Source organism: Limnospira fusiformis SAG 85.79 (assembly GCF_012516315.1).
Taxonomy (GTDB): Bacteria; Cyanobacteriota; Cyanobacteriia; order Cyanobacteriales; family Microcoleaceae; genus Limnospira; species Limnospira fusiformis.
Map to the genome: position 1 here is coordinate 5,531,872 of NZ_CP051185.1, position 57,671 is coordinate 5,589,542.

At 42.5% G+C, this 57,671-nt stretch carries 49 protein-coding genes and 4 pseudogenes (3 of these 53 cut by a window edge); 25 read left to right on the forward strand and 28 right to left on the reverse strand.

Features of this window, described 5'->3' with window-relative positions; all coding sequences use genetic code 11:
• On the forward strand, positions 1–18 hold the final stretch of the coding sequence (locus tag HFV01_RS25700; RefSeq protein WP_006622076.1) for a 2Fe-2S iron-sulfur cluster-binding protein. 216 nt of this gene lie to the left of the window's left edge; the window shows 18 of its 234 coding nt (coding positions 217–234); its start codon lies off the left edge, out of view; it ends in the stop codon at positions 16–18.
• Here the strand turns inward: HFV01_RS25700 and HFV01_RS25705 are convergent.
• Positions 1–853 carry the 5' portion of a CPBP family intramembrane glutamic endopeptidase gene (locus HFV01_RS25705; protein WP_006622077.1) on the reverse strand. The gene continues 11 nt to the left of window position 1, outside the view, so the window shows 853 of its 864 coding nt (coding positions 1–853); it begins with the start codon at positions 851–853; its stop codon lies off the left edge, out of view. The two genes, HFV01_RS25700 and HFV01_RS25705, sit on opposite strands and share 29 nt — an antisense overlap.
• Positions 854–900: 47 nt before the next feature.
• Positions 901–1,182 carry an ATP-dependent Clp protease adapter ClpS gene (gene clpS, locus HFV01_RS25710; protein ID WP_008054756.1) on the reverse strand — a complete coding sequence of 94 codons (282 nt, stop codon included), beginning with the start codon at positions 1,180–1,182 and terminating at the stop codon, positions 901–903.
• Between the two features lie 272 nt (positions 1,183–1,454).
• Between clpS and HFV01_RS25715 the strand changes: the two genes are divergently transcribed.
• From HFV01_RS25715 to HFV01_RS25725, 3 genes are all read left to right on the forward strand, one after another.
• The gene (locus HFV01_RS25715) at positions 1,455–2,927 is read left to right on the forward strand and encodes a TldD/PmbA family protein (RefSeq protein ID WP_006668661.1); all 1,473 of its coding nucleotides are present in this window, start codon (positions 1,455–1,457) and stop codon (positions 2,925–2,927) included.
• A gap of 123 nt (positions 2,928–3,050) precedes the next feature.
• The gene (locus HFV01_RS25720; RefSeq protein ID WP_193520511.1) at positions 3,051–4,397 is read left to right on the forward strand and encodes a TldD/PmbA family protein; all 1,347 of its coding nucleotides are present in this window, start codon (positions 3,051–3,053) and stop codon (positions 4,395–4,397) included.
• Positions 4,394–5,296, forward strand: coding sequence for a DMT family transporter (locus tag HFV01_RS25725; protein WP_035758855.1), 903 nt, complete (start codon positions 4,394–4,396; stop codon positions 5,294–5,296). Before HFV01_RS25720 ends, HFV01_RS25725 begins: the two co-directional genes overlap by 4 nt.
• Positions 5,297–5,397: 101 nt before the next feature.
• Here HFV01_RS25725 and HFV01_RS25730 read toward each other — a convergent pair whose 3' ends face one another.
• The 5 genes from HFV01_RS25730 to HFV01_RS25750 all read right to left on the reverse strand — a co-directional run bounded on the left by HFV01_RS25730 (position 5,398) and on the right by HFV01_RS25750 (position 17,397).
• A complete protein-coding gene (locus HFV01_RS25730) occupies positions 5,398–5,913 on the reverse strand; it encodes a hypothetical protein (RefSeq protein WP_006668657.1) in 516 nt (171 codons plus the stop codon).
• A 132-nt stretch (positions 5,914–6,045) separates the two neighbouring features.
• Positions 6,046–6,708 carry a DUF305 domain-containing protein gene (locus HFV01_RS25735; protein ID WP_235720168.1) on the reverse strand — a complete coding sequence of 221 codons (663 nt, stop codon included), beginning with the start codon at positions 6,706–6,708 and terminating at the stop codon, positions 6,046–6,048.
• Positions 6,709–6,806: 98 nt separating this feature from the next.
• Positions 6,807–12,182 carry an ATP-binding sensor histidine kinase gene (locus HFV01_RS25740; RefSeq protein WP_006622089.1) on the reverse strand — a complete coding sequence of 1,792 codons (5,376 nt, stop codon included), beginning with the start codon at positions 12,180–12,182 and terminating at the stop codon, positions 6,807–6,809.
• 179 nt (positions 12,183–12,361) lie between these two features.
• The gene (locus HFV01_RS25745) at positions 12,362–16,597 is read right to left on the reverse strand and encodes a PAS domain S-box protein (protein ID WP_006668654.1); all 4,236 of its coding nucleotides are present in this window, start codon (positions 16,595–16,597) and stop codon (positions 12,362–12,364) included.
• 287 nt (positions 16,598–16,884) lie between these two features.
• Positions 16,885–17,397 (reverse strand): hypothetical protein, encoded by a 513-nt coding sequence (locus tag HFV01_RS25750; RefSeq protein ID WP_006622091.1) that lies wholly within the window; start codon positions 17,395–17,397, stop codon positions 16,885–16,887.
• Between the two features lie 241 nt (positions 17,398–17,638).
• On the opposite strand from HFV01_RS25750, the gene HFV01_RS25755 reads away from it, so the two are divergent.
• Together HFV01_RS25755 and HFV01_RS25760 are read left to right on the forward strand one after the other, a co-directional pair.
• The gene (locus tag HFV01_RS25755; protein ID WP_006622092.1) at positions 17,639–19,369 is read left to right on the forward strand and encodes a glycoside hydrolase family 10-like protein; all 1,731 of its coding nucleotides are present in this window, start codon (positions 17,639–17,641) and stop codon (positions 19,367–19,369) included.
• A 102-nt stretch (positions 19,370–19,471) separates the two neighbouring features.
• Positions 19,472–20,947 (forward strand): MBOAT family O-acyltransferase, encoded by a 1,476-nt coding sequence (locus HFV01_RS25760; RefSeq protein WP_006616477.1) that lies wholly within the window; start codon positions 19,472–19,474, stop codon positions 20,945–20,947.
• Positions 20,948–20,993: 46 nt separating this feature from the next.
• On the opposite strand, the gene lepA is transcribed toward HFV01_RS25760, so the two are convergent.
• The 4 genes from lepA to crtR form a co-directional block, all read right to left on the reverse strand.
• The gene (gene lepA, locus HFV01_RS25765; protein WP_193520512.1) at positions 20,994–22,808 is read right to left on the reverse strand and encodes a translation elongation factor 4; all 1,815 of its coding nucleotides are present in this window, start codon (positions 22,806–22,808) and stop codon (positions 20,994–20,996) included.
• A 193-nt stretch (positions 22,809–23,001) separates the two neighbouring features.
• Positions 23,002–23,325 carry a DUF1825 family protein gene (locus HFV01_RS25770; RefSeq protein ID WP_006618001.1) on the reverse strand — a complete coding sequence of 108 codons (324 nt, stop codon included), beginning with the start codon at positions 23,323–23,325 and terminating at the stop codon, positions 23,002–23,004.
• Between the two features lie 165 nt (positions 23,326–23,490).
• The gene (gene lepB, locus HFV01_RS25775) at positions 23,491–24,084 is read right to left on the reverse strand and encodes a signal peptidase I (protein WP_006618002.1); all 594 of its coding nucleotides are present in this window, start codon (positions 24,082–24,084) and stop codon (positions 23,491–23,493) included.
• 10 nt (positions 24,085–24,094) lie between these two features.
• On the reverse strand, positions 24,095–25,000 hold the full coding sequence (gene crtR, locus HFV01_RS25780; RefSeq protein WP_006618003.1) for a beta-carotene hydroxylase: 906 nt from the start codon (positions 24,998–25,000) through the stop codon (positions 24,095–24,097).
• A gap of 140 nt (positions 25,001–25,140) precedes the next feature.
• Between crtR and HFV01_RS25785 the strand changes: the two genes are divergently transcribed.
• The gene (locus HFV01_RS25785; RefSeq protein WP_006622094.1) at positions 25,141–25,947 is read left to right on the forward strand and encodes a COP23 domain-containing protein; all 807 of its coding nucleotides are present in this window, start codon (positions 25,141–25,143) and stop codon (positions 25,945–25,947) included.
• Positions 25,948–26,165: 218 nt separating this feature from the next.
• On the opposite strand, the gene HFV01_RS25790 is transcribed toward HFV01_RS25785, so the two are convergent.
• The 3 genes and pseudogenes from HFV01_RS25790 to HFV01_RS32230 form a co-directional block, all read right to left on the reverse strand.
• Positions 26,166–26,609, reverse strand: a complete 444-nt coding sequence (locus HFV01_RS25790; protein ID WP_006622096.1) for a T3SS (YopN, CesT) and YbjN peptide-binding chaperone 1 — start codon at positions 26,607–26,609, stop codon at positions 26,166–26,168.
• A gap of 143 nt (positions 26,610–26,752) precedes the next feature.
• On the reverse strand, positions 26,753–27,820 hold the full coding sequence (locus tag HFV01_RS25795) for an RNA-guided endonuclease InsQ/TnpB family protein (protein ID WP_231296447.1): 1,068 nt from the start codon (positions 27,818–27,820) through the stop codon (positions 26,753–26,755).
• Positions 27,821–27,857: 37 nt separating this feature from the next.
• Positions 27,858–28,433, reverse strand: a pseudogene (locus HFV01_RS32230) (IS607 family transposase); the annotation flags it as partial.
• A 393-nt stretch (positions 28,434–28,826) separates the two neighbouring features.
• Here HFV01_RS32230 and HFV01_RS25805 point away from each other — a divergent pair.
• Positions 28,827–29,843: an adenosine kinase gene (locus HFV01_RS25805; protein ID WP_006668650.1), complete on the forward strand. Its 1,017-nt coding sequence runs from the start codon at positions 28,827–28,829 to the stop codon at positions 29,841–29,843.
• Positions 29,844–29,967: 124 nt separating this feature from the next.
• Here HFV01_RS25805 and HFV01_RS25810 read toward each other — a convergent pair whose 3' ends face one another.
• Complete coding sequence (locus tag HFV01_RS25810; protein WP_006622100.1) at positions 29,968–30,573, reverse strand: 50S ribosomal protein L25/general stress protein Ctc; 606 nt, start codon at positions 30,571–30,573, stop codon at positions 29,968–29,970.
• Positions 30,574–30,668: 95 nt separating this feature from the next.
• Entirely contained in the window at positions 30,669–32,009 is a 1,341-nt protein-coding gene (locus tag HFV01_RS25815) for an adenylosuccinate synthase (RefSeq protein WP_006622101.1), read from the reverse strand.
• Between the two features lie 507 nt (positions 32,010–32,516).
• On the opposite strand from HFV01_RS25815, the gene HFV01_RS25820 reads away from it, so the two are divergent.
• Positions 32,517–33,056: a hypothetical protein gene (locus HFV01_RS25820; RefSeq protein ID WP_006622102.1), complete on the forward strand. Its 540-nt coding sequence runs from the start codon at positions 32,517–32,519 to the stop codon at positions 33,054–33,056.
• Between the two features lie 81 nt (positions 33,057–33,137).
• On the opposite strand, the gene HFV01_RS25825 is transcribed toward HFV01_RS25820, so the two are convergent.
• From HFV01_RS25825 to HFV01_RS25835, 3 genes and pseudogenes are all read right to left on the reverse strand, one after another.
• The gene (locus HFV01_RS25825) at positions 33,138–33,719 is read right to left on the reverse strand and encodes a DUF3611 family protein (protein ID WP_006622103.1); all 582 of its coding nucleotides are present in this window, start codon (positions 33,717–33,719) and stop codon (positions 33,138–33,140) included.
• 95 nt (positions 33,720–33,814) lie between these two features.
• Complete coding sequence (locus tag HFV01_RS25830; RefSeq protein WP_150105310.1) at positions 33,815–34,939, reverse strand: RNA-guided endonuclease InsQ/TnpB family protein; 1,125 nt, start codon at positions 34,937–34,939, stop codon at positions 33,815–33,817.
• A gap of 7 nt (positions 34,940–34,946) precedes the next feature.
• Positions 34,947–35,495 (reverse strand): annotated as a pseudogene (locus HFV01_RS25835) (IS607 family transposase); the annotation flags it as partial.
• Between the two features lie 72 nt (positions 35,496–35,567).
• Between HFV01_RS25835 and HFV01_RS25840 the strand changes: the two are divergent.
• A complete protein-coding gene (locus HFV01_RS25840) occupies positions 35,568–36,233 on the forward strand; it encodes an acyl-CoA dehydrogenase family protein (RefSeq protein ID WP_006622105.1) in 666 nt (221 codons plus the stop codon).
• Between the two features lie 279 nt (positions 36,234–36,512).
• On the opposite strand, the gene HFV01_RS25845 is transcribed toward HFV01_RS25840, so the two are convergent.
• The 6 genes and pseudogenes from HFV01_RS25845 to HFV01_RS25880 all read right to left on the reverse strand — a co-directional run bounded on the left by HFV01_RS25845 (position 36,513) and on the right by HFV01_RS25880 (position 41,828).
• A complete protein-coding gene (locus HFV01_RS25845; protein WP_193521346.1) occupies positions 36,513–36,719 on the reverse strand; it encodes a propionate--CoA ligase in 207 nt (68 codons plus the stop codon).
• Positions 36,720–37,117: 398 nt separating this feature from the next.
• Complete coding sequence (locus HFV01_RS25850) at positions 37,118–37,393, reverse strand: hypothetical protein (protein ID WP_006670752.1); 276 nt, start codon at positions 37,391–37,393, stop codon at positions 37,118–37,120.
• Positions 37,390–37,746, reverse strand: coding sequence for a hypothetical protein (locus HFV01_RS25855; protein WP_006622108.1), 357 nt, complete (start codon positions 37,744–37,746; stop codon positions 37,390–37,392). The genes HFV01_RS25850 and HFV01_RS25855 overlap by 4 nt, the downstream gene beginning before the upstream one ends.
• Positions 37,746–40,606: pseudogene (locus HFV01_RS32235) on the reverse strand (tail fiber domain-containing protein). Before HFV01_RS32235 ends, HFV01_RS25855 begins: the two are co-directional and overlap by 1 nt.
• A 40-nt stretch (positions 40,607–40,646) precedes the next feature.
• Positions 40,647–40,997 (reverse strand): hypothetical protein, encoded by a 351-nt coding sequence (locus HFV01_RS25875; protein WP_006668643.1) that lies wholly within the window; start codon positions 40,995–40,997, stop codon positions 40,647–40,649.
• 36 nt (positions 40,998–41,033) lie between these two features.
• On the reverse strand, positions 41,034–41,828 hold the full coding sequence (locus tag HFV01_RS25880; RefSeq protein ID WP_006668642.1) for a hypothetical protein: 795 nt from the start codon (positions 41,826–41,828) through the stop codon (positions 41,034–41,036).
• 74 nt (positions 41,829–41,902) lie between these two features.
• Here HFV01_RS25880 and HFV01_RS25885 point away from each other — a divergent pair, with 74 nt between their 5' ends.
• From HFV01_RS25885 to HFV01_RS32250, 14 genes and pseudogenes are all read left to right on the forward strand, one after another.
• A complete protein-coding gene (locus tag HFV01_RS25885) occupies positions 41,903–43,669 on the forward strand; it encodes a hypothetical protein (RefSeq protein WP_193520513.1) in 1,767 nt (588 codons plus the stop codon).
• 32 nt (positions 43,670–43,701) lie between these two features.
• On the forward strand, positions 43,702–43,893 hold the full coding sequence (locus tag HFV01_RS32240) for a hypothetical protein (protein WP_006622118.1): 192 nt from the start codon (positions 43,702–43,704) through the stop codon (positions 43,891–43,893).
• Between the two features lie 41 nt (positions 43,894–43,934).
• On the forward strand, positions 43,935–45,590 hold the full coding sequence (locus HFV01_RS25895) for a hypothetical protein (RefSeq protein WP_318285970.1): 1,656 nt from the start codon (positions 43,935–43,937) through the stop codon (positions 45,588–45,590).
• 228 nt (positions 45,591–45,818) lie between these two features.
• On the forward strand, positions 45,819–46,064 hold the full coding sequence (locus HFV01_RS25900; RefSeq protein ID WP_006625548.1) for a hypothetical protein: 246 nt from the start codon (positions 45,819–45,821) through the stop codon (positions 46,062–46,064).
• A gap of 77 nt (positions 46,065–46,141) precedes the next feature.
• A complete protein-coding gene (locus tag HFV01_RS25905; RefSeq protein ID WP_035759582.1) occupies positions 46,142–46,489 on the forward strand; it encodes a hypothetical protein in 348 nt (115 codons plus the stop codon).
• A gap of 591 nt (positions 46,490–47,080) precedes the next feature.
• Entirely contained in the window at positions 47,081–47,572 is a 492-nt protein-coding gene (locus tag HFV01_RS25910; RefSeq protein ID WP_193520515.1) for a hypothetical protein, read from the forward strand.
• A gap of 63 nt (positions 47,573–47,635) precedes the next feature.
• A complete protein-coding gene (locus HFV01_RS25915; protein WP_193520516.1) occupies positions 47,636–47,980 on the forward strand; it encodes a hypothetical protein in 345 nt (114 codons plus the stop codon).
• The gene (locus tag HFV01_RS25920) at positions 47,970–48,383 is read left to right on the forward strand and encodes a DUF1064 domain-containing protein (RefSeq protein ID WP_193520517.1); all 414 of its coding nucleotides are present in this window, start codon (positions 47,970–47,972) and stop codon (positions 48,381–48,383) included. The genes HFV01_RS25915 and HFV01_RS25920 overlap by 11 nt, the downstream gene beginning before the upstream one ends.
• Positions 48,380–48,757: a hypothetical protein gene (locus tag HFV01_RS25925; protein ID WP_006622127.1), complete on the forward strand. Its 378-nt coding sequence runs from the start codon at positions 48,380–48,382 to the stop codon at positions 48,755–48,757. The genes HFV01_RS25920 and HFV01_RS25925 overlap by 4 nt, the downstream gene beginning before the upstream one ends.
• 2 nt (positions 48,758–48,759) lie before the next feature.
• Positions 48,760–49,494 (forward strand): hypothetical protein, encoded by a 735-nt coding sequence (locus HFV01_RS25930; RefSeq protein WP_193520518.1) that lies wholly within the window; start codon positions 48,760–48,762, stop codon positions 49,492–49,494.
• Positions 49,495–49,571: 77 nt separating this feature from the next.
• Complete coding sequence (locus tag HFV01_RS25935) at positions 49,572–50,771, forward strand: P-loop NTPase family protein (RefSeq protein ID WP_035759578.1); 1,200 nt, start codon at positions 49,572–49,574, stop codon at positions 50,769–50,771.
• Between the two features lie 34 nt (positions 50,772–50,805).
• On the forward strand, positions 50,806–51,015 hold the full coding sequence (locus HFV01_RS25940; protein ID WP_006670878.1) for a hypothetical protein: 210 nt from the start codon (positions 50,806–50,808) through the stop codon (positions 51,013–51,015).
• A 62-nt stretch (positions 51,016–51,077) separates the two neighbouring features.
• Positions 51,078–51,349, forward strand: a pseudogene (locus tag HFV01_RS32245) (hypothetical protein).
• Positions 51,342–51,671, forward strand: a complete 330-nt coding sequence (locus HFV01_RS32250; RefSeq protein WP_006622135.1) for a hypothetical protein — start codon at positions 51,342–51,344, stop codon at positions 51,669–51,671. The pseudogene HFV01_RS32245 and the gene HFV01_RS32250 overlap by 8 nt, the downstream one beginning before the upstream one ends.
• Before the next feature lie 1,117 nt (positions 51,672–52,788).
• On the opposite strand, the gene HFV01_RS25955 is transcribed toward HFV01_RS32250, so the two are convergent.
• Together HFV01_RS25955 and HFV01_RS25960 are read right to left on the reverse strand one after the other, a co-directional pair.
• A complete protein-coding gene (locus tag HFV01_RS25955) occupies positions 52,789–54,192 on the reverse strand; it encodes a site-specific integrase (protein ID WP_006622136.1) in 1,404 nt (467 codons plus the stop codon).
• A 150-nt stretch (positions 54,193–54,342) separates the two neighbouring features.
• A protein-coding gene (locus HFV01_RS25960; protein ID WP_318285974.1) for an IS630-like element ISAtsp1 family transposase occupies positions 54,343–55,219 on the reverse strand; the annotation gives its coding sequence in 2 pieces (ribosomal slippage) (positions 54,343–54,405 and positions 54,407–55,219; 876 coding nt in all).
• Between the two features lie 2 nt (positions 55,220–55,221).
• Between HFV01_RS25960 and HFV01_RS25965 the strand changes: the two genes are divergently transcribed.
• Positions 55,222–55,758 (forward strand): hypothetical protein, encoded by a 537-nt coding sequence (locus tag HFV01_RS25965; RefSeq protein ID WP_006668631.1) that lies wholly within the window; start codon positions 55,222–55,224, stop codon positions 55,756–55,758.
• Here the strand turns inward: HFV01_RS25965 and polA are convergent.
• Positions 55,670–57,671, reverse strand: partial view of a DNA polymerase I gene (gene polA, locus HFV01_RS25970; protein WP_046321847.1) — the 3' portion only. It continues 881 nt past the right edge of the window; the window shows 2,002 of its 2,883 coding nt (coding positions 882–2,883); the start codon falls outside the window, past its right edge; its stop codon occupies positions 55,670–55,672. The two genes, HFV01_RS25965 and polA, sit on opposite strands and share 89 nt — an antisense overlap.

Genomic DNA, 57,671 nt, shown 5'->3' on the forward strand with positions numbered 1-57,671 from the left:
TCTGATCCGGCTTGGTAGCACTGGGGTTAAGCTGTCGGATAATGATGGCGATCGCCCCTAAACCCAGTAACCCCAATAACCCGGCTAAGGGGTTTCTATCAATGCCAGTCACCCAGGGGGGAACTTTTCCTAAATTCATGGTTAATTCTCCCACATTTATGATATAATAAGCACCAACTAAACCGCCGTGTAAGCCTATGGCTAACGCCAAAGAACCATGAGGATGATTAGGGGTGCGGGTGGCATCTTTTGCCCAAACTAAAATTATCCCTAATAGCAATAAACCCGGAAATTGTAACCAGGTTCGCACAATTTCTTCCCAAGGTTTGATAAAGTGGAGTAGGGCGAATATAACACTACTCACCCAGAGAGATTTGACGGGGGAATAGTCCCGCCGTAATTCTTCTAGTAGCCAACCTCTAAATAACAACTCCTCAGCAAATCCTACCCCCAAAGATACCAATAAACTCTCAATGATAATTATAGGGAAATTGGCGGGGAAAGGTTGCCACTTGAGCCAGCCGAACCCAGTAGCGATCGCAAATATTCCCAGAACCCCAACCCAACCCAAGCCTAAACCAATTAACAAACCCTCACCGCTGCGGCGACTAATTTCCAGACCACAGACCCGCAAATAACGAGGCTGACCATAAACCGATTTTCCCCACCATTGCAGTAAAATCAAAAACTGACAATATAGTAAAACTAGGGTAATGATACTCACCAAATTGGGGTCGCCCCCTAGCCAATAAATGGGAATAGCCAGGGGAAGCCAAATTAGCAGCAATAGAACCACAAACAGCCCCAACCGAACCGGGACAGGGCGGCGGACTAGGTGAGAGAGATTAAACAAGCGATCGCAATATAGCTGAAATTATCTTCCATCAGAGCAGTCTACCACTACTCGTCAGGTTCTATGGTACTGGTCAAGCCATGATTTTTTAAAGTTTCACAATAAAACTCAGCGTGTTCGAGGGCGCAGGTAATCACCAAAGCCAAGCCATTAGTGTGAGCCTCCATCATAATACTAACAGCTTGGGGTTGAGTCAGGCCGGGAACGGTACTCATCAGCACTTGTACCACATACTCCATGGGGTTATAGTCATCATTATGGAGCAGAACCCGATAGCGTGGTGCTAACTTCCGATTTGTGGAAGTCTTTTCTACGGTTTGGGTTGACACAGAACCATCTCCTCCGTTTACAAAGTTACAGTGATCGGGGAATTTATCGATACCAAAGCAGACCAAAGCCATAATCAGACCATCAGGCTATTGAAGGCTGGCTAGACTCAGCCCAATTCCTGATCAAATTGACAATAACTTGGCGAGGCGCTGCTAACTAATAGCTTAACAAGCGTCTCCCATTGAGTGCAACCCAGAAGTCCGAACTCACCAGATACAACTAGAATGGTTAATAATAAGATGGATACAGTGATCAGCCGAAACCATCATTTATGCAGAATAGTACATTACTCCTAACCAAAGAACTCCCTAACCTGACCTACTCCCCCCTACTAGACCGCTTTGATGACAGTTGGGAAGCGCCCCTGTCTACCCTCCTAGGCTTAGGACGCGCTGCTGGGGCTGACCTGGTAGAATTTTTCCTAGAGCGCAATAATGTGATCAGTTGCTTGGCTGAAGATGACGGCATTACCGGGGTTTCCCCAAGTCTGTCTTTAGGGGCGGGTATTCGCGTATTTAAGGGAAATGCAGATTGTTATGTGAGTACCAATGATTTATCCTTTAGCGGCTTGCGTGCAGCCCTGGAAAAAGCCTTATCCATCATGGGTTTACAGCTTCCTGGAGCGGTGGGATTTGTTCCTTCGGTCAATTTGGAACTATTGCGGGATTACGCGACCTCTAAGGGCAAAGAAAGCTGGCTGGCTCAATGTAGTTCGATGCAAGAGATGGGCGATATCCTGTTGGCAGCTAACGCTCAACTACTCAAAAAGGCTAACCACGTTCAATCTCGGCGTTCGTCCTATTTCCGAGATTGGCAAGAGGTTCTGGTAGCCTGTAGTGATGGCACTTTTGCGCGGGATGTGCGATTGACTCAATCTCAGGTTTCGTCGATAATTAGTGCAGATGGCGAACATCGCTGTTCTATCAGTAAACGTGGCGGTAGTACCAGTCGCCCGGATTGGTTGCGGACTTGGGACTATGAAACTGATGCGGAAGATATGGCAGAATCTGCGGGTAAAATGCTTTATGCGGATTATGTCGAGTCTGGCTATTATCCTGTGGTGATGGCTAACCGCTTCGGTGGGGTGATTTTCCACGAAGCCTGTGGGCATTTACTGGAAACTACCGCTATTGAAACGAAAACAACTCCTTTTGCTGATAAGAAGGGTGAGAAAATTGCCCACGAAAATCTGACGGCTTGGGATGAGGGTCTGTCGGAGCAGGCATTTGGCACTATCGATATGGATGATGAGGGAATGCCTGCCCAGCGTACTCTCTTAATTGAAAATGGTATCCTGAAAAATTTTCTGTGCGATCGCGCTGGGGAAAGACGCACGGGAAATCCCAGAACCGGAAGCGGTCGCCGCCAAAACTACACCTATTCACCAGCCAGCCGGATGCGTAATACTTATATTGCGCCCGGTGAGTATTCTGTTGATGACCTATTTGCATCAGTCGATCGCGGTTTGTACTGTAAAAAAATGGGTGGCGGTAGTGTCGGCGATACCGGAAAGTTTAACTTTGCGGTGGAAGAGGCTTATCTCATCGAAAATGGTAAACTTACTAAGCCTCTCAAGGGTGCAACTTTAATCGGTTACGCTACGGAAATTATGAACAATATTTCTATGTCTTCCCAGGATATCGGACTGGCGGCGGGGTTCTGCGGTTCGGTCAGCGGTAGCGTCTATGTGACGGTCGGACAACCTCATATTAAGGTTGATGGTATTACTGTGGGAGGAAGATAAATTGCTGGGTCGGGTGGCGGGTGTGATCAATTTTTCGATCTTCCCTTAACCCGGTTCGACAATGTTCTGGGAATTTGAGTTGCTTTGGTGAAACAGTAATTAGAAAAAACAGCGATTAATTAGATGATGAATACTGACAGTTTGATTAGTGAAGTTAAAGATTCGGCGAGTAAATTGGGAATCGGCAAGTTTGATGTGTTTGGTGCGACGGTAGAATCGAGTAGCGCTCAGGTTAATCAAGGGGTTCCTAAACAGGTGAAAGCGTCGAATCGTTCTAGTATTATGGTGAGGGTCTGGAATGAGGATGGCACTCTGGGGGTGACTTCTACTAATGACACGACCCCCAAGGGTTTGGAGTTGGCTTTGCAAACGGCATCGGAAGCTAGTAGCTTTGGCGCGAAAGAACATATACCTGATTTTAGTCCTTTGGCTACTTCTCCGGTAGAAGACATGGGCGATCGCACTGCGGAAGCAGCCCCTATGGATACGCTGTTAGAAACTTTACTGGAGGCGGAAAATAAGTTATTAAATAGCCATCCTGCTATTGTGGGGGTTCCCTATAATGGGTTGTCACAACGGGATTTAGTCCGGTTTTATGTGAACAGCGAGGGGGCTTTACGACAAGAACATCTTTCTTATGCCTCGATTTATCTATATAGCAAGACTGAAGAAGATGGTAAAAAGCCTCGCAGTGCGGGTGCTTACCGTTTGGGTCGTAGCTTGGAAGGGTTGGATATTGAGGGATGCTTACAGGAAACTTCGGAGAAAACTATCAGCCATTTGAACTATGAAAAGATTAAATCTGGGCGCTATTTGGTGATGTTTTCCCCAGAGGCTTTTTTGAGTATATTGGCGGGGTTTTCTAATATTTTTAATGCCCAAAATGTCTTGGATCGCCAGAGTTTGTCTACGGTGGAATCAATTGGGACGGCGATCGCTTCTCCGATGTTATCGGTTAGTGATTACGAATTGCACCCGACAAATATCGCAGCGACTACCTTTGATAGTGAGGGAACACCGAGGGGAGAAGTGGCACTAATTAAGGAGGGTATATTAACTCATTTTCTCCATAGTTCCATTACCGCCCGCCGCCTGAATGCTCAACCTACCGGTAATGGTAATATGGGGGCGAAAGTGTCGGTGAGTCCGAATTTCTTTTGTGTGGCTCCGGGGACAGGTGAAAATAGCGAATCCTACAACATTAATACTGCTGATAATGTGATCTGGATTGATGAGTTGCACGCCCTCCATTCGGGAGTACAATCTATACAAGGCTCGTTTTCTTTACCCTTTGATGGTTGGATGATTAAAGGAGGCGATCGCATTAGTATTGAGTCCGCTACCGTGGCTGGAGATATTAAACAACTACTCAAGTCTATTGTCTGTGTGGAATCAGAAGTTAAACTCACAGATGGCGGCGTTTCTCCTCGGGTTTGGGTGGAAGGATTATCGATTACCGGGGAAGGATGATATTGACCCAATTTACCGGGGAAATTTCGGCTCTAGTGGCGGCGTTATTTTGGGCGATCGCATCAGTGATTTATGCTAATGTCGGCACCAAAATCCCGCCCCTGGGTTTGAACCTCATTAAAGGCGGAATTGCGATCGGTCTATTATTGCTCACCATCACCTTCCAGTCAGGGGGTGAATTACCCGAATTTTCCCCCTGGGTATTCGGCTTGCTTCCCCTCAGCGGCATCATCGGTATAGGTATCGGAGACACCGCCTTTTTTACCACCCTCAATTGTTTAGGTCCTCGGCGCGCCTTGCTGCTAGAAACCCTCGCCCCTCCCCTAACCGCATTAATTGCCTTCATATTTTTGGGGGAAAGACTCTCTCTCACCGCGTGGGGAGGCATCTTTATCACCGTGTTAGGTATCGCCTGGGTAATTACCGAACAAGCGCCGGAAACCCTCGGAATACCCCTAAGATTAACTCGCGGCTTAGTGTTTGGGAGCATTGCCGCCTTATCCCAGTCCACCGGAGCCATTTTATCCCATTTGGCACTCACCCAAAGCGGCATCAGTCCCCTGTGGAGTACCTTATTAAGAATTTTAGGCGGTGTGGCGGTCCTGCTTTTAGCCCTACCAATTCAGCGGTTATCTCCCCTCGCCTTAGTCAAACCTTTGCGATCGCGCCGGGTGTTGGGAATCATTATTGTGGCGACATTTTTCGGCACTTATTTGGGGATTTGGTTACAGCAAACCGCCCTCAAATTTACCGCCGCCGGAATTGCCCAAACTCTCACTTCTACCAGTCCGCTGTTTGTGTTACCGATCGCCATAGCCATGGGAGAAACTATCAGTTTCCGCGCCTTTTTAGGGGCATTAGTCGCCATTTTCGGCGTGGCGATGTTATTTTTAGCCTGAGAAACCTTCTCTTTCCAGTAGCCGCAATAACCCGGTTTCTGATGTCAAATACTGCCAAAGCCCGGATCAACTCTCCGGGCGGGAGTTAGGCACGAAGTAAATCAATCACACAATTGAAATTGAGCTAATTCTGTAGGTAGGTTGGAAGAATGGGGAACTTTGACACCACGAGGCGCTAGGATACCCATACCAAAAACACAACCATCTTCAGCACTACAATCAGTCATTCTTAGGGATAGTTCGTAGTCATCCTCAAATGGAGGCTCAAAGGAAACAACTGAGACTAAATCTTCGTGAAATTCCAGCACTTCCCCACTCATGGTTTTGACTCGTAACTCCACATCGGCGCAATTTTCATCGCAATAGCCGACAAAAAGATACTCGATAGAAGGATCAAGTCTGAGGGTTAACGGTGCGCTAACTCTCGCGGGCCCTTTGCCAATTACGGGCCAGAATGCTAACTCGAAACCGTCTCTTCCCGCCTCCTCAACCACATCTCTCAGTTTGCAGACAACTGTTCTTTGTTGGTCTGTCAGATCCCTGGCTAGGGCTGTCCCTAGGAGTGCAGTACCGAGCAACATAATAATTCCCGGTAGATAATAGTGTTTCCGTTTCATTGATATCCTCTGGGAAGGGATGGTGATTAAGGGAATTTCAGAAATAATTGGAGAATATCACATTTTAGCGCGATCGCCTATAGATAGTTTATCTGTCCGTTACCCCTAGCTCTAAATTAGATTCAATTTAAGTTACCATTCCTCCAGCCATGCTTTCATTTGTGCAATTTCTGCCTCCTGTGAGGTCAAAATGTCTTCCGCTAAGGATTGCATTTCTGGGCGATCTGATTTTTCTTGTAAGCCTTTAGCCATCACTAAAGCACCTTCATGATGAGGAATCATCGCTTTGAGAAAACGCCGATCAAACTCATCATCTGCTTCGCCTAAATCCATATCCATCCGCATAGCACTGATTTGTTGCGGAGACATTTCCATCATGTGATTCATTTGATTATTCCAAGCCATTGGTGTATCTGGTGCGTCTGGATACCAGGCTTGTCGCCACTCCCTCATTTGGGCAATTTCTGTGGCTTGAGCTTGAATTATTTCTACTGCTAAATTTTGCAATTCCGGTCTGTCTGATTTCCCTAAAACTTCCTGTGCCATAATAATTGCACCTTCATGATGAGGAATCATCGCATCAATAAAGCGTAGGTCGTAGTTTTCATCTGCTGGCCCTAAATCCATATCAGCATGATCCATACCTCCATGATCCATGGTTGGTACGGTTTCACCAGTGATCTCTATGGGTTCCTCTATGGACGGAGGTACGGAATCACAACCCGCAATTAATCCCAATATGGCTATCAAACTCCAGGTTGATTTTCGGAAATTCGCATTCATTAACTTTCTCACCGATAACTATCTTAAACTCCCCCCCAATTATAAACTCTCTAGTCAACAGGAGAGTCAAGGAATAGATATCATAGCAAATGTTTACCTAACATCTGGGATTAATCAATCGGTAGACAGATGCGGAATTCGGAACCTTGATCGATTTCGGACTCTACCTCTAAACTTCCTTGATGCTTATTAACCACAATTTGACGAGCGATCGCTAATCCCAAACCCGTACCTTTTCCTACTCCTTTAGTGGTAAATAAATAATCAAAAATTTGGGACTTTAGTGCCTCTGGCATTCCGGAACCATTATCTCCAATCCGAATCTCTACGGAATTTTTCTCAGGCAAAACCTGGGTAGAAATGGTAATAATTTGATGATTGATTTTGAGACTCTCAAAGGTTGAAGTCATGGCGACTTCATCTAAAACATCGATCGCATTAGCCAAAATATTCATAAAAACTTGGTTGATTTGACCGGGAAAACACTTGATTTGAGGTAAATTGCCATAGTTTTTGACGATATCAATAGCGGGTCGATGTTGATTAGCCTTGAGGCGATGTTTGAGAATTAACAAAGTGCTATCAATACCTTGGTGAATATCGCAGGAAACTTGATGATCTAGATCCGCTCTGGAAAAAATCCTTAAACTGGTGCTAATATCTTTAATGCGATCGCACCCCAGTTTCATCGATTCTAACATTTTTGGCAAATCTTCTAAATGATACTCAATCTCTAATTCCTCATATTTAGCCACCATGTCTTCCCCAGGATCAACAAACTTTTCCTGATATAGTTGCAGATATTCACTCAGAGACTGCACGGATTTAATCGCCTCGTTAATATTACCATGAATAAAGCCGACCGGATTATTAATTTCGTGAGCTACGCCAGCAATTAAATTCCCCAAGGCTGACATTTTTTCCCCTTGAATTAATTGCAGTTGCGACTGTTTAATTTGTTCCACATAATCTTGGGACTGTTGATATAAACGAGCATTTTCTAGGGAAATAGCCGCCTGAGTGCAAAGCAAGTTCACAACCACTAGGCGATCGCTCGTAAATACACCACTGATCCGACGATTTTCTAGGCTCAAAACTCCCACCAAATTACCCTGATTTAAAATCGGTAAACATAACATACTCTTAGGTTTTCGTCCCTGTAAATACTTATCAATTACAGGTAAATCCGTTTGCATATCATCAATAACTACTACTTTCTTAGTATTTTTCACATAATTAATCAGTTTGACTGGGACCTTAGTAGTTTCGCTCAAAAGTTCCCCACAAAGTTCCGTATTTCGGGGAGTAGCAAGCGATCGCACTAGCCAATTTCCATCAGGGTTAGGCAAAATTAAAGCACAGCGTGAAGCCCCAGAATTTTGCAAAATAATCTTAGTGAGTTGCTGCAAAAGTTCCTCTAATTGAATCGTACTAGAGATGGCCTGGGCTGCTTTTAAAATCGCTGAAAAATCCAGCAAATTATTAATACTCGAACCCGACGAACGATTACTCGATGTAGATGTGTGAGTTGAAATACTCGGAGTAACCACAGTTGCTAAAGTCGCCATAGGAGTTAAATTAGATCCCGTCGCTTCTAAAATAGGTTTTAGTAAGTTAGGATAGGTATTTTCCAACTGCTCAGTTTTAGCTTTTGCGCCCCACCTCGCATAACAATAATAGGCTTCCTGCATATAAACCATTGCCAACTTTTCTTTACCCCAATTCAGATAAAACTTAGCCGCTAGTTCATTAGCTAAAGCCTCCTCTTGGATAAATTCGTGTTTTTTGGCTCCTAAAATTGCCTGGTCATATAAATTTATAGCCTCAACTTTTTGATCTAAAACTCGACATTTTTCCGCCTCGATTAAATCCAGCTTATGCTGATGATTCATTGGTGCATAATATGCCCAGTGACCTAAATGCTGTTGATTCTCTTCTACACGCTGCCACAATTCTGATTTCTGTTCATGTTCGGGAGCATAAATGCCTAAAGCCGTGAGGGAATCATAGAAATAAAATCCGGGAATGCTAATCATACCAGCACCACCAATTAAATATTTTTTAGCCTCAATTGCATAAGTTTCAGCTAATTTGAGTTCTGCAAATAAATAGGAAAGCATCATTTTATATAGATAAAATATATACAATCCCAGCACATCATGACTATCAGTAATGCGAGGCAAAATTTCTGTTTCTTCCATCGCTTCACCTGATAAAATGTGAGGGTTGACTGCTAACCCCAATAAATTTAAAGTAGACTGCCAATAAATTCCACAGTAATTGGCAGTGGTTATTTGATTCAATCGTTGTAAAGCGTTATAGTATCCAGATGACTGCTTTTCCAAGGTGACTAGAGTTTCACCACCCCAAAATGAGTTGAGGCAAAAGGTTTGAGCGCAATATCCAGCTTGTTCATGATTGCCAATTTCTAAGGCTTCTTTATAGCTGTCTTGTAGAAGATAAACTACGGTTTTAAGATGGTTTTTTCTGTGTAAAATAAATAAACATACTACATGAGTAACTTCTGGTTTTGCGGTTTTGATGTCTAATTTTTTCACTAATGTTAGCGCCAATTGACCAAACTTCAAACCTCTATCTATATCTTGTAAGAGATTACAACAAATTACTCCATAACAGGCATAACTAAAGGCGGAAGCTGATGTATTGCCATATTCAATTGATAGCTTAACTCCTAAAGAAATAAACACGGGAAATAAGGGAGGTTTGCAGATATAAGCGACGGGAATCATACTATTGGCTATCTGCAAAATCGCGATTTTTTCTAGATCTGTCATTAAGGGTAGGTTAACTAAGTCGTCAATATCGCGATCGCCAATGAGTTCGATAACTTCTGCAACTACTTGGTTAATATCGTTTGGGGTGGGATTTGCTGGGTAATTTACACCCATATTTTGCAGAAACTCTTGACCAATATCAATAGCCTGACTTAGCTGATTTTGAGCCACATTTGCTTGAATTTTAATCCGGTAAACATCCACTTTTTCTACCCACTTTTTACCATGAGACATCACCTCATCAATAAAAGTGTTCATAGTCTCAAAATCACCGGACAAGGCAGCTAATTCCGCCCCCAAATTATAAAATTCTAGGGTGATTTGATATTGTCGTTCCCAGGATTTTTCCCCAAGTGAATATAACCCCGTCTGGGTATAATCTAAACCCGCTTGATAGGCGGTAGCTGCTTTGGCTTTCCGACAAGCTATCAGGTTTAGTTTGGCTAATTCATCCCGTTCTTTTTGGGTGGGAATTAAGGCTATACCATAGTTAAGTTTACTGATGATATCAAAAATGTAATCTTCCCTAGACTCAAGAGGAATTTGTTTCAGCAATAGTTGTCCTATGCGGTAATGAGTAGCCTGTTTTTGCTGTTCAGGAATTAGTGAATAAGCAGCCTGTTGTACCCGGTCATGCAAAAATTTGTATTCTACTTTTTCAGTATGGATACTGTTTAACTCCGTTTTATACTCAGCTAGATATAATTTATAAAGCTGAGTTTCCGGGATGATTAAACCGTATAATAGGGCTTTCCATAAAGCGATCGCTACTTGGGTTGGTGATTTTTCACAAACAATTGCTAATGTATCCAAATTAAACTGATTTCCCAGACAAGCCGCTAACTGTAATATCTGCTGAGTTTCTTCCGGTAATTTTTGCAACTGAGTCGCCATAAACTCAACTACATCATCCGTGATAGATAGGGAATTAACTTGGGCTAGATCACATTCCCAGGAGCGTTTTTTTAGATTAAAGTTAATACATTTATCGTTATATAATGCTTTCAAAAACTGAGTGATAAAAAACGGATTTCCTTTGGTTTTACGATTAATTAATTCGGTGATAGGATCGGCTAGTTCAAATGTACAAGCTAAGGTATCCGCCACTAACTGATTACTATCCTCAAACTCCAGAGGACTTAAAGTAATAGTATGAACCGTTTTACCCATTTTTTTCAGTTCTTCTACTGTGAACATCAAAGGATGCACGGGAGACACTTCATTATCCCGATAAGCCCCCAATAACAGTAGATAGGTCTTTTCTTCCATTAATAGCTTCATTAACTCCAGAGAGGCTAAATCTGCCCACTGTAAATCATCCAAAAATATCACCAGTGGATGCTCAGAAGTTGTCAAGACTGCTATAAATTTTTGGAAGAGTAAATTAAACCGATTTTGGGCGGCAGTTCCTGATAATTCGGGGACGGGAGGTTGAGGGCCGATGATTTGTTCCAGTTCGGGAATTACCTCAATTAAAACTTGTCCGCTATCCCCTAAAGCTGCTAAAATTGTGGCTTTCCATTGGGCTATTTCTAGGTCAGATTCTGATAAAAATTGCCCCATTAAATCCCTGAGTGCTTGCACAAAAGCAGATAAAGGGATATGATGATTTAATTGGTCAAATTTACCCTGAATAAAATAGCCTTGCTGACGAGTAATCGGTTTGTGAACTTCATGGACTACGGCGGTTTTCCCAATACCGGAAAACCCGGCAACTAACATAATTTCTGATGCGCCATTAGCTATCCTATCAAAGGCTGCTAATAATTCGTCAATTTCGTTTTCTCGACCATAGAGTTTTTCGGGAATTAAAAAGCGATCGCTCAAGTCACCAGAGGCGATCGCAAACTCGCCAATATTACCAGTTTCTTGCCACTGTTGCCAACACTTTTCTAAATCATGTTTGAGTCCCAAAGCACTCTGATAACGATCCTCAGCATTTTTTGCCATTAATTTGGCAACTATATCAGATAAAACCTTCGGCACATCAGGGTTAACCTCATGTAATGGAGTTGCCATTTTAGCCAAATGACAATAGACTAATTCCATAGGATCATCAACATTAAAAGGCAACTCTCCCGCCAGTAATTGATAGAAAGTTATTCCCAGAGAATATAAATCACTGCGGTAGTCGATGCCACGATTCATTCTGCCAGTTTGTTCTGGGGATAAATAAGCTAAAGTCCCTTCTAAAATATTAGGATTTTGGATAGTCTGATTTTCTTTGGGCAATAATGAAGCTAGGCTAAAATCAATCAGTTTAACTTCTTTGGTTTCCGGATGAATCAGGATATTGGCGGGTTTAATATCTTTGTGAATTACCTTCTGTTGAGATAAGCCGTGTAGAATTTCTGCCAGTTGCAACCCTATGGATAAAAAATCAGGAATTGATAATTTTTCATGAGCCCACTGATTCAGAGAAATATGTCCCTCATAGGGCATCACTAAGGCATAACTATTCCCATAACTTTCTAAAGATAAAGGTTTGACAATTCCCGCCAGTTCCAGATTTTTCGCCAGTGTATATTGATTGCGAAACTGAGCCAGTTCATTAAAATTCGGATGGGGATTTCGTAAAACCTTAATGATTACCGCTTGGTTATCACTGGTTTTAGTACCCTGATAAACTATGGTGCGGGTTCCTTGATAGATAATTTCGCCAAAGTTGTACAAGGGAAGAGTCATAATCATGGCGTAGTCTGTAGTTAATAGGGTTGACTCAATCAGAACTTGGATAGATAGGCGCTTCCAGGCTTTCCTAGCCTCGGTCTAGTTAATTGTGGGCGGTCTGTGATTAAACTTTTGATAGCTTAACCCATAAAACCAAAATTTTCTGTAAATTGTGCTATAGAGTAATACAAACTTCGCAGTTATGCCAAGGGTAACTTGATCACAAATTCTGTCCCCACCCCTGGGGCTGATGAAAAACTCAACTCTCCGTGGTGATTTTGGGTGATAATTTGGTAGCTAGTTGGTAATCCCATCCCTGTACCTTGACCTACGGCTTTGGTCGTAAAGAATGGGTTAAACACTTTGTTTTGATGTTCGGGACTGATGCCAATACCATTATCTTTTATGGCAATCAATATTTGCTTTTTCTGGGCGAGGCGTGTTTTGATGTTTATACATCCTCTATAATCAGAGTTTGCCGCAGTATTTAATAGATTTCGTCTTTCCTCGATCGCCTGAATAGCATTAATGAGTAAATTCATAAATACCTGATTTAATAGGCTGCTATAACATTCAAATGACGGCAAATCTCCATAGTCTTTAATTACCTGAATTACCGGACTTCCATTGCTACCATTGACGCGATTTTGGAGAATCACTAAGGTGCTATCAATATTTTCGTGAATATCCACCGATTTTAACTTGGCTTCATCTAAACGGGAGAAGGTACGCAGGGATTTAACAATATCCCGAATCCGGGAGGCTCCATTAGTCATTGAACTAATGATTTTTGGGAAATCATCCTTAATAAAATCTAAATCCATATCCTCAATTAAATCGCTAATTTCTGGGGGAGGGTCAGGATACAATTCTTGATAAGTATCAATCAATTCTAACAAAGATTCCGTATAGGTAGAAGTGTGGGTTAAATTGCCGTAAATAAAACTAACTGGGTTATTGATTTCATGAGCCACACCGGCGACTAATTGACCTAAACTAGACATTTTTTCAGCTTGAATTAACTGCACTTGTGTTTCTTGTAATTCCCGATATGCTTTTTGTAATTCCTTACCTTTGGCTTTGGACTCCTGATAAAGTTGAGCTTGATAAATGGCGATCGCTACCTGAGTTGCCAGATTTTGTAGGAGTTCTATTTCATCATCTAACCAAGAGCGATCGCATTCGCAACCCTTAATACAATCACTCTGAACTCTCCCGATTTCAAAACCTCCAATTGTCCCGCCAGCAGTATGCACAGGTAACACCAAATAACTGTCAATTCCTGACTGTTGACAAAATTCTTTTAAGGGTTCATCTTGGCTATCCTTAACTACATCTACCCGATATATTTTGCCATGAAATAAATGATAAAATAATTTCGGTAAATCATCAATATTATAACTCCCTATCCAACTAGGTATTCCTGAATTTTTCTGCTCCTTAACATTTTCTAAGCAGGGTGGATTGGTATCGGCTCTATACCATACAAATGCACAAATATCAACTTGAATTTCCTGAAAAATCGCATTGACAGCATTTTGCAAAATCGTATCTAAATTAAGAGAATTGCGAATTTCGGTGCTGATCCGATTTAAAGTTTGGGTGCGACTCAGCAAAGATTGCAACTTTTGTTCCGCTTTTTGGCGTTCCCTTAAAGCCGCTTGCTGTTCACTAATATCTCGAACAATAGACAAAACATCATTACCACAGGGAGCAAACCGCGCCTCATAATTTCGGACCCCTTCAGGCATTTCTAGTTCATATTCCAACACCTGAATTTGTTGAGTTTTTAGGGTTTCTGCAATAGCTTGACTGGTTGGTATAGCCAGAAAATCAGGCAAGACTTCATGGATATTTCGACCCAAAAATTGCGAGGGTTCTATTAACGGTGTCACCTGTGGAGATGGCTTATAATCAACCAAAACATAATCGGATCTATAGCGGAACATCATATCAGGAATAGCATCCAGCAAAGCGCGGGTCTGAGCCTCGCTTTCTTTTAAGGCATTTTCCGCCTGTATCCGGTCTGTAATATCTTCAAAAATTCCCACCAAACCAATTACCTTTCCGTCGGCATCATGGAGAGGTATTTTAGTGGTTTCTACCCAATTAATGCTACCATCAGCATTGCTTTTATTTTCAATTAATTTGATTTGGGGTCGATCGCTATTCATCACCTGGCGATCGCAAGTGCGATAATGTTCAGCTTCTTTTCGGCTCACACAATAATCATAATCCGTTTTTCCTATAAAAAAGCTCGTATTTTCACGACCGAAAGCCGTAGCAAAAGCCTGGTTACACCCCATAACCACACTATGAGAATCCTTCCAAAATATCGACTGTGGCAGAGCATCAAGAATAGTTTGCAACAACTCCCGCGATTGATAAACTTCCTCTTGCGCCTTCACTCTTTCCGTAATATCCATCACCGTCCCAAACATCCGCACCACCTGCTCGTCCCGCTGTTCTATTTCAATCCGAGCATTCAGATAAGCCACCTCATCACCAGCACGCACAACCCGAAAATCGAAGTTTTGGGGAATCCCCTTATTAGCTTCCGCAACCCTATTTTGAAAGAAAGAGCGATCGTCAGGGTGAATTCTGGTCAGATGTTCTGCAAAAGTCGGCTCACCTTGTTCCGGACTCATACCAAACAGATTAAATACCTCTTCCGACCAAGTAACCTTTTGGGTTTGAGTCTCAAAAGACCAGTTCCCAAGATGCGCCACTTTTTGAGCTTTTTGCAGTTGATTAGTCAGTTCTTGTAGCGCCAGTTCATTAGCTTTACGCTGCGAAATATCCTGATAAATTCCCATAAATCGCAGCGGTTCACCCAAACGATTCCTCTCCACAATTTTACCAATACCTAAACCCCATTTATAGGAACCATCCTCGCATCGTAAACGATGTTCAGTCTCATAAATATCAATTTCTCCCCGGATATGTCGATTCATATTCTCAGAAACTAATTCCATATCCTCTGGGTGAATTCGACTGATCCACTCATTAACATTATGATGAACCACCCCTTCCGTCGCACCGATAAAATTCCGCCAATGTTCCTCCGATAAAACCAACTCATTAGTTTGCATCTTCCAATCCCAAGTGCCAATATCAGCTGATTCTAGGGCAATTTCTAAACGAATATGACTTTCCCGCACCGCCATTTCCGCCTGTTTACGGTCATGAATATATCGGGCAATTCCCAAACATCCTATCACCTCACCTTCATCATTTCTCATCGCCGACACATTAGTAGAATGCCAGTAATAGCGATTATCTTTATGTAACACCCTATATTCAGCACCTCGCACTTTTTCCCCTAATAAAGCTCGATGAAAAGCATCTACACAAATTGGCAGATCTTCACTATGTACAAACTCGGCAAAAGAAATACCCAACAACTCATCAATGGGATATCCCGTAATTTCTTCAAAATTTGGGCTCACATAACTAAAAGTGCCATCCACATCAGCAATAAACACCATATCATTGAGATTTTCAGTCAAATTCCGAAACTGACTCTCGCTTCTTCGTAGGGCAATTTCACTTTCTTTTTGCTCAGTAATATCTCGCACATAACCATACCAAGTCGTGCTACCATCCTGCTCTCGTTGGGGTGTAGCATGACCAAGCAACCATAACAATCGACCATCAGGGTGAGTTATACGATACTCGCAAAGCCAGGGAGTCAAATTTTTCGCCGATGCCAAAATCGACTCTTCTACCAACTGTATATCATCAGGATGCAGCGCATTAAAAAGGGCACTAGCATCAGACCGCACGGCTTCTGGTTCAATACCATAAATCTCTCGTAACCCTTCGCTACTGTAGGGAAAAGCAAACCCACCATCGAGATTTTGACAAAACTTATAAATTATCCCAGGAATGTGGCGACCAATTTGTTGCAGACAATACTCTGCGTCCATTTGTGCGGTAATCTGTCCCAGTTTTTCAGGAGTACAGACAGAGGCGGCTAAGGCAGATTGCAACGATTCTACCTGTTCTTGTAGGCTTTTGATTTCGGTAACATCTCGTAAAGTTACCAGATGACAATTAGGCAAAAAATTAGCCCTAGCCATATACTCGACCATCACCACACCACCATCAGGTCGTATCAGACGAAATGAGCCACGCATCTCCCCTTGGTGGAGGAAATCTTGCCAAGTTTCCTCAAAATTAAAGCCGGGTTCAGCAAAATCACTAATCCGACATCCCATCAAATCTTGATGTGGCAACCCAAATAATTGGCAAGCGGCCTGGTTAGCATCAAGGTAATATCCCAAGTCATCTGCTATAACCATCCCATCTGTCCCAGCTTCAAACAAAGCCGATAGGGGACTATCTGGGGTGATCACGGGTCTGACTAATTTCTTCGGTTTAACCCTATGACGGGAATGAGCAGATAAAACCTGGATTTGATTGGAGAATATCATAATCAATTAAGATAACAGAGAACTTGTGGGCAGACTCCCTCGTTTCCTGTGCCACCTTTAGGGACTACCTAGGGATGAGTCATCACTTGAGCAGTCATAAAATTTTCGGACCCTTAGAAAACCAAGACGGATGCGATTATGATTAATTATGGCTCAAAATATTTCCAGTCGCCATAGGTGGCATAATTTTAGTCTATTTTCGGTGCTAAATAGAAATAATCCCCGTCTTGATACCAAGAGGGGATTAGCAACAACACCTGGGCAACAACGGATAATCTATGATTCTGTTATCTGGGACAAACAGAAATATTGTTAGCGTTCAGAACAATTCTTCCAGCAGAACGTTGATTAATTAACACGGGGTTTCCGGTATCAGTTTTAATGATCAGGGGATCAAGTCTCTTGCATTCCTGAACCCGTTCGCCCCACTCCTCAACCCGGCGGGTATATTCAGCGCGGACGCGGGGAATATTATCTAGGGTAATGCCGGCCGGAATTGGTGGCAGATTAGGAATAAATACTTCATCGGTGATTACTGCGTCACTTCTGATGTTGCGGTTAACTCCTAATTCATAGATAATCGGATAGCGGAAAGCAGAAGGGAGAGTCCGAAAAGGATTAGCCAAATCGGGCAAGCTGTAGTACCTGGGGGGAGTCACTCTGCCAGTTTGCGGATCTGGTCGCTGGTATCTGATATCAAAATCTGATGGAGTTGTGGGAACTCCAATTTGAGCGAAGGCTTTGACAGGCATGAATGCTGTAATCAGCACACACAACCCACCTAACAGTTTAGACTTCATTAAACTCATCTCCTCAAAATCACCTAGTGGTTTGCCGATCCATCCTACAGGCTATTGCCCTAGGATTCTAAGTTCCTGAGACTTTTGCCAGAGGTATCTCGGAACTCTAGCAAATTTTACCTCAGATATCAACTGATATTATTACCGGAACCAAACTATTGTCCCGGATATCTATTTACTCAGGATTGGTGACGATCGCATTACCATAGCCAGTAGCCACTATAAGGCCAAATCTGATAAATTGTTTATCCTAACCAAAATCATCACCAAATTATCTGCTCAAGATCCATCTATGACATCCAACAACGACTCGCGCCGCCTCGCCAAATTTAGGGGCTACCGGGAATCTATCACGGTTAAACCCATCACTAGCCTCCAGAGAAAAATCGGCATTTGGGTATGTGGGCTGATTCTCGGATTCGTCCTTAGCCAAACCCACGCCTATTGTGCCGCAGCAGGCGATCGCATAATTTCCGCCATTACCAACCCCCCACAACCGCCACCCACCCCAACCCAGGTAGGGCCGGATTTTGAACTCAGCCAAATTCCCCTACCAAACCCTTTTGAAACCGCCAGCAACAGCCCCCAAGCCAATCAACCCAGCCATCAACGGGAATTTAGGGGAGTATGGGTCGCCTCGGTAGTTAATATTGACTGGCCCTCAGCTTCCAATCTATCGGTAGCCCAACAAAAATCTGAACTCCTAGCTATCCTTAACCGGATGCAGGAATTAAACCTTAACGCCCTAGTCTTGCAAATTCGCCCCACTGGCGATGCTTTCTATCAGTCCCAAATTGAACCCTGGAGTACCTGGCTGACGGGAAGACAAGGGCAAGCCCCTAATCCCTTCTATGACCCCCTACAATTTGCCGTTGAAGAATCCCACAAGCGCAATATTGAACTCCACGCCTGGTTTAATCCCTATCGCGCCCGCATGGGTTCAGAAAGGGGTCCTTTTGCACCCAATCACATGGCCGCGGTTTATCCCCAATACGCCTACCGCTACGGCGACCTAATTTGGATGGACCCTGGTGCGAAAGAAGTACAAGACCGCACCTATAACGTGATTATGGATGTTGTCCGGCGCTACGACATAGATGCGGTTCACCTGGATGATTATTTTTACCCCTATCCCAAACCCGGAATTGCTTTCCCGGACGGACAAACCTACAACGCCTATCGAGCGGCTGGGGGTAATCTCTCCCTGGCTGACTGGCGGCGAAATAATGTCAATCAGATGATATTCCGCCTATATCAGGGGATTAAGGAAATTAAGCCCTATGTCAAATTTGGCATTAGTCCCTTTGGTATTTATCGCCCTGGAAAGGCTCCGGGAATTGTGGGTATGGATCAATATGAGGCTATCTTTGCTGATGTCAAATTATGGATGGATAGGGGATGGTTAGATTATCTCTCTCCCCAACTTTATTGGCGCATTGACCCCCCACAACAGAGCTATCCGGTGTTATTGGATTGGTGGGTACGGAATAACCCCTTCCAGCGCCATATTTATGCGGGAAACTTTCTGAGTCAATTGGCTAATGGTTGGCCGGTGTCTGAGTTTCAGCGACAAGTCCAGATTTCTCGCCAAAAAGCTAATCAGCTTTCCCTGGGAAATATCTTTTTTAGCATGAAGATGTTTCGGGATAATCAAAGTGGTGTGAATGAGGTATTTAAATCATCTGTTTACCCAACTCCGGCTCTGCCGCCGTCTATGCCTTGGCTAGACAATGAACCACCACAACCCCCAACGGGTTTACAAGCTAGTTCCGGGATGATTTCCTGGAATCCATCTCCTGATCATGATATCCGATCTTGGGCTTTATACCAGCAGTTTACCAATGGTTGGCAGTTGGTGAGAGTCCTCGATCGCAATACCACAGCGGTCAGGGTCTCACCAGGAACCTACGCCGTCCGAGCGGTCGATCGCATGGCTAACGAAAGTTCAGAGGCGATCGTTAATGTCAGTTAATTTCTAACTTCATCAAGAGGCGGGTTAATTCACTTAATTGGTCACCATTGACCCTGAGCAGATAACCCGCCTTTATTATGGCAACTTCCCACTTCCCTATTTATGACTTTTATCTCCACCGATTACGCTATCTTCCTGTTTTGTGTCTTCCTGATTTATTGGCTAACACCCTGGCGAAAAGGCAGATTAATCATACTATTAGCAGCCAGTTTAATATTTTATGCCTCCCTACAAATTCAATATATCCCCCTGCTGTTACTGTGCATTTTCTTTAACTTTGGTTTAGCCCTCTCTATCGGTGAGCCTTTAGAAGACTGGCAAATTGCCAATAGTTCCTTCAACCGTCGCCGCCTGATTTTATTGTGGATTGGAATTACCATCAACCTCCTACTATTACTAGGCTTTAAATATATTCCTTTTCTGCTCAATATCATTGGCGGCATCTTCAATAATAATCAGATTCAAGATGCAGCGGTTTGGGTAAGTTCCTATATTGTACCACCTTTAGGATTGAGTTTTTTCTGCTTTGAAATAATCGCCTATTTAATAGATGTATATAGAGGCGCACCCCCCACCAATTCTTTACTAGAATTTACCAGCTATAAATTCTTATTCCCCAAATTCATTGCCGGCCCAATTACCCGCTATCATCATCTCAAAAATCAATTCCAAACCCTGCAATTTCCCACACCAGAAAAAATCACAGATGGTTTATGGTTGCTGGCTATGGGCGCAGTCAAAAAAGGAATTTTTGCCGATCGCATTGGTATTTTCGTAGACCTAAGTTTTGAAAACTTACAACGGGCTGGAAGTGGCGACTTATGGCTGGCTACAGTGGCTTATGGTTTACAGCTTTATTTAGATTTTACCGGCTATGTAGACCTAGCCAGAGGTACAGCATTACTACTAGGATTAAACTTACCAGAAAATTTTGATGCTCCCTATTTTACCACCAGTATCGCCGATTTTTGGCGACGATGGCATATCACCCTAGGGGACTGGCTGCGAAATTATCTATATTTTCCCCTAGGAGGGTCAAGGGTGGGACTCACGCGCACCTGTCTCAACTTACTAATTGTCATGTTAATTGCGGGAATTTGGCACGGCGCAGCCTGGGGGTTTATTTTATGGGGGGTATTACACGGGGTAGCTTTAGTCATTCACCGACTGACAGACACCCTATCTAAACAGTTATCAATAGAGTGGATTTGGCTAACTTTTCCAGGTATAATTATCAGTTGGTTTATCACCCAATTAATGGTTTTTTGGACTTGGATTTTCTTCAGACTTCCTGACTTAAAGGATTCATTTTGGGTAGTGCAAAACCTTTGGGGCACCCGCGCCGACATTCAATTTGCCCACCTAGTTTATGTGGAGGCTTTAGGAGTTGAAAGAATTGATTTAGCCAGGATTCTAGTTGGGGTAATCATAGCCATGGCGATCGCCACCGCATTTCGACGGGGTTTAAAAGTACAACTCAACTGGCCGATTAAGTTAATTTTAGTTCCCCTGTGCTTTTTCGCGGTCTTATTATTAGCCCCAGAAGGTGGTTTACCCTACATTTATTTTGACTTTTAAGCCCCCAAAATCCCCCCCAGTGATACCCCAACCACATCGCCAGAAATTAGGAATCTTGATTAAGTTTTAAAACCGCCATAAAAGCCTCTTGGGGAACATCCACCGACCCCAAAGCCTTCATCCGTTTTTTACCCTTAGCCTGCTTCTGGAGTAATTTCTTTTTACGGCTAATATCACCGCCATAACACTTAGCTAAAACGTCCTTACGCAAAGCTGGTATATGTTCACTAGCGATCACCTTAGAACCGATCGCCGCTTGAATAGGGACCTTAAACTGATGGCGAGGAATCAACTCTTTGAGTTTTTCCGCCATTCCCCGTCCGACATTATAGGCTTTATCCCGATGAACAATCATCGCCAGGGAGTCTACAGTATCCTTATTAATCATAATATCCAGCTTAACCAAAGGATTCTCACGGTAGCCGACAAAATGATATTCCATACTGGCATATCCCCGCGATCGCGATTTCATTTGATCAAAAAAGTCCGTCACCACCTCAGCCAAAGGAACCTCATAAACCAAAGTTGTCCGCCCCATAGTCAGATATTTCATATCCAGAAAATCACCCCGCCGACCTTGGGCTAATTCCATCAAAGTACCCACAAAAGTCTCTGGGGTAATCATTTCTACCCGCACATAAGGTTCCTCTATTTTCTCGCGGTGATTAGGTTCGGGTAATTTACTCGGGTTATCAATCATCAGCACTTCCCCAGTATTAGTGGTCACCCTATAGACCACAGAAGGAGAAGTGACAATCAAATTTAGGTCATATTCTCGTTCCAATCTCTCTTGGACAATTTCCATGTGTAGTAACCCCAAGAAACCACACCGGAAACCAAACCCCATAGCACTAGACGTTTCAGGTTCGTATGACAAAGAAGCATCATTTAACTTGAGGCGATCGAGGGCTTCTCGTAAGTCGGGAAACTGGTCAGCATCAATAGGAAATAACCCACAAAATACCATGGGTTTAGCCTCTGTGTATCCAGGGAGAGGGCTAGGAGCCGGATTTTTAGCCATAGTAATGGTATCACCAACCCGGGCATCTTCCACAGCCTTAATCGCCGCACCCAGATAGCCGACTTCCCCGGCGTGCAATTCATCAACAGGGGTTTGAGTGGGGGCTAATACTCCTAACTCATCAATTTCGTATTCTTTACCAGATGCCATTAAACGAATGCGATCGCCTTTTTTAACCGTCCCGTCCATGACCCGAAAATAGACAATCACCCCACGATAACTGTCATAATAGCTATCAAAAATCAACGCCCGCAGTTTCTCGGATACGGTATCCTTGGGAGGCGGAACTAATTTGACAATAGACTCCAAAATCTCCTCAATACCAATACCTTCCTTAGCAGAAGCGCGGATCGCCTCGGAACAGTCTAAACCAATAATTTCCTCAATTTCCCCAGCGACCCGTTCAGGTTCAGCCCCAGGTAAATCAATTTTATTGAGGACTGGGATAATTTCTAAATCATTCTCCAAAGCTAAATAGACATTAGCCAAGGTTTGCGCTTCCACCCCTTGGGAAGCATCCACAACTAACAGCGCTCCCTCACAAGCAGCCAAAGAACGGGATACCTCATAGGAAAAGTCCACATGGCCAGGAGTATCGATCAGATTCAAAACATATTCCTGACCATCTTTGGCTGTATAATTCATCCGAGCGGCCTGGAGTTTGATGGTAATCCCCCGTTCCCGTTCAATATCCATGGAATCTAGGAACTGTTCCTTCATCTGGCGATCAGCGACAGTCCCGGTCTGCTGAAGTAGGCGATCGGCTAAGGTAGACTTACCATGATCAATATGAGCAATAATCGAAAAATTACGAATCCGAGTTACAGGAACGTTAGTCATAAGGGGTAACTTTTTAAAACCAGTCAGTGGGAGGATGGGTGCTTAACGTATTTTAACAAAAAATTGGCGACCGTAGCGATCGCACCCACAACTGATCAAACCAAAATCCGGTTATAGCCTTGTAGCGGACAAAATAAGCCCCCAAAATGCCATATACAGCATTTTCTGAGGCTCAAGTTTTTGGATAAACCATCTAAGGTTGTTTTTCCAGTTCCGATTTCATCTTTTCTAGGGTCATGTGCATTTGTTGGAACATCTGGTCAGGGGTAATCCCAAACTGGCCTAGTTGAGTTTTTAACTGTTCCATAGTCATCTGGGCCATGAAATCCTCAGACAGTTCAAACCGCTTCATAAAGATACGGTAACGATCCATCATCGATTCCATATTCTCAATAAACAGTTTTTTGCCCTCTCGGTCAAATTTCCCATAATCGCTTCCCAGTTGGATTAAAGACTGATAGTCCTCAAATAACTGTTTGGCTTCTTGCTGTACAATCTCAGATTCAAAGAAACTCATAATTGGTTAAATCTTTTATACAACAGGCGATCGCGATTCCTTAACCCAGGAATTGCTCCTATATTTTGTCTACAATTGTAACACCGAAATCTCGGCTACTGTACCCCCCAAGGGTCGCAATTGCCGTACCACTTCGGGCTATAATCCTTATAGACAAATTTTATCTTAGATCGGCCCTAATCGTTTCCAAGGCCAAAAACGCCAAGCCGCCCTACCAATAATGTTCTGTTGGGGTAAAAATCCCCAGATGTGGGAATCATTGCTATCGTTGCGGTTATCTCCCATGACAAAATACTGTTGGTCAGGTACCAAATTCGGTCCCCAATCATACTCAGGAGGTTCCGCGATATACTCTTCTGCGATCGGATCATTATCTAAATAAACCTTACCGCCGCGAATTTCCACCAGTTGACCTGGTTCACCAATAATACGCTTGATAAATGCTTGGTCTTTGGTGTAGCCTTGAACCCTTAACTGTCCAGGTGGCGTAAAAACAATAATATCCCCAAACTTGGGAGGACTGAATCTATATAAAACCTTTTCTACCACTAAGCGATCGCCAATTTCCAAAGTCGGGAACATTGAATCCGAGGGAATATAACGGGGTTCAGCCACAAAAATGCGGATTAGTAACGATAGACTCAAAGCCACCGCCAGAATCACCAAATTTTCCCGAAATTTCCCCCCTTTAGCGGTTGGAGCCGGGTCTTTGGGCTTGGTTTCCCCTTGTGGTTCCTGTTTTTGTTCCTGGGATCTCATTTTGGTTGATTCAATCCTCTGAGTTAGACAACTTAGGCGATTTGTGATGGTGAAAACGAATCCCTAGGAAAATATCATACATGAAACCCCAGAAGTCCTTGCCATTAAGCAATCCCAAGGTTTGGGGAGAGCCTTTGGCATCTAACAGAGGTTTAGTCGCTTCGTAGGCAGGTTTATATTTATACCAGGGAATTGACGGCCACAGATGATGGATCAAGTGGTAGTTTTGTCCCAAAATCAAAATATTGAGGAGCGCACTAGGATAAACCCTGGCATTTTTCCAGCGATTGCGTTCTTGAAAAGGACGATGGGGCAAATAGTCAAAGAATAAGCCCAAAGCCAGTCCTACCACTAAAGCCGGAGTAAACCAGAAGTTGAGAATATAGCCCAAAAAATCATAGTGAACCCCTAGGGCGACAATTACCACGACCACCATACGGCTTAAAAACCACTCCAGTAACTCATACTTGCGCCACAGTCGCCGCCGGAAGAAGAAAATCTCGTGATAAAAAAATCTGGCTGCAATTAACCACAACGGCCCCCCTGTGGAAACAAAATGATCAGGATCATTGTCTGGGTCATTAACATGGGCATGATGTTGGATATGGACCCGGGTAAAAACTGGAAAGGCAAAACCCAACATTAAAGCACTACCATGTCCCAGAATCGCATTCAGGGTGCGATCGCGGTGTGCAGAATTATGGGATGCGTCATGAATGACTGTCCCTGCTAGATGTAGGGCTAGTACATTACACAAAAAACAGAACCAATTAGGCCAGTGCCAGCACCAGTAACCTAGAGTAGAACTAATGACGATCGCAATAGCCCCTAAGAACATAAGGAGGGTTATATTTAAACCCCCTTCCGGGACTAGGAAATCCTTGGGAACCGTCAGCAGCTTCTGGCCCTCCGACATTATTGTTTGCACTCCTTAGAAGTTTGACACCTGAGTATTTTACGCGAGTCCTGAGCAACTGTAAATATTTGTAAACAAAATGAGTTGCCACCTTGCCTAAGAAAATATCACTACTTTACCTGAAGGAGGAAAAAAATTCCATGTTTACACAATTCAAGTTTGGTTGGCGTAAATTTTCCCCTATTTTCGGGGTGATCAGCTTATCCTTAGCCATGCCTCTGGTAATCAATCAGGGTGCGGCCACAGCTAGGCCCCTGTCCATAGGCGATCGCCATTTTAGTCCCTCCTGGTCCCAGATTACTGATCAACTCGGTCTTCCTAGGATTAATTTTCCCCAAAACCCACAACCAATCCCTACACAAACCTCTATTCCTCCCCAGCAAGAGGAGACAGTTCCCATTCCCCAGGTAGAAGTAGAAACAGAAACCGCCAATATTCCCCGGTTCCGCTGTGAAGTGGTCAACGGTCAATATACAGTTATGTATTATCCCGTCAGCCAACCAACTCAAGGCTTCCCCTGGGCGGTTCCTGGTGAAATGGGAGGTGGTTGGACTCCCCAACGTCGCTGTCAGGAAATTAGTAGCCGTCTGGAGTCCTATCGCCCTGATGGGTTGGTGGCTTTACAGACCGCTGTAGAAAATGGCCACAACACTGTTTGTGCTACTACGGAAGATATCCCTCAATGTCGGATTGTCCTGACGGTTCCGGCTGGCGAAAGTGCCGAAGTCGTGCGCGATCGCATTTTTCAGAATTTGTTAATTGCTGACAGCGGACAGAGTACCCAGGGAGTTTTGACTTTGGTCAATGAACGCTCAACCCTTGGTACACTGGAAGGCATCATTCCCAGGAGTTCGTCTAATCGTTCCCAAGGGATTCTGTTAAAACCTTTCCTAGACCCAGCAGACGGCGGCACTGGAAATCGCATGGATCGCCGTTTCTTCCGCTAATCTCCCCTTAAACCCCCAAATCCGGGGGTTTGGTGGTGGGTCAGGATTTGTCAACACCAAAAAACCGGAGCGAGGTCACGCGCCGTCTGTAGATAGCGGCGAGAAGATTGAGTATATTGGTCGGGCATTCATCCGCACCTGGCAAAAAGGATGGGGTATTCTGCCCGACATTTTCGATAAAATTTGGTGGTGGTAGAGCGATCGGCCACAGTATAATACTAGCGAATCCGATCTAAAGCCCGCATTCCTCCCCAACGCTCCACAATTTTGTCATCATAATCATCAGCAATTTCTAGCACCGCATTTACCGAAGATTCCAGTTCAATTTTGTCGCAGGTCGAACCCACAATGGTATGCTCGAACAGAACATCACCATTATCATCAATGCCAAAGGCTCCAAAGCGCATATTGCTGTTTTCCCGCAACAGAAACCGCATCAGGTCTGGGGTAAGTTCTGTTCCCGTCACCACATAGGAACGAGTGTTAATAATTGCCTCATCTTTTCCCCACGGAAAAACAAACACCTCCACCAGTGCTGACCCCATAAACAGGGCCAGTCCCGGCACATCCTGTCTGGCACAAGGAAATTTACCGTAAAGTTCCCTCATCCAAGTAGTAATTTTCTCATAACAGGCTTCCTGTATTGCACTCTCGAATTTCATCGGCTTCCCCCTTTCAGTATATTGATCATAGTTTTACCAAACACTTGTGCCAGAATGTCCTCACTACAACTTTTTTAGTGTTAGTGGGTATTAATGGCAACCAACAAATCATATCCCGACCAGGCAACCATGATCTGATACATTTACGCGACATTTTTCCGGTTGTTCCCGGACAATGCGACGATAGCACTATTACCGGTTAAGGTAACAGAGGCGGTATCCCGCAAAGCTTTTAGAAAGATTCCAAAAGCACCGTTCCAGTCCCGTGGTAGAGTGAACCCACACTCAGGACATCGGAACACTTTTGAGCCACCTAGCTGGGAATGCACATGACCACAGTGAGTACAGGTTTTGCTGGTGTATTCTTCCGTCACATCTACAACTGTGCTTCCAGTTATTTCCCCTTGATGCCTCAGGGTTAGTTTGAATCGATAATGCGCCCATGTCAGCATGGCGCGGGCAGTCTTAGACCTGATTAGACGCTTCACCTTGGCAACCATATCGGAAGTCTCGAAGGTCGGCAGAAAAATTATGCTGTAGTTGTGAGTCAAGTAGTGAGCAATTTGTTTGTGGGCTTCATCCACTAAATTCCGGATTTTGGTTCTCATTCGTTGAGCCGCTTGCCTCATCCGTCGCCTTCTTGAACGACAGGGTTCCTTGGCGATTCGGCTCATCAAATCATCCAAATGTTGACATAGCCTAGTAATGCGTCCAATATCCCCGGAGCCCAATTCCAGAAACCGAGAGCCATCAAACCCAGTTATGAAAGTTCGGACACCCGGGTCTAATGCAATCACGCCAGTAGCGTCAGTTGTGGTAACGGCAACTGGTTCAGGGAAAATCGCCAACCATCGACCTTTGGTAAACACCAACTGAGTCCCTTGCCCGCAAGTTTTAGGGATGGGTTCGGAAACCATGAAAGTTAATCCTTTCGTTAGTCTTGGATACCAACTCCCTGAAGAGAAATTAGTATTATTGAACTTAATCCCTTGAGAGCTGTCACGACAACTTCTAAACCTGGCATTAGCACTAGCGGTCAAAGCCTGATAGGCATCAAAGATGGCATTTTGCCGAATGTGGCAGGGTGTTTCTTTGACCCATTCGGGTAAGTCACTCTGCATCACTTTATTGCGTAACTTTAACTTGCTTAGTCGTTTACCACTCCGGGATAATGCAATTGCTTGGTTGTAGCAATACCGACAAGCGGCCAACCATTGGCGCCAGACTTGATTTAGCTCTAGGCTGGGGTAAATCCGGATCTTCTTTGACCTGAGTTTTGTATTTACTCCGTCGGTATAATCGGGAACTGAAGCAGTGGAGGATGGCGAGGATGTCCTCAACCATTTCTGGTTCTGGACTGAGACTTGTCTGGTTGAGAACCATGAGTGAACACCTGTTTTGCTCACAGAGCCATCGAAACAAGTCAAATCCCCATATTGCCAATCGGTCTGGGTGGGCAACGACAACCATGCGGACATCTCCTGACAAGACTTGTCCCAGTAAGGCCAGCATTTTCTTTCCCTTGAAGTTGAGCCCGCCTCCGATTTCTGAGACGACTTCTGCTTCGGGGTAGAGGTTGGACAGTGCGGCCACCTGTCGGTTGAGGTCTGACTGCTGGGCGCGGCTACTAACTCTGGCATAGATAACGACTTTGCGTTTGTCACTGCCTGATTTGGCAGCAGTATATCACTCAACGTTGTATCGTCGTTGCCCAGCGGGGGTTCTGATGGTCTCGATTGAGCCATTGTCGTCCCATCTGCGGAGTGTTCTTTCATGGACTCCAAGGATTTGGGCGGCTTCCTTGGGTTTGACATATTTGGCAATAGGTTTATCCTCAACTCTTCTCGCTTATTATACCGTATTGCCCTAAAATATTAACCTAATTTGAGATTAAATCATGCTCTATCTGCTAAGTGGCCACGCGCGGCTACCACTCAGCCCAAATGCTTGTGGATTATGGAAAATCGGCGATTTCGGCAATCGGGTTGTGGTATATTAAACAGAATCCTGCGATGAAAAAGTTAAGGTTAAGGCTATGAGCGAAATTTTTACAGGCAGTCTTATTGAACCCGTGTTACTCCTCTTAGGTTCCGTAGGGTTTTTCTTTTTTGCCATTCAAGCCTATCGCCAACTAGAAAAATGACTCCACCGTAGTAGGTGGCCGGGTGAAATCCCTTCCTCAAACTCCTATACTTTGATCAATACTAAAGCAATACAATGGTTATAAATGCACAGGACGGAAAATCTTTAGATGTGTTTGGGGTAGGAAATGCCCTATTAGATATTCTGGCCTTTGTCGAAGATGATTTTCTGGAAACTCATCAACTGGGTCGCGGCGGTATGACTCTGATGGATGCTCACCAACAGGGTACTTTATTGCAAGAGTTGGAGAATAGCCCACTTAAATTAAGCTGTGGCGGTTCTGCTGCTAATACCATGATGGCGATCGCTCAAAGTGGTGGAACTGGTTATTTTGCAGCCAAAGTAGGTTCCGACACCAACGGCGAGTTTTACAGACAAGACATGACCGCCGCCGGAATTGAGTTTGGGGTTAAATCGGCTACTGAAGAACAAGGACCCACAGGAACCTGTTTAGTCCTGACCACCCCAGACGCAGAACGCACCTTATGTACTAATTTAGGGGTATCTATTGCTCTGTCTCCAGCCGATATCGATTGGGAAGCATTTCGCCGCAGCCAATATGTATATATTGAAGGTTATCTCTGGGATGCTCCTGAACCCCGCCTAGCCTGTTTAGATATCCTCCAACAAGCTCAAACCCATAATATTAAGGTGGCTCTCACCTTTTCTGACCTATTCCTGGTGGAACGACACGGCGAGGAACTGCGACAATTATCAGCAGAATATGCTGATGTGATTTTCTGTAATGCAGATGAAGTCAAGGCGTTTTGTCAAGAAACAGACCTAGAAGCCTGTGCGCGTCAAATGTCTTCCTTAGCGGATCTAATTTTCATTACTAATGGCGGTCAAGGCTGTTTAGTTGTCCAAAATCAAACCATTACCCCGGTTTCTGGTTTTCCGGTGAAGCCTATTGATACTGTAGGTGCGGGGGATGCTTTTGCTGGTGGCGTTCTCTATGGACTCACTAACGGATTAACTACTGAGAAAGCTGCTCGCTGGGGGAATTATCTAGGTTCTCAAATTGTACAAGTCCGGGGCCCTCGTTTATCAGAATCCTATCGGTCACAGCTAGAAAAAATCATCAGCCGCTAATTTGATCATCGATTATCGATCATTATCCTGTAGGGGCGGTTTCCTACTCTCTCCTTAACCCCGGACTACAGAAATAGGAATATCTATCTTGTTTGTACCCGGTCCAAACCGCCCCTAATTCTGATTAAGCTGTAGCTGCCTCAGTTTCTCCTTCCCCGTCTTCAGCTTGTCCGCCACCACGATACAGAATTGAAGCCACTACTTGATCAGCCTCAGCAATAACTTCTACACCCTCTGGGAGTTGCAGTTCACTAATATGCAGCGCATCGCCAACTTCTAGTGAAGAAACTTCTACATCAATAGCTTCGGGAATATTCCCTGGCTTGCAGTTTACTTGCACTTCAGTAATTACTAGATCAAGCATTCCCCCACTATTTTTAACTCCGATGGGTTCGCCGATAAAGTTTAGGGGAATAGTGACTTCCACACTCTCGAGAGTTCCTACTGAGAAAAAACTCAGATGATAAGGAAAGCCTTTCCATGGGTGGGTTTGTACTTCCCGCAACAGAGCCTTACCAGCCCAGGATAAATCGGGAATATTCAGTTGAATCAAGGTATGATTCACGGCTCCCTTTTTCATGAGATTTTCAGCGCTTTTGGCATCAATGGTCAGTTCTTCAGATTCAGCCCCTTTATGACCATAAAGAACGGCGGGAATTAGACCCTCACGGCGTAAAGCTCTCGGTTTAGAACCTGATGGTCGCTTCTGACATTGTACAGTGATTTCCATGATTATTTCCTACTAACTAAACTGTGATGAATTTAGGGATATTTTAACCCAAAAATGCCGAGCGATCGCCACCCCATAAAATTTGATCACTCGGGTTAAGATTGATGCTCTACGGGCTGACCTTTGGCATCTAATAAAGCTCTTTTCGGGCCGTGAATGGGGTCTTCGACAATAATGGTTTGATCGCGACTGGCTCCTAGAGAAACAATGGCGATCGGAACCTCCATTAATTCCGCCAAAAACTTGAGATAATCAAGAGCTTGTTTCGGTAAGTCTTCCAAATCGCGACATTCAGCCGTAGATTTTTTCCATCCCGGTAAGGTTTCATAAATCGGCTGACAGCGAGCAAACTTGCGACCATCACTAGGGAAATCTTCGCAGCGTTCACCATCAAGATTATAGGCGACGCAAACTTTGATCTCTTCCAACTCATCCAAAACATCAAGTTTGGTAATAGCCAGACAGTCTAAGCCATTAATACGCACTGCATAGCGACCAATCACCCCATCAAACCAACCACACCGCCGTTGTCGTCCGGTGGTGGTTCCAAATTCCGCGCCGCGATCGCATAATACCTGACCAATGCCATCAACCATTTCCGTAGGAAAAGGTCCCTCTCCCACCCTGGTAGTATAGGCTTTCGCCACACCAATCACCCGATCAATCATGGTTGGTCCCACACCAGCGCCCACACAAGCGCCACCCGCCACCGGATTAGATGAGGTGACATAGGGATAAGTGCCATGATCTAGGTCTAGTAGGGTTCCCTGGGCTCCTTCAAATAAAATATTGTGCCGTTTCCGCACAGCATTATCAATTTTCAAGGAGGCATCAACCACATGGGGACGCAGGCGTTCTGCATATCCCAGATATTCTGTGATCACTGCTTCCGGGTCTACCGGGGGCAGATCATAGAGTTTTTCGAGGAGGACGTTTTTATATTTAATTGTCCATTCGAGTTGCGATCGCAGACTTTCCGAGTCCATCAAATCAATGACTCGAATACCCGTGCGTTCTGACTTATCAGCATAGGTCGGACCAATACCTCTGCCCGTTGTCCCAATTTTACGAGTTCCTCGGCGTTCCTCCGATGCCTGATCAATCAAACGGTGATAAGGCATCGTCACATGAGCCGTTTGAGCGATCATCAGTTTGGCGGTAGAAATGCCAAGTTCTTCTAGTTGGTCCAGTTCTCCAATCAATATTTTGGGATCAATCACCGTCCCCGAACCGATAATGCACTCGGTATCAGGATACAAAATTCCCGATGGAATCAGATGCAGTTTAAAGGTCTGGCCGTTGACTACAACGGTATGACCCGCATTCACTCCTCCTTGGTAGCGAACCACAACATCAGCCGATTTGCTGAGGAGATCGGTAACTTTTCCTTTTCCTTCGTCGCCCCACTGGGCACCTATTACGATTACGTTAGCCAAGGGACTCTTACGCCAAGCTACGGTTTACACAAACTCCTATTATCTAATGTCCATTGGTGTCATGTCAAATACTTCGATCGCCAAATCTCCCCCAATAGCCTTAGAACCTGCTTCTCCTCGGCTTCACCAGAAATCTCACCACCCTAATTCGGCTCCCCGATATCATGTAAAGTTTTGTAAAAAAATGTGTTTTTGTAAAATAAGCTACAGAAATTGTTGTATCTTAGTAAAAGAGGAGTATAAGTAATCAGCCCAAACTCTCTTTTTCCCATCAAATACCCCATTAGGGATTTTGATAAATTTAAAAAACCCCTTTAAAGTTCGTCTGCTTCTCTTTTATTAATTAGACTGATTGCTTTTGACTTTTTATCAATCAACTTCTCAATCAACTCCGTAATTGTTGCCAGTCAGCGACATTGACTAATCCTCAATGATTAGGGGGAATTTTTTTATCTAAAAAATCCGGAATTCCGTTGATTTAAAATTACCAATTAGGATAGCATTACCATGATTAATACTCTAAATGAAGCCAATATAAACTTATTACACAAAGTGCAGAAACTTACTGGCATGAGCCAATTTGAGGCAGAAGTTGCGATCGACAAAATCACCAAATCAACCCCCTCTGGCTTCATGAACATCAAAAACCTTGAGCGAGAAGGCAAAACTACCCCCGACATTCAACTGGTTAATAATTTTGTGAACCGTATGCCTCCCTACCAAGGCACTATTTATCGTGGTATCCCTTTTAGTAAATTAGAAAAACTGCAATCTTTTCTGACACTTATTCAACGCAATTGCGGATATACTATTGACTATATGACCAGCTTTACCTCCGATGAGTTAGTAGCGGAAGATTATGCTTATTCTGCCTATCCAGTAATCATCAGGATTAAAAATAATATTTCTGGCATTTCAATTAAAGAGTTTTTAATTTACAGCGAAAATGAAATCATAATTCCCAAAGGAACCCAATATCGCTTAACTCATTTACCGAAAGTAATTGAACCAGAAGAAATTTTATATATTGACATGGAAGAAATTTAAAATCATGCTCTAGGGGTGGTTTCTGGCAAATGTTCCCCCACCCGTAGAGACGAAGGAATCACCCGATCATATCACCCGCCCTTATTGCTTATAAATCTGGTCAATTAACCAAATTGAGGCAACAATACCGACAAAGTGGGCTAGAATGGTGTGATTGCTGGCGAGAACGACAATCAGATCTAGAGGTTGGATAAAGTCGCGAACAGTACCGGTTCCGAATACTAACTGGGAAGTAGGTTGAGAGAGGGCTTTAGCAAATAATATCCCACCGATCGCCTCTGCCGCAATGAGGGTGAGAGTCATTCCCACCAAATTACTAATTAGGGTAATGCGAATTTGCTTAATAGTGTCAGCGCGGGAAGGTCGCTGCGGTCTACCCTCTCGTAAGCGTTTAGATAGGCGAGTATAAGCATAGGCTTGATAGGTACTGAACCCCAACACCAACAAGCCAGCCACGGCAAAAAAGAAACCGCCGCTAGTCACGGCGGATGTACTCCCGCCGCCGGTAGTTTGGGCGGCTACAGCCGCAAAAAATAGGATAATGGCAGAAATTACAGCTAGGACAAGCTGCGCCCAAAAACAGATCCATCCCGCCCTACGGAGGGCAACAGCAACTCGCTGGGCGGACGCAGGTAAAGCTGGGCGTTCAGATGGATTAGACATTGTTTGAGGCTATATTTTGACTTGACCAATGGTAGATAATCAGTTCGGTGTGCTACATTTAACCTGTTCAAACCTGTACAAAAATTATGAAAGCTTTACACAGATTGAAAAAGTATCGCATTGTCTTGGAAGACAACGGCAGTAGCCTGCAAAGCACGAAGCATAATGTTTCGTGCGCCTACCCAATCACGGGGTGCTGTATAGCCGCAATTAGGACATTTAAAAACCTTACTTCCCCCTAGTTTCTCATGGATTTTACCACAATGGGGGCAGGTTTTAGAGGTATAACTTTCGTTACAACGAACCACTAAAACACCTTTTCTTTCTGCCTGTTGCATCAGATGTTTAGCAAATCTGTAGTGACTCCAAGTTAACAAGTTTTTCACTGACTTAGAGTTGAGCTTTCTACGAGATTTTAAAACCATTTGACTAGAATTAAAAGTAGGAAGAAAGATAAGTTTATAGTGATTAACCAAGAAATGAGCGACTTTCTTATGTAAATCATCCACTAGGTTACGAATCCGCTCCCGCATTCGATGAGAAGCTTTACGCATTTGATCTCGTTTTCGTTTAATTTTACATTGGCTAATCCGGCTCATTAAAAGGTCTAAATGGTAGCAAAGGCGATTGATTTTGCCAATATCATTAGTGGCAAAATCAGTAATGGATTCACCATCATAACCCACCAAAAAGGAGCGCACACCAGGGTCTAAAGCCATAACTCGCTTTTGCTCTGTTGTTTCCCGCTCTTGATACTCTGGAAAACAACCATACCATTTACCCCTTGCGTATTTTAGTTGTGTTCCATAAAGGCAATTCTTAGGTATAGCTTGAGGTGAAGTAAAGGTTAAACCTTTAGTTAAACGGGGATACCAAGCCCCATTTTTAAAGTTATTCACCTTGAATTTAATGATTTGAGATGGTGCTCTACAGGACTTGAATTTGACTTGACCACCGGCTGCATTAGCTTGTTTAAAAGCATCGAAAGCATCGGCTACTGCTTCCTGTAATTGATGTCCTGGTAAAGATTTCACCCATTCCGGTTTGTCACTATCTCTGACTAACTTTTGGCAGTCAAAACAGCTCCCTTTATAGCCATGTTTAAAAGTGGCAATGGTATAGTTATAAATCCACCGATAAGCAGCTAACCAACGTTTCCAAACAGCCTGTAATTCTTGACCAGGATACAATCTCACCTTCCTCAATCTGTTCGGAGTCATCTTGCTTGTCTGATGACGGGGTTTCTTTTTGAAGTTCTTTACGGGCTGGTTTTTCGTACTTTCGTAGTCCGTAAATCCGAGCAGAGAAACAGTGGAGGATGGACAAGATATCGCTAACGAGTTCTTGTTCTGGAGAGAGACTCTTTTTCCTGAGAACCACGAATTAACATCCACTTTCTGCACATAACCATTCAATGAGTGGAAATCCGAAACGGACAAGCCTATCGGCGTGAGCGATGACAAGTGTGCCGATATTTCCTTCGTATATTCGTTCCAATATAGCGAGGAATTTTCGCCGTTTAAAATTGAGTCCACTGCCAACTTCTGTAAGAATTTATGCTGTTGGGTATGCGCTGCGTAGAAATTCAGCCTGTCTAATGAGGTCATCCTTTTGGGAATGGGTGCTGACTCTTGTATAACAGACAATGGGCTTTTGTTTCTCGGCTTCTTCGATGATGTATCTGCGTTGGTTGCCAACGGTACGAACGGCTTTAATTGCGCCGAGTTTTTCCCATCTTCGCCAGGTGGCAACGCTGGGTGTAACATATTTTGGCACTTTAACTCCGGTTATTGTGGTGGTTGCTATTGTAACAGGTTTTTGGTTTGTGTGTAGGTTTGAGGAAGTTTTTTGTTACTAGCAAGCACGTCAGACCTGCTGGAAACCACCAACACCTATTTACAAACTGCCGTCGCCCCTGTGGCGGCTGAAATAGATCGCCAACCAGAAGCATTAAAGCCGGCTTGGCGGGGGTTAGGGAAACTAGGAGTTCTGACTTTACGGGTCGGACCCGCCCCAGTAACAGCAGAAACCTTCGCCCTATTCACGGAACAAATAGCCCGCTATTCTGGGGCTTTAGCATTTTTGCAGACCCAACATCAAAGCGCGGCGGGGATGCTATCCCTAAGTGATAATTCTACCCTCCGAGAGCAATATTTACCTGAGATGAAATACGGAACCGTTGGGGTAGGAATTGGTTTTTCTCATTTGAGACATTCTGGAAAGCGAATGGTGACAGCATTAGAGGTTGAGGGAGGGTTTCAGCTTAACGGAACAGTTCCCTGGGTGACAGGATCTGGCATTTTTGATCAGTTTATCCTGGCGGCGAGTTTACCAGATGGGCGGGCGGTGTTTGGGATGGTTCCTTTTCGGGATACTCAGGGAACTCAGGGGGAAATTAGCCTGGGTGTACATAGGTCTCTTTGTGCTATGACTGCGACTAATACGGTTACTGTGAGGCTGACTGATTGGTTTTTATCAGCTAACCTGGTGGTGTCTATCCGGTTAGGGTCATGAACCCTAAACCCCTACCCTAACTGCAATTACCGGAATTTACTTAACCCGATAGTCGTACCGTTACACTTAATATGCACTCCATTCAGTCTTAGCACACGGGACGATTAGTGCATATCCCTTAGCAACAAAACTTAATTATTGACGGGTTAATCAATAAGCACAACTTAATCAATCTGTCAAATACCCACACCTCCCCTCAACCAGACACCGATAGGTTAACTCCCTTGTGATACCCGTCAATGGCAAGCCTATCGGTTCGTACCTCACCATTGACTGCTATCACGTCGGTCGTTTCCCCAAAGAGTGTTTGTTCCGGTTGAGGGGAGGATATGTTTCAAAATCAACCACGATAGCCGTAGGTAGCCGTAGGGGGGAACCCGCTAGGGAATCAACGTACAAAGATATCAGACCGCCTTTCCGTGGACTAGACCTATAGGGGAAACTATGTGCGATCGCAAAATCTAAATCATCTCCTACCGGATCCAACCCGATACCCCTAAACAACTTTTCAACTGGTGACAATTACCGAGATGGGAATCGATACCCACATAATCCTTAGCAAGTCTCTAGTCTTTGGTGGTAATCACCCCGTGCGGAAACCGATACCAACATAATCAGTTCACCCCCAAAATCTTAGCCGTAGGTTGTAGGTAAAGCTATCTGTTGGGGGTAACTTAGTTCTGGGTAATATCTGGACATGATAGGGTAGGCATTCATATAAATCATTTACACTCCTGTACTGCAGGAGTGTAACGGGGTAGGCTCAATGATTTTTTAACATTCTACACTCCTGTAATACAGGAGTGTATTCAAAAAATACATAGACACCCCCTACAGTCAGAAACCATAGGGGGTCATTAAGTTATTGGGGTAGCTGTTAGGCGTTAGGGCTTACGCCAACCATCATCATCAATATCATCTCTGTTGATTGGGAGATGGGGTGATTGCTTTTTGCCCCCTAACTGTTGTTTACAGGCTATTTGTTCTAACGATTTTTTAAAAAACTCAAATAATATGTCTAACTTTTGATTGTTTAAATCTAGTTTTGATTCGATAATTTTATTCTCCTTGACTATCGCATACGCTGAACACAAGACCACAATTATTATCAAAGCTAATTCAATAATTATGAATCTTTGACAGATTGATATTGTATTCATTGCATTAATCTCCAAAAATAAAGGGTAAACCATTTTATCCGTTCTAACGGGTCAAATACCGCATAAAAATTACTATATGGTGGTGATTCAATTATTTGATATTCATTTAGCCAAATAGTTTCACGTTTAACCATCATATTCTGCTTCATATCATTGTATGTGTAAAATTTCAACCAACCCGCCATTTTCCAGTAAGTAGAAACTTGGTCTGCATCAAATAATATCCTTACAAATTTGCTACCTGATATATCTGGCAATCGTTTACCTCCGTGTGAGGTATCATCCTCTTTGATAAAATATTGGTTGTAAGCTAAAAACCAATTAGTTTCAGATATATCATATTTGTTAGACATTATCTCACCTGCTTGATTACATTATCGTTATCCGTGTCACACCATAAATCACCTACACTTAAACCGATAGGGCTTGTCGGTAAATTACTGATATTACCATTTGTAGATGCTGTGGGTTTACCTAGTGACTCTACTTTCGCTGACAATTCTTGAATCCCTGCCACTAATAAAGGAACTAATTTTTCATAAAGAATCGTCAGATAATCTATTTTTTTGTCGTCAACTTCAGGGCTATCTGTGTGGTCATTTTTAACTACTTCAACCGCTTCTGGATAATATTCTTGAACTTCTTGTGCGATTAATCCTATTTTGGCTTCTTTGTCACAAAAGCCATGCAACTCTGCTAATTTATTGTATTTGAATTTAATTACATTCAATTTTTTGATTAAATCTAAGCTATTAACATTCTCATTTAAAACAGTTTTAAACCTGATATCCGAAGACCCTTTGACATAATCCCCGCTGTCATTAATGTACGCAATATTTGTGCCACCTAGTCGAAATCTAGTATGTATGTTTGACGAACTTAGACCGTTGTCTTTTATGAGATACATTTGATTGTTATATACGTCTATTGGATATCTATCGCTAGGAGCACCTCGCCAAACATTACTTTCAAGAAAATTAATACCATGATATATAAATACTCTAGGATTAGCCTCTGCTTCAAGTCGCATAGAATAACTTCCCTGATGAGAAAACGCCCAGCTATTCCCTCCAACTCTACTATTTAGTACTAAACTTGCCGTACTAGCAATAGACCCTATTCGGCGTATGTCAAACCCCCTCCAAACATTAAAATTAATAAGCATATTTCCATCGGGGAAACTTTCATCAGTCGTAAAAGTTACTGGATTATTTGTTATGTTAAATGTTTTAATTCCGGTTATTGTTTGATTTCCAGAGGTTCTTAATACAGTTGAATCTACATTAATTGTTCTATTAGCTGCTAATGTTCCCCCACCACTTAAACCATCTCCTGCGGTTAATGTAATGTTTGAATGAGTATGAGTTGTAGGTGTTCTAGCATCAGATAATCTACTATCATTACCTTGACAAGCTGTTCCCGCTGTAGTCCCATACGCTACAGCCCATGTAGTAGCAGCACTACCATTAAAATTATTTCCAGTTAATCCTGTACCATTTGTTAATGTATTTGGAGTATTTGCAGTTATCGTTATATTAGCGCTGCCATTAAATGAGGTCCCATTAATAGTTCTAGCTGTTTGAAGTGTAGTTGAAGTTGAAGCGTTACCTACTAAATTACCAGTTATACCAGCGCTACTAAATAAAGCTCGTTGTACACCACCAGTTGTGATTGCTAACTGGTCAGCAACAGGTCGATAAATACCTGTATCTAAATCGCCAGTCCAACTAAAGCTAGGTAAATTAACAGTATCCGAAGCATTACCTAAAAATTTAGCAAAGTCTACTGTACCTGACCCAGTTAAATTAGTCATACCACTATAGCTACCAGATATACTGGCATTTGGTACAGTACCAGATAGATTAGCTGCATTTAAACTGGTAACAGGAATAGTAATATTAGCACTGCCATTAAAACTGGTTGCTGTACCTGTAGCCGCACCAGATAATGCAATTGTTCTAGCTGTAGTTAATGTAGCTGAACTTGATACACTTTTAACTGAGTCAGCAGTATTATCTACGTTACCTAGACCAACATCTCCCTTAATTAAAGTTACAGCGCCTGTCTTACCAGCAACTGAAGTGACTGGAGCAGTAGGCAATGTTGTCCAATTCAAACTACCAGCAGTTGCACCCGCAGTTAGTACTTTACCGTTGTTTGTGCATCAGTGGCAGGTACGTGTAAATTACCATCTGTAGTTGGGTGAACGTAATTATTTGCGCTTGCAGCAATTCCATTTAACTTAGTCTTGTCTCCCAAAGACATTAAACCAGCGGTGGAAGTTGTAGCAACAGGTATAGTTACGTCAGTACCAGTAGAACTTGTAATTGTTCGAGTGTCACCTGTACCAGAAATAGAAAGGTTAGTGGATTGATGAGGCGCAGAGTTAATAATGGTTGTACCTGATAACGATATACCTGTACCTGCGCTATATGTTGTATTCGGGGGAGTCCCCAGATTAGCGGTGATACCATTAGCGGTTTGGGTGATACTGGTTACAAATGTACCGCTACCAGAGGTAGCTACTGGTAAACTGAAAGTAGTACCACTAAGAGTTAAACCACTACCCGCTGAGTATGTGGTATCCCCTATCAACGCAGCAGCAGGGAGTCTAGCAACATCGATAATACCAGATGTAATATTAGAAGCATCATGATTATGCGGTGTTGGGGGGAACGTAGTTGGTGAGCCTGTCACCTCATTCCACGTAGGCCACCTAGTGGCAGTCGCTGGGATAGATGTTATCTCACTCCAAGCATGGTTGTGAGCACTAGGAGTAAACGTAGTAGGTTTAGAAGTCACTTCAGCCCAAGACGGCCAGCGTGAAGCGGTAGCTGGAACACCTGACGTAATGTCAGCCCAAGCATGAGTATGCGCTGAAGGCGTGAACGTTGTCGGTTTGCTTGTAACTTCAGACCACGTAGGCCAACGGGTTGCCGTAGCTGGTTTATCCGCCACGTTTGCCCAGTCACTTGCAAAGATAGTCGGTTTGTTCGTTATTTCAGTCCAGCTATGGGAATGAGTAGATGGGGGGAAAGTGCTAGGTTTATTAGTAATATTATTCCAGGATAAATCAGTTAATTTGAATAAATTAGTATTTGAGTCAATAACTGCCTGTACCCTTTCATTGGTTAAATACAGATTGACTTCACCTTCTGGCAAGTCATCGGTTGACTGCCCAAATCTACTAGAGTAAATATTAAAATTAGTCATAATAAAGATTCCTCAAAAAGGGGGATAATCCCCCAACTATTTAATCAACAGTTACAAACTCAACTACAGTTACCGAAATATCTGCAACAGACTCGGCAATAGCTTGTAGTTTACTAGCGCCAATAGTGAGCATAACAGTATCACCCGGCTTCACAGAAAATGCGGCATTAGCTACGGTATTTTTTGTGGGGTCTAAGATTAAATGAACGGGTACATTAGACCGATTTTTGATAAATACATTACGCCCGTTTGTGTTAGCTTTTACTGCCACTAATTCGGCAACTGTATTAGCCGTTAAACTAATAGCGGTTGTAACGGGAGTACCCGGTATCTTAGCAGTAATATTGAGAGTGTCTAAATTTAGAGCGCTACTATAAACTGAAAAACTCATAATCACCTACCTCCTAAATAATTCCATTGTAGCCGGTTAGTAAGTGATTGTCTGCTCTAACCCGACAATCTGCGAAACACTATCCTCTGTTATCCCGTAGATACTAGCAGTAGATTTTAACTCGTCATCCCATGCAGTGTTAGGCGGTAGCCATAAACATTGACCTGGTATGCAATTGCTGATGTGTCCATGACTAAACCAAACCCCAACGCTACCCGTGTTCTGTAGGTGTAAGCGATATCTGTGAGTATTAGCAGCACGAATTAGGGTGGGTGTGTTACCTACGGAAATCCCAAAATTTTCGGGTTGGGTCAGTGATGGGGTTTTTGGCAATGTGTCTAGTTGGTATTCTGCCATACCAAAAATATTAATTGAATCATTGTTGTGTAATTGAGTCAGACACCTAGCTTTTAATACAGAATGTGAATCTATGGCTAACCCTTCTGTTTGATTGGTAATCAATTCGATTAATAAATTTTCGGTATGAATTCCCCCGTAATAAGGGAGTTTTATAACACCTAGATTTAACCCGCTTTCTGTGGCTAGGTTCCAATAAAATATCTGTAAGTCTATAGAACCTTGTAACACATCTTGTTTCTTTTCCCACCTTTGGTAATAACTATCTTCTGGGTAAATTTTAGGTATTTGTGATTGATTGATACTAGGGATATAACACCTAGCGTTCAAACTAGAAACATAGGCATAAGCAGTAATATCATAACGAAATCTATCAGTTATCAAGCCTTCTAAGATTGCGCCATTAAATAACTCTACAGCGTTATTCCAGTTACTAGCGTTAATTTCCGTAGCAATATTTCTAATTCCCCGCATGAATAGTCCTCAATTATCTTGTAATATTATATAATATTTCTAAGTTATTGATTGGTCTCATGTAGTCGTTTGATATGGTGAAAGATAGTATCAGGTCAAGTACGCCTAAAAATGTTGGTAGGTCTGGTGGCGTAAGTTCAGGTTTAGCGGGAGATTTAGGCGACCAGACATCTTCAGCAATGGACTTTGGTAGGGGTTTGCCGTATGCAAGAGAAAGAGATAGAGCGGGTATTCCAGGATTGGTAAATCCTTGGGACCCAATTACTAGGGTACCGCGTGGAATTAAGCCAGAAGACCATGGCAGGTGGAAACGAGAGGATGACGAACAGCGAATAGATGAGGAATATCGGCGGCGTGATGTCAAAAAAGAGGCAACCGTTAAGGAACCGCCAAATAGAGATGAACCAAAGGGAGGCAAAAAACCTAAGGGAGGTAGTAGTGGTGGAGGCGGTAGTGGTCGCAGCTTTGGGGGTCCTAATTCAGGCGATAAAATAGATGATGATAAAGGAAGGCGACCAGACGATAGTAGTGGTGAATGGCTCGAAGAACTTGAGAGGGCTCTTGAGTTTAGAGAATATTCGTGGGATTGCAGGCTATTTATGGTGTATATGCACTACCCGGACGGGACGTGGGATATGGGGACAAGTAATCCTGTTACATATAATCACAGTTTTGACTTAGTAACACCGGATGAATTTCCTAGTCGCAGAAATTTAGAATATATTGTCAACAGAAATGGAAACATCACAGAAGGGACAACACGATTATTTCCAAGAAGCTGGTGGTCTGAATATACTATCTCGATTTATGAATCAGAAGGGGGGGAACACATTTGTTCATTTAATAAATTTGTTCTTAGCCAAGTTGGCGCGAGGAGGGGGCAAATCTATGGGATTCAAGCTATGGGGAATAACATAAAATCGTTTGTCGGTATAGTTAAAAATCTTAGAAACCGTACCGTATATTATGAACAACGATACTCCGGTAATTGGTCTAACCCAATAAGAAGGACAGGTCCAGCCAGGTTTGCATCTGATGTAATACAGAGTTATGGTAGAAGTTGGGCAGCTACGCATTATTTGCATGGCTATCCATTAGGGTATAGGTATATATTCAAAAATCTAGGAATCCATCCAATATCAATAGATACGAGTACGTCCTCCGATAGATATATCTACCGGAATCCTACTGAAACCTGCAATTGGGAAGAGATTATTCCGCGTAAGATTAGAAGAATTTGGATACCAGACATGAATGAAGAATGTTGCGGAATGATTAGAAGGATTTATGAGTTTTTAGACCCTGAATCCTTTCCTGCTGAAATGCCAGAAAAAATAACAGTTAATGCCGAGAATACAGAAAATAGAATTAAACGAATAAACACATTACCAGAATGGCTGATGTACAGGTTTGACATCGATGACGAAAGATGGGGTGAATTTGAAGTTAAAGTAGAGATTGATGATGTCAATCTCATGACCAAAGCCGAAGAAAAAGCCGAAATCAAATTACCTAACTTAGCTGAATCAATTGCTGAAATATTTGGTATGGTAATGGAAATTGCTATTAGTCACCAAGTTACCCAAAATGCTGTTTTAACAGCATTACACGAAGCAGGTTTAGCTCACGCGGCGGCGTTTAAAGCAGGTAGGGAAGTGTCGGAGATAATCGACTATTTGGGCTTTGCTACCGAGGAAAAATATGAAACAATTAAAACAGCATTTACCCCGGAGGCTGATAATTTTGAGGAGCTACTGGGACCCAATGAAAGCAAAATTAAGATTACCAACCAGAAGGATGCAAAAGAAACATTACAAACAACATTAAATCAAATTCAATAAATATTTGCTTACGCGCTCAAGGTACTTTACAGGTGAACAGTAATGACCCAGCAAAAGACATATTAGCCGATTTAACGCGGTTATATGATTCAATGAAAAAACCGGATGATATTAGAGAACAAGAAACCAAGAAAGTACAAGAATTACTGAAAAAAGACTTTCCTGATATCAAGATAGAAACCGAATTGATTGATGGCGATAACCCACTAAGAGGGACTTTGTAATGGTTGCCAGAAGTGCAAGAATGCTAAGGAGTACTCGTAGCTTGTCTAGTCGTCAAACCCGTAGCAGTATAGGTAGAAATGGCGTTAGACAAGTTAATTTAGCCCAAAGAACATCTACCCAAGAAGTAGGTTGGTTTGGCAAATTATGGGCTAAAGTTACTGGTAAAGTTGTTGAATGGGGCAAAAGTTTTGGAGGTTGGCTATGGGAAGGAATTACTAAGTTTTTATCTAACTTTAGCTTTGAGAAAGTAGCGAGATTTATTACCTCTAATTGGGATTCTTTCTGGAATTTTAATTGGAATATTAGCGATAGCGATATTGATAAAAACATCCAAAATATTGCCGGACAATTTATAACCACCACGGCTGGGTTCTTAGGTAATATGGCTGGGAAATTAGTATGCGGTGTTTTACCAGTAGCAGGTCTCGCTTTTATCAATAAAGCGGCTGCTATGCACGTAGCATTAAGCAAGGGACCTGAAATGCTTATGGAGGTATCTACAGCATTCGGCTCATACGTTAAACAGTCATTTAATATGGCTATGAAAGCAATAGCATGGACGTTATTTAAACACGGTAGACGGGTTGTTAAAATGTTTTTAACAAAAAGCCCAACAACACTAGCAAGGTCTATTACTGGAATGATTCCCGGTGGTCAATCAACAATCGAAAAATGGGGTGATGAGAAAGGTGAAGAATGGAGTTTTGGGAAACAAAGAAGGGAAGCTAGAGAGAAATTACCAGAAAAATATGATGGTAATATAAACACTATTTGGAACCAAGACAGTTCCGAGGAGTTCTGGGATGAGTTTAGCGATAACTGTAAAGAGGCTATTGTGTTAGTCGCTCAAGGTTTGGATGAGTATATTGCACTACAAAGAATAGAACAAAATAGACAACAACAATTAGTTAACGCTGTGGTAGAGACTGGTGGAGAAAGATTCAGACTTGTGTCATCTTTGAGAAATTTACAGGAAAATGTTGCGAGTACATTAGCTCAAACTGAAATACTAGGGAATAGGGATATAGGTCAATTTGTAGGGTCAGGTGATTTTCAGGAAATCAGTACATCAGCTAATCTTAAAATACAGTTAACCTTTGTTTTGTACAACTACGAAAAACCACCGTACTGGACTAAAGATAGGCGGTCAACACTGCCAAAAACTCAAATAGAGTTACCGTCGGTTAGTAGGGATAAAATTACATGGGATAGGTTACAAAGGATATTTACTCAACCCAGTAAATCAGCCTTTACTAAAGGGAATATTAAGGTTACTTGTACTATGAGCAATGGCAGAAGATTCTCGTTTTTGGTTAATGAATCAAGCAAAAACGAAGCTGAAGCTCTATGCAAAGAGTTAGTTGATTTAACTGACGCTAGGATAGTTTACCCTATTACTTTTGAGGAAAGAAAAGGTTTTGGTAGTAGGCAAAATGCGAAAAGAATTAAAGAGAGTAAAATGTATATCAGTGAAGTGAAAATACTTAACTGGGAATTAATTGATAAATTTGAACAAGCTAAAATCGACTTAGGTGAAGCTAGTGTTTTAGCAATGTATCAGGACCCTAGAAAAGCCAAAGTCAAAATCCCTCTACATTTTGAGAGAAAACCTAGTTGGGTTGATAATGCCATACGGAAAGCCACGAGGACATCGTTAGAATTAAAAACTGGAAATCAACCCCCAACTACAACCTAATCATTGAGTCATATCAGTCACTAACTATCATCCACGATGAAAGAGATTACCAACATACTTAGACATGGTTAAACTGGTAGTTAGCGTAATGTTGGCATTGGTAGCGTACCGTCGCGTTTAACTCAAAAGCTGCTACATATATGTAGCTTCTGTTGCAAAAACTATAGCAGCCACAATCAGCAAATACACTGCTATAGTCTAGGTATTGAATAAAATCAAGGTGAGATTATGGCTACTAAGAAAACGCTAGGCGCTGCGACACTGGAAAACCAATTACTTGAAATTATTGAGCAAACCCAACGGATGCAATCTACTGCAAGTAATAATCCTGATGGTGCAACCGTAGTCACTGCTTATACCCGAAATATGGCTACAGGTCTCGTAACTGTCTCATTGTCAATTCCAACAGACGATGTTTTAGACCCTACTGACGGCAGTATTGATGTAATAGCTACAGAGCTATTTGTTGATTAATGGATATCGGGTAGGCGCTAATATCATCGTTTTACCTACCCTGATTTAGACAATTTAGAAAAAAGGAAACTGATATCATGCCTTTAGCTGACGCATGGAACAAATACAAAGATGATTGGATAGCAAACTTAGCAACAGCCAAGGGTCCACACCTAGGCAGAAGTTTAGTAGTTGAAGTTCCAGTGGATGCAACTTCAAAAATAGGCGTACCTATGCCTATGCTTTTACTCCACACTTTAAGTGGAAGTTCAGTAACTAATGAGCCAGCCAATGTTAGGGAATTAACCATTTGGAGACCACCTGTTAGCAATACTTCCACGCCTAATGCTAACAGACGTAATATCCTAAGAGGAACTCGAGTAAGAGCATACAAGAAGTCTGAATACACCCGCTTCTTTGTTGAGGCCCCGGTTAATCCTGGCTAGTGGCGTAAATACACCCAAACACGGGTAGGCGAAAAAATACTGAGATTTATCAGTATTAAAGCACCTCCTATCGTTTCTGTTAGTGGCTTGTTATATGTATTTGCTCACTATTTTACTATCAAGCCAGCATCATTAAGAACCTATAACAGTATGTTCAGAATTCCTAGCAGTGATGGGCTTGCCCTAGCTAACCTGGGTGAATTAACTGTTGGGAGAAGTGAAGGCGCAAATCAAGTACAGGGTGATATTCCTGCTAATGCCCCGACTAAAAGAGAAGGCGGTAAGAACAAAAGTAAGAAAGGATAAACCGCCAAAAAGCAAACAATGTAAACTAACCACTATTTTTTTAGATAGTGGTTTTTTAGTTAAGTTGTCTGTGGCGATAATTTAAATATTTCACAATTATGGTATAAAGTCAATACTTGTTATATCGGTTTTGCTTATATATTTTTTGTTTATTTATAAGTATTAATTATGTTTAAAATAATAATCATAAATAACAAAAAATATTAAAAACAGTGATTTCCAACTCAATAACTCAATCGTATTTTTAAAAATTGATTTTGTCAATGAGTTGGAAATCACTGACAGATGCCTAAAAACAAAGATACATTAGTAGACCAAAATACCGCTATTTACCAGCTTGACAAAGACAGCGTAAAAACCAAGGATACACATGGACTCTCACCTAGTGAATATCTGGCAATCTTAAAAAGGTTCAGCAACTTTGCCGGATTTCTTGACCAGGTAGTTCCTTATCTGCCATATCCCAAAACATCACCTATCTACACATTAAAAGAAAAGTTGGTGTTTGCATCTGTAACGGACGAAAAGGACTTTAATCTGGAATTAACCTACTCTGAGATTATCGCGTTAAAGAATAGCATTAAAGCTATTCTAACTCTGATTAAACTTGGTGGTGGTGTCAGGGTGCCACGTAAAGTTTCTGGTGCTATTGCTGACGATATCGCTGCCTTGGAGGGTCACTTTTTTAATCTCTCCGATAATCATGTTGACCCTGATATGCCCGAATCATTGCCTGACCCTGACCCGTTTTCAGATTGGCTTCAGACTAACGCCTAATTAGCAAAAAAAAGGCTACCCGTGAAAAGGTAGCCAATACACCAAACATCGAGGACTATCACCATGATATCAAAGCACTGGAAAGAAGTGCGGTTAAATCTCAGGAATATTAAACTTGACCCGTTGATGTATGTGGGAACGTCGTTTGCTATAAAGGTTCCTAACTATGCAGGAAGAGGACGACTTCAATGGCAATTAACAGCCGTTAAGTTTGATAAAGAATTTCTGGCTTATTGTCTGGGAGAAATGATTAAAAAATTAATTCCATTACACCCAGATAAAATTGAGGAAATTCTCAACGAGGCACTCGAATATTATCGAGCGGAATGGAGGATTTATCAAGCTGAATCTGGTGGAGATAGAGAGCCAGATAATGAAACTTATTTTGGGGAGATAAATGATGATTAACAAGTATCATGCCAAAGGACAATACTACGACGGGCATTACTTTGGGTCAACATTAGAGAGCAAGGTTTATCACCTACTCAAAAAGTATGATGACAACCTATCAATACACCCCCGATTAACTTTGGTTGATGGTAAGAAACCTTGGCGACCAATTGCTTGGAAACCTGACTTTTATAGTCCAGTTTTCAACCAATACATCGAAGTAAAGGGAGCGCTAACACCTGATTTTAAACTCAAGATGCAATTGCTTCATTACCTTAATCCCGGAATGATTGAAGATATTTGGTTTGTCACTCGGAACAGGTCTTATCGCTGGCAAGGTATTTATTTAATGAATATCGATGAGTTCCAGCGACATCTGAAAGCACAAGAATTTAAGTTAACAGGAGAACATCAACCGTGAGAAATCTACACTATAAAGGCATATTTAGCCTCAATGGTGAACTTGTGCAAACTCACTACAATCCGCATGAATTTGATAAAACTGCAATCATTGTGGCTTATCAAATTCTGACACATATTGAGGAACACAAAACACCTGAAGTAAAGAATATTACCTATCAGGTAATGGGTAGTTACAGACCACGTGGTGATTATCAAGGCTCTGCAATTATTAGACTTATCAAGCAAACTCACTTAGTTAAACTTGTTAAGGAGTCAAGACTTCGAGTCTATTTATCTGGCAATCCACTGTTTTGGGCTGCTTGTCGCCAAATTGCAGCCAGAATCGAATCACCTAACACAATCAACAATCAACAATTAACTGAGGAAGAGTAATCATGAGTATTGGATATTACGGTAAAAAAGATGACGATAAATTCGCATTCTGTAGCGCGGTTAAACCGGGAGAATCTGGAATATATTTGGAAATCACTAGCGCTATGTTTGTTGTACAATCGCCTCACCTGTGGCTTATTGGCTATGGATTAAGTGGTGATTTCCAGAACTTCAATGATAGGTCGTGGAAATTTGAAGAGCAATTAATCGCAGTACGCTTTTGTATTGCTGAGTACTCTAGTGAATATCAAGGGAAAAAACGGGAATACAAGCCTACTTCGGTTGAATTAGCGTTACTGCATTTAGTCGAAAGTGACGCTATGCTGACAAACGGTAAAATGATGTTCACGGGAACTGTAAATCTAGGACAATCAGCCACACGGGTAGCCGAGCGACTCCTTGAGGTAAATAGTGAGAATTCAAATGATTTTGAATCAGCCAAGAATAAGCATGATTTAGCACGATTTATCCTCGAATACAGCACAGGATTAGATACCTTTGAATCCACTGTTGCCGGATACACTGTACAAGAAGCCATTGATTTTGTTGAGTTAAAGTCTGGCAAAAAAAATGGTAGTTTTGGCGGTAAGGCTAAATATAAAACCTGGGAAGAACGGGTTGAGTCTACAGCAAAAATTCTTGATTGTGAGCCTGATTTTGATAGCCTATACAGCAAGGTTAAAAAATTGGACGCTGATACCCTAATCGCGTTACTTGAGTTAATGAAACTTAGCTAATTACCACAAAAATTCCCCCCAATATTGGGGGGGAATGACTACCATACAGCAAGCCAACATATTGAGAGGCCACTACCATGTCTGAGGACTATTTAGATTATAGGCTAATACGCGACTCATTGGCAGATGAATTAGAGGAAATAATCGTTGATGGTGCATTGGGTGAACAAATAGAGTCAATATGTAGAGCTTGTGCTATCCTACCCTATCCGGATGTTCAATTCCCAATTATTACTAGCTTTATTTGCTCACCTGTCACGCTAATGTCAACCGCTGGGTGCCTGTTTCTTTGGGGGTCTAGTGGAACGGGTAAAAGCCAGATAGCTACTATTGCGGCTTCACTATATAACGCCGACACAGTGTTAGCTAACAGTACATTTGCATCACTGAGAAACAAGATACAACAAGAAAGATATTACGACCCATTACGGAGTGAGTTTGAACGTAATTTTTTATTGGTCTGGGAAGATATCACCCCCAATTTATTAATTGAAAATGAAAATATGCTTTCACTGTTTAAAGTCTTCAACAGGAAAAATAGCCGAATAACAATTAGTAGTCAAACACCCGGTCAAAACATGATTTTTAATGCTTTCGCTTTAAAAGTAATTAATTCAATACATCCTTTATGGACGTTTTGGGAACTTAATGAATTAAAACGCCGTATGTTTCCTATGTGGTTTAAAAAACGACAATCAATGACAAGTGAAGAATATGCAGGTAATCAATTTGAATTGTCAGAACTTTCGGATATTGAGGATATAAATCTTGGTAAGATATCATCTCGCTTAGAAATGTTTTGGAGAGATATGAATAATTGCACTAATTATGCTCAAACCAAAAGAGGACTACAAAAAAGGAAACAAGATATAGCTAACTACAGATTATCCATTGATGTAATCGCTACACATTCAATGATATATAAATCATCAATGGATAATTCAATCAAAGTATTTAACCATTACTGGGAGTTAGCAGAAGATAAAATATTTACAGTATCTAGCGGTACAGAACAATTTTTAGATAGCTTTATCACTCAAAGTATTGAGAATAAAACTAAACAAAATGAGCAAGCGATAAAGGCAGGTTGTCCTGAGTTAATTGAAGCGGTGACAGATATTGACCCTAAAATGCTAAAAATAGCCATAGAAACCGCTAAAAATGATGGTTATTTAGATTCACGGGTTACTGTAAATGAATTAACCAATTTAATGAAAAACAGAGGTTATAACATGATGAATGTTAACGGTAAAAACCTGTGGAAGCAAATCATTTAACTTCCAATTAGTTCATTGACCTAGGAGAACAAAAATGATGACAGATATCAATAATCAAATGTTTGTAAAGTTTAAGACTATGGTAGATAGTCTAGTTTACAACAGCAACAAAGAAGAGGGTTTGGCAACATTAAAGTCAATACTAGACGACTGTGAAACAGAATTAACCATTACTGAACTTAAAAAGCAATTGCTGATTAAGGAGCTGAATTACACGAAACACTTAATGGATAAAGTTCAATAAATATTCGTCCGCAATGACGGTAAACTACGGCAAACAACACACTAAGAGGATAAAACCATATCATGAACGAAGAACAAGCAAGGTTGATGGTTGTCGCGGAATTAGCACGTGATATTTACGCCCAAATGATGTCACGAGATATCCCCTACGCTAACCAAGATACCAGGGTGAAATTAGCCGAAATCGCCCATAACGCCGCTGTTGATTTTATGGCGGTACAAGAAAAGTGGGTATCGTCTCAAGAGACAGTTATTCAGCCAGCATCATTTATGCCCGACTTTAGTGGCAATGGTTACAGTAGCGATATCTTTATGGGGGTGACTTCAATGCCTAAGTTATTGCCAGTAATCAGCCTACATACTGGAAATTTCAGCAATTTTCTGCTGGGTTATGGTGGAACTTGTGTAGAACTAGATACGCCTGAGTGGTTTAACTACCTGAGAAAAAACAAGTCATTTTCGGTTGAGTTAAACGGCAAAAGGTTTACAGCTTGCAAAAAAACGTCAATCAATGGCTTTGCATACTGGAATCTGAAAGGTTGGGACGGTAAAATCAACCACCATATCTATATCGGAAAATCTGACCAGACTACCAATGAGAAGATTCAACAGGCTGCTATAGCTATGTTTTATCGGTGCAACCCCAAGTTGGCGTAAGCCCTAACGCCTAACAGCTACCCCAATAACTTAATGACCCCCTATGGTTTCTGACTGTAGGGGGTGTCTATGTATTTTTTGAATACACTCCTGTATTACAGGAGTGTAGAATGTTAAAAAATCATTGAGCCTACCCCGTTACACTCCTGCAGTACAGGAGTGTAAATGATTTATATGAATGCCTACCCTATCATGTCCAGATATTACCCAGAACTAAGTTACCCCCAACAGATAGCTTTACCTACAACCTACGGCTAAGATTTTGGGGGTGAACTGATTATGTTGGTATCGGTTTCCGCACGGGGTGATTACCACCAAAGACTAGAGACTTGCTAAGGATTATGTGGGTATCGATTCCCATCTCGGTAATTGTCACCAGTTGAAAAGTTGTTTAGGGGTATCGGGTTGGATCCGGTAGGAGATGATTTAGATTTTGCGATCGCACTCCCAAGAATCCCCCCAGTAATAATCATGGTTTGACCCCATAGACAATCACTACGGCGATCGCACATAGTTTCCCCTATAGGTCTAGTCCACGGAAAGGCGGTCTGATATCTTTGTACGTTGATTCCCTAGCGGGTTCCCCCCTACGGCTACCTACGGCTATCGTGGTTGATTTTGAAACATATCCTCCCCCCAACCGGAACAAACACTCTTTGGGGAAACGACCGACGTGATAGCAGTCAATGGTGAGGTACGAACCGATAGGCTTGCCATTGACGGGTATCACAAGGGAGTTAACCTATCGGTGTCTGGTTGGGGGGTGATGTAGCTATTTGACAGATTGATTAAGTTGTGCTTATTGATTAACCCGTCAATAATTAAGTTTTGTTGCTAAGAGATATGCACTAATCGTCCCGTGTGCTAAGACTGAATGGAGTGCATATTAAGTGTAACGGTACGACTATCGGGTTAAGTGTTTCCCGGTTATCCCGGCTAGAATAAGGGTTTAAGTAAAATGGCTCTGGCGGGATTTGAACCTGGTTTAAAGGCTATAACTCCTATTCTACCGTCACTCTAATGCACTCAAAAGCGATCGCACATTCAGGAGTTAGTGTAAAATGAAACCCCCTAGGTATTTAGCCTAGAGGGTATTGTGTTGTGGGTTTATTGGGGATTAATCATCAAGCTGGTAAAGAGCTCTGATAATTGCCTTAACCTCTGGTAGGTCTGGATTAATGCCAATATTAATCAGGATTTGTTTCCCCATCTCTAGTGGCAATGGTTGTTTTTGATGTCGTGTCAGGATACCTAGCTCTGTGGCAAGGTTGCGGCGTTTTTTGTACTTGCTGTCATTAATTGCCACACTGTGACCAAATGAGCGTGCCCTAATTTCCTGTGGTATCCCGTTCATCTCTCCCAGTTGATTTCCAAGATGTCGGAAAGCGTAGGCTTGGGTAAATCCCCAATTGTGATTTTTAAGCCATAACCTATGGTTATTGTTAAAACTATTAGGGTCTTTAGATGTTGTAATAGGCAAACAAACGTTATGAATCCCAAGACGGTCAATCAAAGCATTGTCTTTTGACATTGGGATAGCTAACCGTTGACCTGTTTTAGTGCTTGCCCCAAAGTAAGTAAACTCACCAATCACTAACACTAACTCAATGTTATTGGAGTCACTTATTGCGGGGAACGTTATGCCGTCAACCGTGATATCCTTGGTTAAGTTTTGTCCTGCTGCAATCTCTGATGGTCTCAATCCATATAAAGCACACATTGCCGATACCCAGCACCAACCATCACGCGCATTATTGTCTGTAACGGTACGATAATCAGTGTTGCGTTCCTTGTCTAGTAGGTTTAGTAGGGTATCCAAATCTACACTTTGAAATTTCATAAACACCGTCTGAGTTGAGTCAATTTTTTCTAGTTTCTCTAGTGCTTTTTTACAACCAGCACGTTCCGCCACTTGTTTTAGTCGGTAGTATCTATCCTTAAAGGTTTTACTACCTACCGGACTATCACCATTCTTTAACGGGCTATATAGCGCTTCCTTGATACCCTCCCAGGTGACGGAAGCATCCCAATCTGTCACTTTGTTAAATACATCTAAAAAGCAACAATTGAATGAACTTTGGTCACTAACTATATTGCGGGAACGTTTCCGTTTAGTGTTCTTGTGTACCCCATTAAAGTAATCATCTTCCATCTCTTTAAACACTTGGCGATAGGTGATTAAGTCGTTTTCCAAAGGGGTTTTGTTTTCATCAAGGATAGTAGCCTTGTACCAGTCCAGCCATTCAGACACCGACTGAAATTGTCCGTCAAGGGATTTATGAACTAACCAGGCCTTATCAACGGCCTTACGGATACCCTCAGAAGTGAACTGACAATTACATCCTCGCTGCTTACGCCCTCCCGTCTCCGGGTCAGTAGTGATGTCTAGCTGAATTGTCCCCCGGTTACGCTTAATCCTGACACCTTTGGGACATTGTTTGCGGGATAGGTTGAAAAACTCAAGAATATCTTCAAAGCCTTGATATGTACCACTATGTGTACTGTTTGTACTTGCACTCATTTTACACTAACTCCTGAATGTGCGATCGGCATTGAGTGCATTAAAGTGACGGTACAATAGGGGTTATAGCCGTTCTAACCGGTGTCTATACAGCCTGTGGGGTGGATACACGAGAATGATCTAAAGAAGGTATAGCATTAGTCAAGGTGGTTAGGACGCAGCTTTGAGAACGGAATCCATGGCATCATGGAGAGAATCAAACTGCTCACGTGCAGTGGCGAATACGGGCTTTCAGCCACGACCAACATTTCTCTATCTTGTTGAGGTCTGGCGAATAAGGCGGAAGATAGAGTAAACGGCATTGAGCTGCCTCCACCAGTTCAGCAATCCGTCCCCCTTTATGAAACGTTGCATTGTCCAATACTAGAGTCTGACCTGGCTTCAATGTTGGAATTAAGATGAACTCCAACCACAACTCAAACACTGTCCGATTACAACAACCCTCAAAGCTAAAGGGAGCTAAGAGTTGTTGATGACACCATGCGGCTATATAGCTTACCCTGCCCTGCCTCTTCCCTGATTTGAGTGCATGGAAGCGTTTTCCTTCCTCGCAGTAACCATAAGGGTAATCCGAGTCCTGACTATTCATGCCGGCTTCATCGAGGTAGACCACTTCTTCCGGCTCCATCTGTTCAATCTGAGCCATAAACTCCTCTCGCTGTTGCTCATCACGTTCTTGGTAGCCGTAAGTTTTTTTTCTGGTGAAGCCAATTTTCTTCAAGGCTCTGGATATGGTGCGAGGAGAGATGTCGTCATCCCAAAGTTCAGCCATTTGAGCTGCTGTTTTGTCGCCATGCTCTTGGGCAAAAGCCTTGAATTTTTGCCAGTCGGTAATTTTGTGGTTATTGCCAGGTCGGTGATGAGGTTTAGGGAGGAAGTCTCCGGTCTGTGCTTTTCTTTGCAGCCAGAGATTAATGGTGTTCCGGCTGACATGGAAAACTTGACTGGCTTCTGTTTTGGGCATACCGTCTAGTTCAATGGCATCAATAACTTTTTGTCTGAGGTCGTAACTATAGGGGGCTGGCATTTTTGGTCTTCTTAGTCATCTCGTCCTCTCCATTATACGTCCTAAGTGTTCTGTCTTGTTCTATATTACAGCCCAGTTTTTTCGCTCTGGGATGCGCTAGGGCGGGTTTAGACATTGTTGAGAGGGTTTTTGAGCAAAAACAATTTGCTTTTATTGAGTCGGCGCTGGAGTCCCTCACAGAAGAGTTGGGAGGCTGTCGGGGGGAAATATTGGCAGCAATTACCGACGGGAATTATAGCTTTTCTGAACAGGTACAGTTACGAGGAAAGGCGATCGCTTTAGCCGTAAAATGCGCCCATGCTGCGGTGACAGTATCCAGCGGCGCGGCTAATTTAATTGATCATCCCGCCTCGCGGGTTTATCGGGAAGCCCTATTATTTACCGTTTCCGGTCAAACTCAAGCACTAATGCAAGCTACATTAGAGAATTTCCAGAATTGTCAATTCTCCATTATTTGGCTTCCATCCAATTTGTCCCGGCGTGAATATCTACCACCAACGGAACTGATAAAAATAGACAATTTTCCATGGTGGATTTAATTTGATGTTGGAGTTCCTCCCATTCTGATAAGGGAACCTCAAAGACCAGTTCATCGTGAACTTGTAATAATAGTCTGGCTTGGTAGTTTTTGAGAATTTCAGCCAGTTTAATCATCGCTATTTTAATAATATCAGCACTTGAACCCTGAATAGGTGCATTAGCGGCGGCGCGTAACATTTGTTCATCTTGGTAGTTAAGGCGATCGCGATCGCGTCCTTTTAAACTTTCAAAATAGCGCCGCCTCCCTAAAATAGTTTCCACATAACCCTGATTAATAGCCGCCAACTTTTGCGATTCCAAATACTCAAACACTCCCGGATATTGAGAGTTAAACCTATCAATAAACTGTTTGCCAGCCGTAGCACTTACCCCCACTTCCCGCGCAAATCTTTGGGAACCCATACCATAAATAACCCCAAAATTTATAATCTTTCCTAAGCGCCTTTCATCCGCTGTAATTTCATCCTTATCAAACAGCAATTGAGCGGTCAAACTATGTACATCTTGATTAGTATTATAAGCCTCTATTAACATCTTTTCCTGGCTTAAATGCGCTAAAATCCGTAACTCAATTTGAGAATAATCCGCCGACACTAACAGCCAGCCAGACTCAGGAATAAATGCTTTTCTAATTTGGCGAGAAAACTCCGTGCGGATAGGTATATTCTGTAAATTCGGGTGGGAAGAAGACAGACGACCTGTTGATGTAATCGCCTGATTAAAGTCTGTATGAATGCGACCCGTATCACTTCGCACCAACTCGGGTAAAGCATCCACATAGGTAGATTTTAATTTGGATAACGTCCGATATTCCAGGATATAATTAATCACGGGATGGTCATGTTTTAACTTTTCTAAAACCGTCGCATCTGTAGAATATCCGGTTTTAGTCTTCCGGCTTTTTTTACGGTCTAATTGTAGCCGATCAAATAACAACTCACTCAATTGTTTGGGCGACCCTAAGTTAAACACTTCTCCGGCGGCTTGATGAGATGCTTTTTCGAGACTTTCCAAGGTCTCACCTAACTGCTTTGATAGTTGATTAAGGTAGTCTGTATCAATCCTAATCCCCTGAAACTCCATCCCGGCTAAAATCGGTTCTAGGGGTTGTTCTACCTGTCTCAATAAATCATTTAATGGTGGTACATCTTTGAGGATATCCTGCATTTTTTGGGTGATTTGAAAGGTGGTAAAAACATCTAAGCCGCAGTAATTGGCGACGGTGTTAATATCTAAATCCGCAATAGTTTTGCCTTTGGGGACTAACTGACTATAACTCTGGGCGACTATTCCTAAATCCGGTAAATATCTTAATGATAAATCTGTCAAATTGTGGGATGATTCAGGATTGATTACATAACTGGCTAACATAGTGTCAAAAACTACCCCTTTTAAGGTAATTCCTTGACTCCGTAAGATTAAGCGATCGAATTTGGCATTTTGCAAGGTTTTCGGGTAGTTTTCCGACTCTAAAATCGGACGCAAAGCCGGCAAAACTTCCTCTATATTTAACATTTCCCCCTGGGTATGATTTAGGGGAATATAAGCCAGGTCGGATAATTCCGAACCCCAACAACAGCCAATTCCTACTAAGTTCGCATCCCTCGGTTCTAAGGATGTAGTTTCTGTATCCCAGGCGACTGGTTTATCCGGGTTAGTATGGGTTTTTAGGCGATTAACTAATAGGGCTAAGGCTTCGGGAGTTTGGATGATTTGAGGATGAATAGAATTGGCGATCGCTTTAGTTTCTAAGGCGGTATCCTCAGCACTAAAAAACCACAAATCATCATCATCATTATTCTCGGAACTATCCTCGGAACTATCCAACTCTGTGGGATAGCTTACTTCCGAATTACTTGAGTTAATCTCCACATCAACTAATCCCTTAAATTGGGATTGAAGCTGATGGATT

Excerpts from the sequence above, each read along its gene's own strand:
- HFV01_RS25850 (WP_006670752.1), bottom strand. The coding sequence starts at position 37,393 with ATGAATACAATATCAATCTGTCAAAGATTCATAATTATTGAATTAGCT.
- HFV01_RS25930 (WP_193520518.1), top strand. The coding sequence starts at position 48,760 with ATGAGTATTGGATATTACGGTAAAAAAGATGACGATAAATTCGCATTC.
- lepA (WP_193520512.1), bottom strand. The coding sequence starts at position 22,808 with ATGACTAACGTTCCTGTAACTCGGATTCGTAATTTTTCGATTATTGCT.
- HFV01_RS25905 (WP_035759582.1), top strand. The coding sequence starts at position 46,142 with ATGCCTTTAGCTGACGCATGGAACAAATACAAAGATGATTGGATAGCA.
- HFV01_RS25955 (WP_006622136.1), bottom strand. The coding sequence starts at position 54,192 with ATGAGTGCAAGTACAAACAGTACACATAGTGGTACATATCAAGGCTTT.
- HFV01_RS32250 (WP_006622135.1), top strand. The coding sequence starts at position 51,342 with ATGCCTAAGTTATTGCCAGTAATCAGCCTACATACTGGAAATTTCAGC.
- HFV01_RS25880 (WP_006668642.1), bottom strand. The coding sequence starts at position 41,828 with ATGCGGGGAATTAGAAATATTGCTACGGAAATTAACGCTAGTAACTGG.
- HFV01_RS25730 (WP_006668657.1), bottom strand. The coding sequence starts at position 5,913 with ATGAAACGGAAACACTATTATCTACCGGGAATTATTATGTTGCTCGGT.
- crtR (WP_006618003.1), bottom strand. The coding sequence starts at position 25,000 with ATGTCGGAGGGCCAGAAGCTGCTGACGGTTCCCAAGGATTTCCTAGTC.
- lepB (WP_006618002.1), bottom strand. The coding sequence starts at position 24,084 with ATGAGATCCCAGGAACAAAAACAGGAACCACAAGGGGAAACCAAGCCC.
- HFV01_RS25745 (WP_006668654.1), bottom strand. The coding sequence starts at position 16,597 with ATGATATTCTCCAATCAAATCCAGGTTTTATCTGCTCATTCCCGTCAT.
- HFV01_RS25915 (WP_193520516.1), top strand. The coding sequence starts at position 47,636 with ATGATATCAAAGCACTGGAAAGAAGTGCGGTTAAATCTCAGGAATATT.
- HFV01_RS25810 (WP_006622100.1), bottom strand. The coding sequence starts at position 30,573 with ATGGAAATCACTGTACAATGTCAGAAGCGACCATCAGGTTCTAAACCG.
- HFV01_RS25855 (WP_006622108.1), bottom strand. The coding sequence starts at position 37,746 with ATGTCTAACAAATATGATATATCTGAAACTAATTGGTTTTTAGCTTAC.
- HFV01_RS25910 (WP_193520515.1), top strand. The coding sequence starts at position 47,081 with ATGCCTAAAAACAAAGATACATTAGTAGACCAAAATACCGCTATTTAC.
- HFV01_RS25760 (WP_006616477.1), top strand. The coding sequence starts at position 19,472 with ATGACTTTTATCTCCACCGATTACGCTATCTTCCTGTTTTGTGTCTTC.
- HFV01_RS25830 (WP_150105310.1), bottom strand. The coding sequence starts at position 34,939 with ATGACTCCGAACAGATTGAGGAAGGTGAGATTGTATCCTGGTCAAGAA.
- HFV01_RS25900 (WP_006625548.1), top strand. The coding sequence starts at position 45,819 with ATGGCTACTAAGAAAACGCTAGGCGCTGCGACACTGGAAAACCAATTA.
- HFV01_RS25935 (WP_035759578.1), top strand. The coding sequence starts at position 49,572 with ATGTCTGAGGACTATTTAGATTATAGGCTAATACGCGACTCATTGGCA.
- HFV01_RS25715 (WP_006668661.1), top strand. The coding sequence starts at position 1,455 with ATGCAGAATAGTACATTACTCCTAACCAAAGAACTCCCTAACCTGACC.
- HFV01_RS25740 (WP_006622089.1), bottom strand. The coding sequence starts at position 12,182 with ATGATTATGACTCTTCCCTTGTACAACTTTGGCGAAATTATCTATCAA.
- HFV01_RS25725 (WP_035758855.1), top strand. The coding sequence starts at position 4,394 with ATGATATTGACCCAATTTACCGGGGAAATTTCGGCTCTAGTGGCGGCG.
- HFV01_RS25750 (WP_006622091.1), bottom strand. The coding sequence starts at position 17,397 with ATGAAGTCTAAACTGTTAGGTGGGTTGTGTGTGCTGATTACAGCATTC.
- HFV01_RS25720 (WP_193520511.1), top strand. The coding sequence starts at position 3,051 with ATGATGAATACTGACAGTTTGATTAGTGAAGTTAAAGATTCGGCGAGT.
- HFV01_RS25920 (WP_193520517.1), top strand. The coding sequence starts at position 47,970 with ATGATGATTAACAAGTATCATGCCAAAGGACAATACTACGACGGGCAT.
- HFV01_RS25790 (WP_006622096.1), bottom strand. The coding sequence starts at position 26,609 with ATGAAATTCGAGAGTGCAATACAGGAAGCCTGTTATGAGAAAATTACT.
- HFV01_RS25770 (WP_006618001.1), bottom strand. The coding sequence starts at position 23,325 with ATGAGTTTCTTTGAATCTGAGATTGTACAGCAAGAAGCCAAACAGTTA.
- HFV01_RS25805 (WP_006668650.1), top strand. The coding sequence starts at position 28,827 with ATGGTTATAAATGCACAGGACGGAAAATCTTTAGATGTGTTTGGGGTA.
- HFV01_RS25820 (WP_006622102.1), top strand. The coding sequence starts at position 32,517 with ATGATTAATACTCTAAATGAAGCCAATATAAACTTATTACACAAAGTG.
- HFV01_RS25875 (WP_006668643.1), bottom strand. The coding sequence starts at position 40,997 with ATGAGTTTTTCAGTTTATAGTAGCGCTCTAAATTTAGACACTCTCAAT.
- HFV01_RS25785 (WP_006622094.1), top strand. The coding sequence starts at position 25,141 with ATGTTTACACAATTCAAGTTTGGTTGGCGTAAATTTTCCCCTATTTTC.
- HFV01_RS25825 (WP_006622103.1), bottom strand. The coding sequence starts at position 33,719 with ATGTCTAATCCATCTGAACGCCCAGCTTTACCTGCGTCCGCCCAGCGA.
- HFV01_RS25940 (WP_006670878.1), top strand. The coding sequence starts at position 50,806 with ATGATGACAGATATCAATAATCAAATGTTTGTAAAGTTTAAGACTATG.
- HFV01_RS25885 (WP_193520513.1), top strand. The coding sequence starts at position 41,903 with ATGGTGAAAGATAGTATCAGGTCAAGTACGCCTAAAAATGTTGGTAGG.